This is a genomic window from Ochrobactrum teleogrylli, from assembly GCF_006376685.1.
Lineage (GTDB): Bacteria > Pseudomonadota > Alphaproteobacteria > Rhizobiales > Rhizobiaceae > Brucella > Brucella teleogrylli.
Map to the genome: position 1 here is coordinate 113011 of NZ_VEWL01000010.1, position 53941 is coordinate 166951.

The following is a 53941-nucleotide window of genomic DNA, read 5'->3' on the forward strand; positions in this document are numbered from 1 at the left end:
TCCTTATCGCGCGATATGCGATGTTTTTGGCCTACATTTAAGGCGATTGCCATAATCCGCCCCAAAAGCCCTGTTTCTGCCGCATTTTGCCATCAAGGCCTGAAAGCAGAATTGCAGTCGGAAACGCCGGTTGCATTTGGTCTCAAGACAATATTAACCATACTTCTTGAGCCTGCATTAACCTCGATATGATTATTGGTTGGTTACGCAGGAACATCAAATCTTAAGGAGCCTCGGCCCATGCGCCGCATCCAGTCGATTGCACGTAGCCCGATCGCTATTGCCCTATTCATGTCGCTCGCCGTCGCCGGTTGCGCATCCAAGAAGAATCTCCCGAACAATGCCGGTGATCTCGGCCTCGGCGGTGCAGGCGCGGCAACGCCCGGCTCGGCGCAGGACTTCACGGTCAATGTCGGCGACCGCATCTTCTTCGATCTCGACTCGTCGCTGATCCGCGGAGACGCACAGCAGACGCTTTCGAAGCAGGCCCAGTGGCTGCAGCGTTACCCGCAATATTCGATCACCGTCGAAGGTCATGCTGACGAACGCGGCACGCGCGAATACAACCTCGCTCTCGGCCAGCGTCGCGCTGCCGCCACCCGCGACTTCCTCGCTTCGCGTGGCGTGCCGACCAACCGTATGCGCACCATCTCTTATGGTAACGAACGTCCGGTCGCAGTTTGCGATGCCGACTCGTGCTGGTCGCAGAACCGCCGCGCAGTCACCGTTCTCAACGGTGCCGGCAGCTAAAATTTGCAAACGCACAACAGCGTTGCAGGAAAAGCGGCCTTCGGGCCGCTTTTTTTGTTTTCATGCCAATTGATGAGGCATTTCGACAAACTTTGGCCGAAGTCACGCCTGTCATAGTGAACCGAGATCAGGGAAAGCATCTTTGCTTTTCGCGGATTTGCTCTAAAAGCGGAACTGGCCGTGCGGTATGGCGTGTTCAGCAAGCATTCAGGCGCGGCACTCGATCATCCTGTTCATTGTAAACTCGCAGGGGCAATAGGGAATGAGGACAACAATGAGGAAAGTGACACTGGCAATCGCCATGCTGCCGCTTTTGGCGAGTGCTCCGGTTTTGGCGCAGACTGGCGATCCGGGTGCAAACCAGTATTCGCAGCAGGTGTGCAATCTCGCGCATCAGAACGCGCAATCCTACAGCAAGATCCTGCAGCTCCGCGACAGAATCGTGAAAATCCATCGCGATAACGAAGCCCGTTTTCAGGCGCTCGAAAAGGGCAAGGGCGGCGGACAGAATCGCGTCAGCGTTGGCTCGACCGCTATTCTCGATGACGCCATGCGTGGCGGCGGTGCATCCGCACAGAATGGCGGCTACCAGAGCCCCGGCATGTTGCAGGAACTGGTGCGTAACCTGACCGGCAAGATTGAGGATGTGGACGCGCAGATCGCCTTCACCGACAATCAGCTGCAAAAAACGCAGGAAGACAACGAATTCCGGTTCGAGGAACTCGAAAAGAAGAACGGCATCACCTCACCGGCTTCGAGTGTGGCGGGTCAGTCGGCTGCAGCCGCACCGGCCCCGGGCGCCGATCTTTGTGCGCAGGGCGGAGGCGATGCGGTCAGCATGGCCGATACGCTGGGCATGCGCGCTGAGGCCATGAACTTCCAGATCCTCGAAATGCAGGATCAGATGCAGAAAATGCAGGAAGAATATGAGCAGCGCTTCCAGTTTCTTGAAACGGGCAAGCGCGCCGAAACCGGTGAGCGGTTGGGCAATGGCGGCGGTTCCAGCGATGGTAGCGCTCTCGCCAGCAGCGGTGCCGCCGGAAACCCTGATGCCGGGGTTTCCGCAAGTGCCGGTCAGGATGGTTCGATTTCGGACCGGACACCAGCTCTGGATGCACCGCAGACCGCACAATCGGGCGCAGTCGGCGCCGATTCTCTTGCTACTGGTACAACCGGTTCGGGCGCGATGGCGCAGGGCGGCCCCCAGCGCGGCGAGCCGCCCCAGACATTGGGGTCTATCCGGTTCGATTCCAGTGGCAATGTAATCGGCGATTCGTTGAGTGCTACACCACGCCCCGTCGAACAGGGCGGTCTGCCTGCTGGCCAGAGTTCCGCTGGGAATGGCGGCGCGCAGGACGGCACGGCGGTTGCTTCGCTGCCAATGGGCGATAATCCGAACACGCTCTATCAGGCGTCGTATCAGTATCTGATGTCGGGTGACTACAAAGCTGCCGAATCGGGTTTCCGCCAGCATGTGAAGCGCTATCCGGCTGATCCACAGACGGCGGAAGCGCGCTTCTGGCTGGGAGAATCGCTTTACGGTCAGGGGCGTTATCCGGAAGCCGCGACCGTGTTCATCGACACGCAGCGCGACTATCCCGATTCCCGCCGTGCGCCGGAAAACATGTTCAAGCTCGGCATGACGCTTGAGAAAATGGACAATCACGACGTTGCCTGCGCGACTTTCGAGCAGATTCCGCAACGTTATCCCAAAGCGGCTCCCGCCATTTTGAAGCGCGTTGCCGAAGAACGCACACGCGTAAAGTGCTGATTGCGGAGTTGTTTCGTGGGGCTTTCCCCGACTGATATTTTTAAATCTTTTCATCTGGATCAGGCAAAGACTGTTATTGCGGCCGTTTCCGGTGGCAGCGATTCGCTGGCAATGCTGTTCCTGCTTAAGGATTATTTGGCGACACTGGTTCACTGCCCGGCATTGCTGGCGGTGACTGTTGATCATCGCTTGCGTCCCGAATCAGCCGAAGAGGCTGAAAATGTCGGGGTGCTGTGCCGTGAACACGGTATCGCGCACCGCATTCTGGCATGGGACGATCCCAAGCCGACGCAGGGGCTGGCCGCAGCCGCGCGCAGCGCGCGCTACCGGCTTCTGGTGCAGGCGGCGCATGAAGCGGGCGCGGGTGTGATCGTGACGGGCCATACGCAGGATGACCAGATCGAGACTTTCCTGATGCGCAAGGAGCGCAGCCACCATGCGGAGGCGAGGGGGCTTGCCGCCATGGCCGCTCAATCGTGGCTGGAAGGGTCTGTCGAACTGATCCGACCGTTGCTTTCCGTTTCGCGGCAGGCATTGCGGGACGAACTGACGGCGAAAGGTCTCCGCTGGGTCGATGATCCGAGCAATGCCAATACGGATTACGAGCGCCCGCGTGTTCGCCAGGGCGCTGCCGCTGATGCCGATCCGCAGATCGTTCTGGCGCAAGTGGCTTTGGCCAGCGCGGCGCGCAAGCGCGACAACGCCGCTCTCGTTGCGGCCATGGCTGATCCCGCGAGTTTGCATGTGGATGTTAGCGACCGGATGGAAATCAACCCGGCCATTTATGCCTCCTTGCCCGAAACCGTGCGGCGGCTCTTTTCCGGCCTCGTGGCTTCCCTGGCTGGCGGGCGGCGTTTCCTGCCGGGCGACGCCGAGCGGGTGCGTATTGAACGCATCCTGTTGGGCGAACACGAAAGCCAAAAACACGAAAGATTGACCATTTTTGGCGCGTTGATCGAGCGGGGAGCCAAAGGGCAGCCGCATCGCTTTCGCCGCGAGCGGCGCAATTTGCCGTCCGTGCCGTTGCCCGCCGGGGGTAGTTGCATCTGGGATGGGCGCTTCCGCTTTTTCAATACAGGCGACCGCGATTTTGAAATCGCCGCGCCGGGACGACAGGCGCTGATCGATTTTCTGACCGATTCTCCAGTGTCCCTCCCGGAAAATCCTTCAGAAACAAATACGCGATGGCGCGAAGCGCTTCTGGTGCTGCCCGCGGTCTATGTGGATGGAAAGATTGTCTCTCTGCCGTTCCTTCCGGGGCAGAATCTCCCGGCGGAAGTTCGTATGGAGCGGCATTTCGCTTTGTTCGATCATGTGTTGCCGGGATATGATTTTGCACTTGCCCAGGCGATCGAGAAGCGGATTGGCCGTCAAACTTCGCTAAACTCCTAATTTTTATAAACCAGAGTGGGAAGAATCTCCCATGCGGCGTGATACGCGCCTTGGCAACGCCTTCCTTCGATCCTATGTTAGATCGAAACATCGTTCCGCGGTTGCGGAACGGCCGTGGTATCGATTGGACCCGATATGAATCCGAACTATCGCAACTTCGCCCTCTGGGCGATCATTGCTCTTCTTTTGATCGCGCTGTTCAACCTGTTCCAGAGCCCTGGTCAGCGCACGAATTCCCGTGAAGTTTCCTATTCGCAATTTATTGACGACGTATCCAATGGTCGGGTGAAATCGGTCACGATTACCGGCGAGCGCATTACCGGCACCTTTGCCGACAATGGCTCGACGTTCCAGACCTATTCGCCTGGCGATACGGGCCTCGTCGCGCGGCTTGAAAGCAAGGATGTTGCGATCACTGCCCGTCCCGAAAGCGACGGCTCCAGTTCGCTGATTGGCATTCTCCTGTCGTGGCTGCCGATGATCCTGATCCTTGGCGTGTGGATTTTCTTCATGCGCCAGATGCAGGGTGGCTCGCGCGGTGCGATGGGCTTCGGCAAGTCGAAGGCGAAGCTTTTGACCGAAGCGCATGGCCGCGTCACCTTCCAGGATGTGGCTGGCGTCGACGAAGCCAAGCAGGACCTTGAAGAAATCGTCGAATTCCTGCGCGATCCGCAGAAGTTCCAGCGTCTTGGCGGCAAGATTCCGCGTGGCGTGCTGCTCGTTGGCCCTCCGGGAACCGGTAAGACCCTTCTGGCCCGCTCGGTTGCGGGCGAAGCCAATGTGCCGTTCTTCACCATTTCCGGTTCGGACTTCGTTGAAATGTTCGTCGGTGTTGGCGCAAGCCGCGTCCGCGACATGTTCGAACAGGCCAAGAAGAATGCGCCTTGCATCATCTTCATCGACGAAATCGACGCTGTCGGTCGTCATCGTGGCGCCGGTCTCGGCGGCGGTAATGACGAACGCGAACAGACCCTCAACCAGTTGCTGGTCGAGATGGACGGTTTCGAAGCCAACGAATCGATCATTCTGATTGCCGCGACCAACCGTCCGGACGTTCTTGACCCGGCATTGCTGCGTCCGGGCCGTTTCGACCGTCAGGTCGTGGTGCCGAACCCGGATATCGTCGGCCGCGAACAGATCCTCAAGGTGCACGTGCGCAACGTGCCGCTGGCACCCAATGTCGATCTCAAGGTCGTCGCACGCGGTACGCCGGGCTTCTCCGGCGCGGATCTGATGAACCTCGTCAACGAAGCCGCCCTGATGGCAGCGCGCCGCAACAAGCGTCTCGTCACCATGCAGGAATTCGAAGACGCCAAGGACAAGATCATGATGGGTGCGGAACGCCGCTCCGCCATGACGCCGGAAGAAAAGGCCAACACGGCCTATCACGAGGCAGGTCACGCCATCGTGGCGCTCAACGTGCCTGCCGCTGATCCTGTCCATAAGGCGACCATCATTCCGCGCGGTCGTGCGCTGGGCATGGTCATGCAGCTTCCGGAAGGCGACCGTTATTCGGCCACCTATACCTGGATGGTGTCGCGTCTTGCCATCATGATGGGCGGTCGCGTGGCAGAAGAGCTGAAATTCGGCAAGGAAAATATCACGTCTGGTGCTTCCTCCGATATTCAGCAGGCAACCAAGCTCGCCCGGTCCATGGTCACCCAGTGGGGTTACTCCGACAAGCTCGGTCGTGTGGCTTACGGTGACAATCAGGAAGAAGTCTTCCTCGGTCACTCGGTCTCGCGCACGCAGAATATTTCGGAAGAAACCGCGCAGATCATCGATGCCGAAGTGCGTCGCCTGATCGACGAGGCCTATGCCGAAGCGACCCGCATCCTGACCAAGAAAAAGAAGGACTGGATCGCGCTCGCCGAGGGTCTTCTGGAATATGAAACGCTGTCGGGCGACGAGATCAAGGAACTGATCGCGGGCAACAAGCCGTCGCGCGATCAGGGCAATGATACGCCGTCGCGCGGTTCCGGTGTTCCGAAGGCGGGTAGCCCGCGCAAGCGCAAGAGCAGCGGCGAACCGGGGAATGAACCCGGCATGGAGCCGCAGCCGCAATAAGTTGCTTATGGCAAACAGACAAAGAAAGCCGGGTTTCGCCCGGCTTTCTTTTTGATTATATCTCCAAGACAGCTGCCAAGCCCTGCAAAGGCTCGGTTAACGATTTCGGTGCATCATCTTTTGAGGGATACAACTTTAGCGACCGGCATCGCTTTGGACGCTGCCAAAGACGAAATTGCATAGAACAGGCATTTTAGGATATTAACCCAGAAATTCGCCGTCAGAGTTGCGGGCCTGCGCGACTATTGCGCTCCGGTTGAAAGGAGCGGCATATATCGACGGCGCCGGGATGGCGAAGTGGCTCAACGCAAGGCTAAACATATGACACGGAAATACTTCGGAACTGACGGCATTCGCGGACAGGCGAACAGTTTCCCCATGACGCCTGATGTGGCCATGAAGGTCGGCATGGCGGTGGGCCATATTTTCCGCCGTTCGGGTCAGGTTTCGCGGGTGGTGATTGGCAAGGATACGCGCCGTTCGGGCTATATGCTGGAAAACGCACTGGTTGCCGGTTTCACGGCGGCGGGCATGGATGTGTTCCTGCTGGGGCCGATCCCGACACCGGCTGTCGCCATGCTCTGCCGTTCGCTGCGCGCAGATATCGGCGTGATGATTTCGGCTTCGCACAATCCCTATTACGACAACGGCATCAAGCTGTTCGGTCCCGATGGCTTCAAGCTGTCAGACGAGATCGAGCTTCAGATCGAAAAGTTGATCGAGGGCGATCTGTCGTCGCTGCTGGCAAGCCATGGGGCCATCGGCAAGGCCAAGCGCGTCGACGGCGACATCTATCGCTATATCGAATTTGCCAAGCGCACCATGCCGCGCAACATCGCGCTCAACGGCCTGCGTGTGGTGATCGATTGCGCCAACGGTGCTGGCTATAAGGTGGCTCCGGCAGCGCTCTGGGAGCTTGGCGCGGAAGTCATCACTATCAATGACGAGCCGAACGGCATCAATATTAACGAGGATTGCGGTTCGACCCATCCGATCGGCCTGATGAAGAAGGTGCAGGAACTGCGCGCCGATGTCGGCATTGCGCTGGATGGCGACGCGGATCGCGTGCTGCTCGTCGATGAAACCGGATCGGTAATCGACGGTGACCAGCTGATGGCGGTGATTGCCGAATCATGGGCCAATAGCGACCGGCTGACCGGCGGCGGCATTGTCGCGACCATCATGTCCAATCTCGGACTGGAGCGTTTCCTGACCGATCACAATCTGACGCTCGCCCGCACCAAGGTGGGCGACCGCTATGTGGTCGAGCATATGCGCGAACATGGCTTCAATGTGGGTGGCGAACAGTCCGGCCACATCGTCCTGTCGGATTTCGCGACGACCGGGGACGGACTGATCTCCGCCTTGCAGATATTGGCTGTCATGCAGGAAGCGGAAAAGCCGCTCAGCGACATCTGCCGCAAGTTTGAACCCGTGCCGCAATTGCTCAAGAATGTGCGCACTGCCGGTGGCAAGCCGCTGGAAAATAAGAATGTAAAACACGCCATCGATGAAGCGCGCGAGCGTCTTGGCGTGCAGGGCCGCCTCGTGATCCGCCCATCGGGGACCGAACCACTGATCCGCGTGATGGCCGAAGGCGATGATCGCGTTCTGGTTGAGAAAGTGGTCAACGATATTGTCGATGTCATCTCGTCGGTGGGCAACGCGGCTTAACTTAATAATAAAAATTTGAATGATTGAAACGGCGCGTCTCTACGCGCCGTTTTTATTTTAGCTACGTCTAAGATTTATTAAAAAGGATCGTTAAAAAACAAGGTTAAGTTGTAATTAACCTTTCAAAATTATGTTCCCTACAGAAAGCGAGGATGACGCTCTGGCGTCATGATATTTCAATGGGGCAGATGATGAACGGTCTTGTGAAAACTCTTTTCGGCGGCTTGGCTGCATCTGTCGCCATGATGGCTACGGGCGCTTTGGCGGCCGATATGATCGAACCGCCGGTGGTTCCGGAAGTTGTTGTAGCGCCGCCTGCCGTCGGCGGCTGGTATCTGCGCGGCGATCTCGGCTATTCCAAGCCGAAATTCAAGGATGCGGATTACTCAACGATCGACAATTGCGCGACATGCGGCGTTGATCGGACATTCGGCAGCAACACACTCTACGGCGACCTGAAAGGTTCGTTCCTGATCGGCGGCGGCGTCGGCTACCAGCTGACGGATTACTTCCGCACCGATCTGACGGTCGATTACATGACCCGTGCTAAGTTCGAAGGCAACACATTCGGTGAAGCCTGCAACGGCGATCTGAATTGCGCTTCCGATGAACGCGCCCATTTCTCGGCGCTATCGATCCTGGCTAATGCCTATGTCGATCTCGGCAACTTCAGCGGCTTCACGCCTTATGTCGGCGCCGGTATCGGTGGAACGCGCGTCAGATGGAGCGATCTGGACGATGTGCGCTATGGCGGCACCATGGAAGGCACAGCCAACTGGCGCTTCACCTATGCGCTCATGGCGGGTGCTTCCGTCGATCTGACGCAGAACCTCAAGCTCGATGCCGGTTATCGCTATCGCCATATCAATGGCGGCAAGATGTTTGAAGGCAACCGGTATATTGGCGACGGTTACGACAAGGGCATGGACATTCATGACTTCCGCGTTGGCCTGCGCTACATGTTCGGTGGATCGAATGCGCCTTACGCACCACAGCAGGTTTCGACCATTGTGGACGGCCCCGTCTACAAGTAAGCGAACACAGAGATATCTGATTGTTGAGGGCCCGGGAAACCGGGCCTTTTTCTTTGCGGCTTCGCTTGAATGACCCCCCAATTTTTATCGGGCGTTAACCATAGGTGTTCATAATTGAGATAATTCTTATGAGCGGGGTTCTCATCATGTTTGCGAAGTGGCGTGCTCTCGATCTGTCGGCCATTGTTCTGGCGGGTTTCAGCGTTGTATCCGTTGCCTCGGCGGCCGATCTCGATGCCGTCGGCTATGAGCCAATTGTCGAAGCGCAGCCGGTTGAAGTCGGCTCCGGCTGGTATTTGCGCGGCGATCTCGGTTACAATATCTCTTCCAAAACCGGCCTTTCGGCCCGCGATCAGTTCGGGAACAGCATTTCCGAAAGCTTCGATCTGGATAAGAATTTCGTGCCTTCGGTCGGTATCGGTTATCAGTTCACTGATTATCTGCGCGCCGACGTGACGGGCAGCTATTCCAAGCAGGATATGGAAGATTTTCCCGCCGAAGCCCGTATCTGGGACATGATGGCCAACGCCTATGTGGACCTCGGCAATTTCGCGGGCTTCACGCCTTATCTCGGCGGGGGACTTGGCTTCGCCAATGTGCGCTATACATTCGATACTGGCGTTGGCGATCTGAAGTCCGACGATGACTATCGGTTCGCCTGGGCGCTGATGGCTGGTGTCGGCATCGATGTTGCCTCGAACATCAAGCTCGATCTCGGCTATCGTTACGGCGTCATCAGCAGCGGTGATGTCGTCAGTGGCAATGGCATCACAATCAGCGATCAGGATATCAAGTCGCATCAGTTGCGCGCCGGTATCCGTTTCACGACCTGGTAGTCAGTGCGATTGAAAGCAGACTGGAAACAGGGCCCTTGCGGGCCCTTTTTTGTTGCGACCACACTGTTCTACGAATTTTGATATCGTGCGGCAGTTAAGAGCAAAATATTCCTGAAAAGCCCCGTTGTGGAAAAATGCGCTTTCCGCTATTCCCATCAGTGGGCCACGTCTCCCCACCGAGACGCGTGCTATCTGAGAGGATAGAAACAACATGACGACGATTGCGAAGCCGGTAGTTCGCCCGGCTAACCCTAATTTTTCATCCGGTCCCTGTGCAAAACGTCCCGGCTGGTCGCTCGATGCGCTGGTCGATGCCGCTCTTGGCCGTTCGCATCGCGCGAAAATCGGCAAGACCAAGCTGAAGGACGCCATCGACCTTACCCGCGAAATCCTGCAGGTGCCTGCCGATTACCGCATCGGCATCGTTCCGGCATCCGATACCGGCGCTGTGGAAATGGCGCTGTGGTCCATGCTCGGCGCGCGTGGCGTCGATATGGTCGCGTGGGAAAGCTTCGGCGCGGGCTGGGTTACGGATGTGACCAAGCAGCTCAAGCTCGAAGATGTGCGCACTTTTGTGGCGCCTTACGGCGAGATTGTCGATTTTTCGCAGGTCGATTTCGACCGCGATGTCGTCTTCACCTGGAACGGCACAACGTCGGGCGCGCGCGTACCGAACGCCGATTTCATCCCGGCCGATCGCAAGGGTCTGACCTTCTGTGATGCCACCTCTGCGGCTTTCGCGCAGCGTCTGGATTTCGCGAAGCTCGACGTCGTGACCTTCTCCTGGCAGAAGGTTCTGGGCGGCGAGGGCGCACATGGCATGCTGATCCTCAGCCCCCGCGCCGTGGAACGTCTGGAAAGCTACAAGCCTGCATGGCCGCTGCCCAAGATTTTCCGCATGACTTCCGGCGGCAAGCTGATCGAAGGCATCTTCGTCGGCGAAACCATCAACACGCCGTCCATGCTCTGCGTGGAAGACTATCTCGACGCGCTTAACTGGGCGAAGTCGATTGGCGGCCTTGATGGTCTGGTCGGACGAGCCGACAGCAATTTTGCCGTTCTGGATGCTTTCGTGGCCAAGACGCCATGGATCGCCAATCTGGCCGCGAAGCCGGAAAACCGTTCCAACACCTCCGTTTGCCTGACCATCGTCGATCCGGAAGTGACCGCACTTTCTGCCGAAGCTCAGGCTGCTTTCGCCAAGGGCATGGTTACGGCGCTGGAAAAGGAAGGCGTTGCCTTTGACATCGGCGCTTATCGCGATGCGCCTTCGGGCCTGCGTATCTGGGCCGGTGCGACGGTTGAGACGTCAGATCTGGAAGCGCTGACCCATTGGCTCGACTGGGCTTTTGAAGCGCAGAAAGCTGCACTCAAGGCTGCTGCCTGAGGCGCGTTCCTGTTAAGCCGTGGCCAGTCGTTGGGCCACGGCTCGCATTCCCAAAATATTTGCAGCATTTCGCATGAGCCCAATGCGGTGCCTATCTGCAAGCTCACGGTTTGAAATGCTTGGTCAGGAATTGTTTGAAGGAGGCCCCAATGGCACCTCGCGTTCTCGTATCCGATAAGCTTTCGCCCACTGCCGTCCAGATTTTCAAGGATCGCGGTGTTGAAGTCGATTACTTGCCCGATCTCGGCAAGGATAAGGAAAAGCTCCTCGAAGTTATAGGCCAGTATGACGGTCTGGCAATTCGTTCGGCCACGAAGGTCACGGAAAAGCTGATCGCCGCTGCTAAAAATCTCAAGGTTGTCGGTCGCGCCGGTATCGGCGTGGACAATGTTGATATCCCGGCTGCTTCGCGTCGCGGTATCATCGTGATGAATACGCCTTTCGGCAATTCGATCACCACAGCGGAACATGCCATTGCGCTGATGTTCGCCGTGGCGCGTCAGTTGCCGGAAGCCGACACTTCCACCCGCGCCGGCAAGTGGGAGAAGAACCGCTTCATGGGCGTGGAAATCACCGGCAAGACGCTCGGAGTCGTCGGTTGCGGCAATATCGGTTCGATTGTCGCCACGCGCGGCATTGGCCTCAAGATGCATGTGGTGGCTTTCGATCCGTTTTTGTCGGAAGCCCGTGCGCAGGAACTGGGCGTCGAAAAGGTCGAGCTGGACGAATTGCTCGCCCGCGCCGATTTCATCACGCTGCACACGCCACTCACCGACAAGACCCGCAATCTCATCAATGCGGAAAGCCTTGCCAAAACCAAGCCGGGCGTCCGTATCATCAATTGCGCGCGCGGTGGTCTGATCGTTGAAAAGGACCTCATTGCCGCATTGAAGTCCGGTCACGTGGCCGGTGCCGGTATCGATGTTTACGAAACCGAGCCTGCGACGGAGAATGAGCTTTTCACCCTGCCGAATGTCGTCTGCACGCCGCATCTGGGGGCTTCGACCTCGGAAGCGCAGGAAAATGTCGCGCTTCAGGTGGCCGAACAAATGTCGGACTATCTCACCAAGGGTGCGGTTTCCAACGCCATCAACATGCCGTCGATCACGGCGGAAGAAGCGCCGCGCTTGCGGCCTTTCGTCAAGCTGGCGGAAGTTCTCGGCGCTTTTGTCGGTCAGGTGACCGACGAGCCGATTGAGGAAGTGGAAGTGCTGTTCGACGGTTCCACCTCCGCCATGAACACCCGCGCTTTGCTGAGTGCGGCTCTGGCCGGTCTCATTCGCCCGCAGGTCGCCGATGTCAACATGGTTTCGGCGCCGATCATGGTGAAGGAGCGCGGCATCATCGTTTCGGAAGTGAAGCGCGACAAGTCCGGCATTTTCGACGGCTATATCAAGCTGACCGTCCGCACGACGCTGCGCGAGCGCTCCATCGCCGGAACCTGCTTCTCGGATGGCAAGCCGCGCTTCATCCAGATCAAGGGAATCAACCTCGATGCCGAGGTCGGTCCGCACATGCTCTACGTCACCAACAAGGACGTTCCGGGCATGATCGGCCTGCTCGGCACGATCTGCGGCAAGCACAATATCAATATCGCAAATTTCTCGCTTGGACGCGATCATCCCGGTGGCGACGCCATTGCCATGCTCTATGTGGATGAACAGATTCCGCAGGCAGCACTTGACGAACTGATAGCTCAGGAGGCAATCAGAGCGGCAACACCGCTTGAGTTCAACGTCGGAGAAGTTTGAAAACATGACTGAAGAGATGGCACAGCCGGAATGGCGGCGCATGCACGAGCAGGATATCGAGCGCGTGACTGTGGTAGCCAATGTGGTCCATCTCGACTTTTTCGAGGATGAAGCGGTCTTCCGGGACCGCTTCAAGCTCTATCCGGCGGGTTGCTTCGTCTATGCCCGTGACAATGACATACTGGGTTATGGCATCAGCCATCCATGGAAACTCGATACGGTGCCCGCGCTGAATTCGGTTCTCGGCGAACTGCCGGAAGACACCAGCACCTACTATATCCACGATATTGCGCTTTTGCCCGCCGCCCGCTCCGCCGGTGCCGCCACGCGCGTGCTGGAACTGATGGCCGCCCAGGCCGAAACAGACGGCTTTTTCACCATGTCATTGGTGGCCGTGAATAACTCCGAAGGTTTCTGGGAAAAGAAGGGCTTCGTCTCCCGCGACCTGCCAGCACTGGAAGAAAAGCTGAAAAGCTACTCTGATGATGCCGTCTATATGGTTCGCGCAGGCTAGCTCGCAGATATTCCGCTTCTGACGGTCTGCAAATGGCGTGATTTTTCGCTTCCGGTGCTCATGTACCCAAAAGTACATTCCGCTCCGGTTCTCCAATCCCACCATTTTCGCCTCGTCATAAACGGAATCTCAAGCGACCTAAGCGCCTCTTCTGTCCACCGTGCTCGCAAAAATCGTGATTTTTTTGCACGAAAGAGTCGCGCAAGCGGGATTCAGTCTGTATAGAGACGAGGGATCAGCACCCCGTGAACCTTTCGGGGAAGCTTGCGATCCTTGGGTTGTTAAAGGCCAATAGTTAGTTTTACGCATTTCCGAACGCAAAACCGCTTCACACTTTTGCTGGAAATGCTTCATGCCGACCGAGGAGTTTTCTTAAATGGCAAATGTGGTTGTCGTCGGGTCGCAATGGGGCGACGAGGGCAAGGGTAAGATCGTGGACTGGCTGTCCGAACGCGCCGACGTCATCGTGCGCTATCAGGGCGGTCACAATGCCGGTCATACGCTTGTTATCGATGGCGTCAGCTACAAGCTTTCGCTGCTGCCATCGGGTCTGGTGCGCGGCAAGCTCAGCGTCATCGGCAACGGCGTCGTCGTCGATCCGCACCATTTCGTCTCTGAAGTCGCGAAGCTGCGCGCACAGGGCATCGAGATTTCTCCCGACGTTCTGCGCATTGCCGAAAACGCGCCGCTCATTCTGTCGATCCACCGCGACCTCGACGCCATGCGCGAAGGCTCCAATTCGGGTCTCAAGATCGGCACCACCAAGCGCGGTATCGGCCCTGCCTACGAAGACAAGGTCGGCCGCCGCGCCATCCGTGTCATCGATCTGGCCGAGCCGGAAACGCTGGAGCCCAAGGTCGAGCGCCTGCTGTCGCACCACAATCTGCTGCGTCGCGGCATGGGCCTTGAGGAAATCGCCGTTGAGACGATCCTCAAGGAACTGACCTCGGTTGCCGATGAAATCCTGCCTTATATCGATCAGGTCTGGCGCGTGCTCGACGAGCGCCGCAAGGCAGGTGACCGTATCCTGTTCGAAGGTGCGCAGGGCGCTCTGCTCGACAACGACCACGGCACCTATCCGTTCGTGACCTCGTCGAACACCGTTGCCGGTCAGGCTGCTGCCGGTTCGGGTCTCGGCCCGACGGCTATCGGCTATGTGTTGGGCATCACCAAGGCTTACACGACCCGCGTTGGCGAAGGTCCGTTCCCGACGGAACTCCACGACGAAATCGGCGAATTCCTTGGCACCAAGGGCCATGAATTCGGCGTGGTGACGGGCCGCAAGCGCCGCTGCGGTTGGTTCGATGCCGTGATCGTGCGTCAGACGGTTCGCACTTCCGGCATTACCGGCATCGCGCTGACCAAGCTCGACGTTCTTGATGGTCTGGACGAAATCAAGATCTGCGTTGCCTACGAACTCGACGGCAAGCGCATCGACTATCTGCCGTCCTCCATGGGCGCGCAGGCTCGCGTCAAGCCGATCTATGAAACGCTGCCGGGCTGGTCGGAAACGACCGCAGGCGCCCGTTCGTGGAACGATCTTCCGGCGCAGGCCGTGAAATATGTTCGCCATATCGAAGAACTGATCGGCGCTCCGGTGGCCATGCTGTCCACCAGCCCGGAACGCGAGGACACCATCCTCGTCACCGATCCTTTCCAGGATTGATCATTTCAAGGTGGCGTATTGATCAACCCGAAGCAGTTTTGCATAAACTGCTTCGGGTTTTCAGTTTTTGAGCATTGCAGTGGTGTCCGGTGGTTCAGATTGGCCAGAAAATGCCCGAAGCTTCGTCAAATCTGCCGCTATTTCGCCTCATCGTTTTGAAAAGCTTCGCTTAATTACTGCCAGACACTTTGCTTTCCCTTGATTATTGTGATTATTGGGACATTTAATTGCATCCAGTGCTTGTGGTATCTGAACGGGCGATAAACCGGGTAAGACGGAATGGCGGATTTTGTAGCTGTACTGAAAAAGACGATCGATGCGCAGGCGGACAAATCGCCTGAATTACGCCAGCGCGTTTACGCGAAGGCGCGCGCGACGATCGAGCAGAAGCTTGTGACGGCAAATGCCTCGCAGGCTGTGGCGGTACGCCAGCGCAATATTCTTGAAGATGCGATTGCCGAAGTCGAAGCCTTTTATGCGCCGCCGGCGGCTGCGGCGGCACCCGATCCGGTCAATGATGCGCTCGAAGATTTTCTGCAGGAAGCGAATCAGGGCGTAAGCGCCACACGCGCTCACCATGACGACGATGACGACGCCGCTTTTTCTGCCGCACCAGCTGCGGAGCGTCACGACCATGTGTCGGAACCGGACGAAGATGCGTCGTTCAGCGCGGATCGCAGCGGCGACTGGAAGATCGACCGCGCCAAGGAAAAGGCGCAGGCGCGCCGCAGCGAATATATCGAGCGCAGCGCCGTCAAGGAAAAGCGCTCCTATAAGGGGCTGATTGCCGGTCTCGTCGCTCTGCTCGTTCTGGGCGTCGCGGGTTACGGCGTCTGGACCAACAAAGACAAGATTCAGGAACTCGCATCGAGCCTCGGTCGCAACGATGCGCCGTCCACGCCTGCCAGCGGCGACGCGGGCACGACGACGCCGCCTCCCGCCGAGAACCACACGGCAGATCAACAAACCACGCTACCGCCGGAACATCAGGCTCAGCCACCGGCTGGCGAGCAGAAGCTCACCCAGCGTTTGATGCCGGATGGCAGCGAAACCGATGAAGGTCCCGCTGGCGGCGCGCCGGGTCTCGGCGAAGGCAAATCCACGGCAGCATCAACGCCGTCTGGCTCGCAGGCGACACCGGGCGAGCAGCCACCGGCCTCGCAGCAGGCTGTGGCCGTCGGTCAGCAGGCGCTGCTTTATGAAGAGCGTGGCGGCACCGAATCCGGTTCTGTGGAAAAGGGCAATGTCGTCTGGTCGGTCATTCAGGAAAGTCCCGGTGACGGTCAGCCGGAAGAACCGGCGGTCCGTGGCACGGTGACGATGCCGACGAGCAATCTTCAGCTGAAAATGACGATCCGCAAGAATACGGATCAGTCCATCCCCGCCAGCCATTTGATCGAGATGGTGTTCACCGTTCCCGATGGCTTCACCGGCGGCGTGATCGACAATGTTCAGCGCATCACCTTCAAGGATACAGAGCAGGCAGCGGGTAACCCGCTGATCGCGGTTCCGTCCAAGATTGCGGATAATTTCTTTATCATCTGGCTCAATGATGCCCGCACGGCACAGGATACCAACCTGTCGCTGATGCGCCGTTTGCAATGGATCGATATTCCGGTTTCCTATCGTAACGGTCGCCGTGCGCTGATCAGCCTTGAAAAGGGCGTTCCGGGCGAGAAAGCCTTCACCGACGTTCTGGGCGCTAACTAAAGCACCGTTATTGCAATGAAAAAAGGCCGCGCGAGCGGCCTTTTTGTTTGCAGAAATCTCTGCGTTATTTCTTGTTCTTTTCCGTGAAAGCCTTGATGGCTGCGGCAACTTCATTCTGTGCTGTTTCAGCGGTATCAAAGCCACCCAGTTCCACGACCTTGCGGCCTTCCGGCAGCTGCTTGTAGACGCGGAAGAAAGCTTCCAGACGCTGCTGCTCAATCTTCGGCAGGTCGGCGACTTCCTTGATGTTGTCGTAGGTCGGATCGATATCGGAAGCCGGAACGGCGACGATCTTGTCGTCCTTTTCGCCGCCATCGATCATCTTCAGGACGCCGATCGGGCGAACCTTGATGATGGCACCTGGGACGATCGGCTCGCGCGTGTAGACCAGCGCATCGAGCGGATCGCCGTCGCCGGCCAGCGTGCTGGTGATCGAGCCATAATTGGCCGGATAGATGACCGGCATCGACTGGTAGCGGTCAACGACGATATGACCGGTCTTGTCGTCGATTTCGTATTTGGTGAAGCTGCCCTGTGGAATTTCGATGGCCGTGAAGAATTCCTTCCCATCCTGTTCCTTCTGCGGATAGTCGAGATAGGAAACATAGTCGGAAGCAGATGCGGCAGTAGCAGCGGTCAGCGCAAGAGCTGCGGCGAGCAGGAGCTTTTTCATGGGATGTCCTTTAGGCATCGGTGAAACACACTTTGTGCCTAAAGGGCTACCATTGCAGTTATTTGAAGCTTTTATTGCGGTTGGATGACGGTTCCGCGAGAAAGCGTCTGCGATATTCCGCCGGGCTGATGCCGATCTTCTGTCGGAAATGGTGGCGCAGCGTGTAGGCGCTGCCAAAGCCCACGGAAGCGGCGATATCGTCCACACTGGCCGGGGTCTGGCAGAGCAGTTGCTTGGCGGTCGTCACCCGTTCGGCAACCAGCCATTCGCCGGGCGTGGTCGCGGTCGCTTCCGCAAAACGCCGCAGAAAAGTGCGGGCGCTCATGCGGCTCTCGCTGGCCATTCGTTCGATGGTCCATTCCGAGCCGAGATTGCTTCTGATCCGATCGAGGAGGGGGCTGATTTCGGCGCCTTCGCGTTTGGCGACCGGCCTTTCGAGAAACTGCGCTTGTCCGCCGGTGCGGTGCGCTGGCATGACCAGACGGCGGGCGACGGAATTGGCCGCCACCGGCCCAAAGTCCTGCCGCACGATTTCGATCAGCAGGTCTATTCCCGCGGCACTACCCGCAGAGGTCAAAATACGATCATGCTCGCGATAGAGCGATGCGTCATCGACCGCAATGTCAGGGTGTCTGGCGCGCAGGGCCTCCGCATAGCGCCAATGGGTCGTGGCCTCACCTCCATCAAGCAGACCTGTCGCTGCCAGAACAAATGCGCCGGAACAGATCGAAGCCAGCCGTGCGCCGCGCCGGTGCGCGCGCCGCAGTCTTTGGCAGATCGCTTCGGGCACGGGAATATCGGCGCCTTTCCAGCCCGGAACGATGATGATGTCAGCCTCATCGATCAGTTCCGGCCCATGGTCCGGGGTGATGACGAAACCGCCATGCGCGCGCAATGGGCCATCCTCAATCGGGCAGCTGGCAAAGCGATACCAGTCCGGCCCCATTTCCGGGCGGGGCAGACCGAAGATTTCTGCCACGATGCCGAATTCGAACGTGCAGAGTCCATCGTAAAGAAGGGCGACGACCAGCGGGCCGGCGGTTTGGGGCGTCTGTTTTGTCATGATCTTTACGTATATTGTCAATCGCGCCAATTGCAAGCGCGATGATGTTCAGGCGAAAAGAATGGCGAACATCACAACAGGAGATCGCCATGACCATTGCGTTGAAGACCCCGGCCAAATCCGCCGTGACAGCCATTGAAGCCGCGCCAAGCGCTTTGGCGCGCGACCATTTTGCAGCGCAATTCGCTTTCGAGACGGATTGCTGGGATGTGCATGATGCGCTTTCGAAGGGGGCCGATTTTGTGCTTCTCGATGTGCGCAGCCCAAGCCAGTTTGCAAAAGGGCATGTGCCGGGCGCGATCAATCTGCCGCACGGCAAGATCATCGGCTCGAAAATGGCAAAATGGCCGGAAGAGACAGTGTTTGTCACCTATTGCGCGGGACCGCATTGCAATGGTGCGGCGCGTGGCGCCTTGCGGCTCGCCGATCTCGGCAGGCCGGTCAAGCTCATGGCTGGCGGGATAACCGGCTGGATCGATGAGGGTTTTGAGCTGGAAACCGGGGAGGCGGCAGAATAGCCGTGCCCATAAACAAATCTGCCGCAGGGCGCTTCACGCATCCTGCGGCAGAAAAAAGTGCTTAAGGTTTAAGCCTTTATGCGTGCGCTTCCTCGACGTGGTTCAGCGCCTTTTGCTGCTTGAATGCGGCAGCCTTGACGGCAGCCTGCACCTTTTCAAAGGCGCGCACTTCGATCTGGCGCACGCGCTCGCGGCTGATACCGAACTCGCTGGACAGGTCTTCCAGCGTCATCGGATCGTCGGAAAGACGGCGGGCTTCGAAGATACGACGCTCGCGATCATTCAGCGTGTCCATGGCCTGTTCAAGCATCGAGCGGCGGTTTTCCAGCTCGTCCTGTTCGATCAGAACCTGTTCCTGGCTGTTGCTGTCATCGACCAGCCAGTCCTGCCATTCGCCGGATTCACCTTCGCTTGCACGGAGCGGCGCATTGAGCGAGGCGTCACCCGACAGACGGCGGTTCATGGAAACCACTTCGTCTTCACTGACATTCAGCTTGGTCGCGATTTGCTTGACCTGATCCGGGCGGAGATCGCCATCGTCGAGCGCCTGAATCTTGCTCTTCATCTTGCGCAGATTGAAGAACAGACGCTTCTGGTTGGCGGTCGTGCCCATCTTCACAAGGCTCCACGAACGCAGGATATATTCCTGGATCGAAGCCTTGATCCACCACATGGCATAGGTGGCAAGACGGAACCCGCGTTCCGGCTCGAAACGCTTGACGGCCTGCATCAGGCCGACATTGCCTTCGGAAATGACTTCGCCGATCGGCAGGCCATAACCGCGATAGCCCATGGCAATCTTCGCCACGAGACGCAGATGGCTCGTCACCAGCTTGTGAGCGGCTTTCGGATCCGTATGTTCATGATAACGCTTGGCCAGCATATATTCTTCCTGCGGCTCAAGCATCGGAAAACGGCGGATTTCTTCCAGATAACGGGTAAGGCCGCCGTCACCGGACGTAATGCTCGGGAGATTCATTTGGGCCATAGAGCACCCTCCTTTATAATTTCAGGTTCCCATTTGGCGAACCTGTCGCGGGGGCTGCCTCCTGCACTTCCCTCACGCGAGCCTCCATATATAGGCATGATTTTGGCGAAAACACGATCCTTTAACTCATGAAACAATCTGTCACTGCAATGTGAACGCTGATCTGCGTGAAAAGTTGCAGAAAGCGTTTGTAAAGCACAGCGGATCGGACTGTTCCCGATGATCCAGGCGCAGTTTTCGAAGTAACTGCACCCGGAACGACAATGGTTCGGTCCTACCCATGCTCTTCAGAAGCCATGTTTACATGCGACCCGAGGCAGGGGAGAACCGGAAGATCTGACAGTATTATATGGAGTGCGCGCGGAAATTTTCCAGTAGGTGCTCCATATCTTCGGGCACGGGCGCTTCAAAACGCATCAACTCATCGGTTGCGGGATGCGTGAAGGCCAGAAGCCAGGCGTGGAGCGCCTGTCTGTGAAAGCCGTTTACAGCTTCCTTCAGCGGTTCCGGCAGCTTGTTCGCTTTGGTTTTATAGGCGCTGCCATAATCCATGTCGCCGACCAGCGGATGACCGATATGGGCCATATGCACGCGAATTTGGTGTGTGCGACCGGTTTCAAGACGGCATTCCACCAGAGACGCCAAAGCTGTGGCATCCTCGCGGGGGCCGAATTTTTCCACCGTCGCATAATGGGTGACAGCGTGGCGCGCATCTTCGCGCTCCTCATTCACCACGGCCTGCTTCGTGCGGTCGCGATGCGAGCGCCCGAGATGCGCATCGATGACGCCTTGCGGGCGCTCGGTCATGCCCCAGACGAGGGCGAGATAAGCGCGCTCCAGATCGCCGGTGCGGCCATGGTCGGCAAATTGTTCGCTCAAATGCCGGTGCGAACGGTCGTTCTTGGCCACCACCATGACGCCGCTCGTATCCTTGTCGAGACGATGAACAATGCCCGGACGGCGGATTCCGCCTATGCCGGACAAGCTATCGCCACAATGATATATAAGGGCATTGACAAGCGTTCCCGTCCAGTTGCCGTTGCCAGGGTGAACGACAAGGCCAGCAGGCTTGTTGATCACGATGAGATCATCGTCCTCGTAAAGAATATCGAGGGGAATGTTCTCGCCTTGCGGTTCGGCAGGTTCAGGCTCGGGCAGCACGATGGCAATCTTCATGCCTTCGCGTAGCTTCTGCTTGGTTTCACGAGCAGGTTCGCCGTCGATGGTCACATGACCGTCGGCAATCAGGGACTGAACGCGACTGCGGGAGAGTTCCGGCCCTAATGCTGCGGCCAGCCACTGGTCCAATCTTTTGCCCGCAGCATCAGTGTCGGCAATTAGTTCTTTCAATTGTCTCTTCCCTTCGTTATCACGCGCCACGGGTGCATGAACCGGAGTCATTTAATGCAGGATCCACACTATCCGCGATACCAGAATCAGCAGGATTCAGGATATCAGGACTATCAGCAGGGCTATTATCAGGACGAACAACCGTCCGAGCCTGTGCTTGATCCGGCAATGGAACGTGTGCGCCGCAAGATGATCCGGCTTCTTGCCGTTTCCATCGGCGTTATGCTGATCGGTCTTATGGCCGTGCTCGCCGCTGTTGTCTACAAGATCAATCGCGCGCCCGAAACCCCTGCCACGCAGGAAGCCCGTTCGGATATTCCGGGCCAGACCGCAGCGCAGCCTGTAAAACCGGAACCGCCGAAGCTGATCGAGTCGCAGATCAACCTCGTGCCCGGCACCCGCCTTCTGTCGCAAAGCCTGTCCGGCAATCAGCTTTCTCTCGAAACGCTGCTACCCGATGGCGGTACCGAACTCATCATCTATGATTATCGCGAATCCCGCGTGGTCGGGCGCATCAAACTCGGCAGCGTCGAGTAAGATCGGGCTGTCTATCAATGCAAAAAGGGCGGCTGGAGCCGCCTTTTTATATTCCCGGATTGCGCTTTTCTGTAAGGGCGATTATATCAGCCAGCAATAGACCCTATGCGCCCATCGTCTAGCGGTCAGGACGGCGCCCTCTCACGGCGCAAACAGGGGTTCGATTCCCCTTGGGCGTACCAATAAAATCAATCACTTAGATCAGTCGTCAAGAAAGTCGTCTAATAACCGTCGAATAAGCGGTTTCTGAGGTGGCTATTTTCGATGCGACAACGCTCCATTTAGCTTGTCGTGGTGCGACAATCTGTCAAAGACGGCGCAACGCCGCCTGATACCCGACAGATGCACCCCGATTGATATACTTTGATATTAAGATTGACACCCGCTCAAAATGGACAGCCAACAAATCGCAGTATTTTAGTGGTTAGCAGCAGCGTGACTAATCCGCTTTTAGATTGCATCAGATTGCAGGTTTCAATTTTCCAGCTTATGGACAGAATGCATTTTCAGAATTGAGTAGGTAGATGAAAAAGACATTTATTTTAGGATTGCTTTCCATAGTCGTCACGCACACTGCGGCAGCAGACACCTCGACGTTACCAACTTTTCCTCCGCGCGTTTCCAAACAGGACTTCGTTACCTATATGGCGGGAGCTATGGCAGCCGGGCTCTATTGCGATGGGCTGGATCTCAATAGCGAATACATCAAAGGCTTTCAGGATGCGACTGGTCTTATCTTGCCTTTTGCTGAGCCCGGATACAGGGAGGAGTTTGCGCGACGAGAAAAGGAAGCAAAGGAAGATCCGGAAAACTACTGCAAACTAGCGATAGTCATGTTCCACAAAGATGTAAAACCACGGGCAGGCTTGGCACCACTATTGATGAATAAGACCTCAAAGGAGGAGTCTTCACACAACGATGAGGCCCAATAACCAAGAACTCAGGCGTTCTATCGAAACAAGTTTGTTTTGTCTGGTTTTCATGAAGCTTATTCGGAAACCTTGAACTCAGCAAAATAAACGTCAGGCACGTTCCTGCCTTTCTTTCCTTATGACATATCATCAACAGCTAAGGTCTGTGAGACAGATTTTCTGTCCGGCGCCTTTCCCGTGTAGGCTTTCCGACAATGCTCGTCGCAATAAGGGTGTCCAATTTGGACAGCCGCACCGCAGAACATGTGAAGCTCTCCAAGGTTGGCGTGATTGATGGGCCAGCGACATTGGTTGCGTGAAAGGTCTGCCAGTCGCAAACCTGTCTGCTGATCAGGTTTGCTATCGAGCATGGGGCGCACCTCCGAAAGCTGGCTGCTGCTTTTCCAGTGCACCGAGACGCGCAAGAACAAAAGCAGGGGTGAGCAATCCATTCATCAGCCGCTTGCGGCATCCATCCAGCACACGCTCATGCAGTCGATCCAAATCCGAGCCAAAAACGGTCGCTAGAAATGTATCAGCCTCTTGCTTTGATGCTGGAACCGCAAAAGGCGCGTTTTCATCTTCGCCGCTCGCTGCGAGTGCATACCCGTTTTTTTTTCTTTGCCGGGAAGTCGGGGGAGCTCGCTACAGCGCTTTTTGATTGCGCGCTTCGCTCCCCCTCAACGTCACCCATAACTGGAGAACCGTCGCTCTCTTCATAGCCCTCTTTTACAGGTAATCCTGTAAGGTATTCCTTTAAGGTAATTGGTGGCATTTTCTGCCCACCTTGGTCGGCATTTTCTGCCATCCTTGGTGGGCAATTATTGCCATCCTTACGATTTTCAGGGTGGGCAATTTCTGCCACCCCTGAACGGTCAGGGTGGGCATTATTTGCCATGCTGGATTGCGGCTTATTGCGTACATTTTTTTCGTGTTTTATCTCACGCTGGTACTCTTCCAATTCCTGAATGTGCATCTGAACGCGTTCGTGATGCGGGTTCTCGATTCGATAAACAGTGATGCCATTCCTGCGGCTGACCGGAATGAGATAACCATGCTGTTCAAGAAGTCTGCGCGCCTTGACGGCTGTGTGATGCGACCGAACACCAGCGTGAACGAACACTCGTCCGTTCGATGCATAAGCGGGTGTCGCCTGGAGCGTCTTCTTGTCGATAGTCACGAGGGACGCATAGACAATAATCAGATTGAGACACTGACCCGCGCGCAAAAGCGGATCGGCAGCAACCGTTTCGAACAATGAGAACTTGAACGCGGCCAGTTCCTGTTTTGCCTGCTCGAAAGCATTGACACTATGACGACGGGGGAAGCTGTGAATCTCGGCAGATGAATTGGCTGGCTGGATCATAATCCTTGCCCTCCCATCATCCTTTCCGGGTTCTCGCGCTCGTCTGTGAAATCGTCGTCGCCGTCCTCTAGATCCGGGTCGCCGTCAATCTGGTCGAGGAGCGCAATAGCCTGCTCAATCCATTGCTCAAGCATAAGGCGGCGGCGGCGATATATGGCGGGACTGCTCATTTGAAGCTGCCTTTCGGGGCCGGAAGCACCCAGATAGAAAGCTCAGTCAGGCCGCGAGCGATGCGCAAAAGCAGAAATGCGAGGAAAATGCGGGTGACCTTCATGCGGGAACCCTCCAGAACTTTTCTTCGACCTTGCGGATTAGAACTGCGTCGATAGCGGCTTCATAGCGGTAGACGATTTCATCCCGCGCCGATGGAATTGGCGAAGAAAAACGAAAACAGCGACCGTCGTTTTCATCATCGAAAGGGTTGAAGCGTCCAACACGCTGGAGCCGCACCGTTCCGGCGTCCAGAACTTCGTAATAGCCGTCACCTTGCCACTTTTCGGGCAGTGGGGCAGTTGCGTTGGGTTGAGGTTCTTTGTCAGCAGATATAGCTACGGCAGGAATTGCAACGGCAGCGCTCGCAACTGGCAAGAGCTTGAGGAAGAAACGACGGTTCATGCCTCGCCTCCCATGTCGCTGTATCTGATGAAGACGAAAGCTGGCTCACAACTAACGTGGGCGCGGAATGTCTCTCCGTGCAATTGCCCCATGAGGAAAGCCAAATCGTCTGCGGCTTCCTGAATTGTGCGGGCGATAGCTTGTCCATTCTGGACAGCTTGGCCGAATGTTGCCGAAAGGCGGCTATCGTTTTTCGCGCTCATGCTTCACCTGACTTTTCGAGCACAACCACGACATCGGTCGCTAGTCTCTCGGCATGTTGCAGCACTTTTGCGAGGTCTGCGGGGACGGATTTGACGTAATAGCCGTCATCCTCTTCGAGTAGGTGTGCGGCGGCGCGGCAGACATTGAGCAGCGAACACAAAATCAAGCCCGTCTCAAAAGCCGCTTTCATATAGGCTGGGTCTTTAGGCAAGCCTTCGGCGTTTGCCGGAATGGAATGTTCCGTCATGGGACTGCTCCTGATTTTCAGAATTGGTTAGATCGGCGCGGGTTGCTCGACCGTGATTGTCTCGGCTAAGCCGGTAGAAGGCGATTAATCTGGGCTTCAATACTCCTGCGCTCGCTGGCGATATCAACGCTCCACGGCTTATATGAAAGCATCTCTAGCTGTTCGCGGAGAGCTTCAATCTTCGCCAGAATCGGATTGCTGGCGCGCAGAGCGGCATCCTTTGCACGCTTCCACGAAATCATCAGAAGCCAGTTGAAAGTGCTGCGCTGGAATGTCGGATGCTTGCTATATGAGCGGCGGTACGTGCTCCATGCTTCATTCATTATTGCTGACAGGCTGAACATTTACTTGCTCTCTTTTTTATGTGCTGTTAGCATATAATTAATGCTTTCAGCATATGCTGTCAACATATTAAATATGCCGACAGCATATAAATAGGAGACATGATGACCCCTGAGCAATTTAAAATGGCAAAGGCAGCGTTGGGTTTAAGCAATCCAGAACTTGCCGAGATGACAGGTTTGCATCGAAATACGTTGAACAAGCTCGATCAGGGCGCGGGAAAAGATTCCACTGTGCAGCATGTCAGGCTGGCACTCGAAGCAGCAGGCGTCCAGTTTCTCGAAAATGGACAGGTGGCAAAAGGGCCGGGAGTGGCTTTAAAAATTAAGTACAATCTGAACCAGGGTAGAGATGAAACTTAGTCGCCTTCCAAGCGAATCATTTCGGGGAAATGCCGTCTGGTAAAAGGCTTCAAAGCTCTCGCTCTGGAAGAACCTGCTATGTTCTAAGCTTCTCTAAGGTGGTTCACCGATCCGGAGATCGATCATAGGCCTTTGAAAAACCTACCTATTTCGATATGGGCAACAGCTTATATCCACCGACTATAAATTGTGGCTAGAATGTGACTGGATTTTTTTGGGATTGATGGTTTTCTACTGTGGGTTAATTTTTTACGGGGGCGTTTTCTATCGTGTCGGTCGAAGTCATTATTCGGAATATGAAAGGCAGAATGCCTTGGAGCGTAGCGCAGAAGGTTTTGGCCGAATGTGAAATCCATCGCTCAATGGGGTGGGACCGCACTTTAGATCAAATTACGGACACGAAAATAGACTACAGTCAACAGACGGCAGCTCTCACTGAAGCGCTTCGGGAGCATATTCTATGCGGAGAAAAGGCGAGCACGTTTTTCTCGCTTAGTGAAGATACCGCGGACAGATTGAGAAGCGTCGTCAAAAATCTCACCGTAGAAAAGAATGCCTTCGAAAAAGCCTATCCTTTCGTTTTAGATGACGAAGAACTTTCTAAGCAACGGTTAGGCGCGCAATTAGCCGCCATTGAAGTTTTGGAACACGGCGTTGGCCTGGTTTTCTGCTCACCGCGCGTGCTCACGTCACGAGAAACATTGAATGCGAATGATTTCCCGGACGACGCCCCTCAGCTATTCAGCAAATTTGATGAAATCGTGGGGCTTAAAATAAAACGCTTTCACGCCTTCGATGTCGTGTGGATACCTAATGATAGCAACCTGATCGATATCCGTATCGACTTCCCCAACGGCGCTCAGCTTGATCAAACTCTTGCGGCCCTCAAAAACACGATTGACTGTTTCAATAAGTTAATTGGAGAGGATGTCCTTTCCCAAGAGATAAATCTGTTTCCCCTCATTGAGCGAATGTATTTTGCTCCGAAAGAAGGGCATGTGGTGGAGCTAGGCTTTGGCACGAGCACGGCGTCACTCAAGCACGAAAAAATGCGCCGCAAAGGGCTGTGCCTGCGCCAAGAAACCTATCATAAAGGCGGCAGCGACGCACTTAAGACCAAAATTGAGCCACACAGGATTAGTATCGTGTGGCGACGTGCAATTGATGACAAGACGTTCTCGACGCCAGAGTTAAGTTTAAACAGCAACTCGCGTGCTGCTGGCTCTGAAAACCCTGTTCTCTCTAGTGCAGTAATTACTAAATGCATGGGTTTTGAAGATTATTCATTTGTACGTGATCGAATAGAGCATTATTTACATACGGGACAACATAATAATTAATTCGAATGTGGTCGTAATGACACTGGAACGATTCAAAAAGGAGATTGCAGCGCGCTGGCGAAATTCGCCGGCTGCGCTTCTTTGTGTTAAAATACTCGATAAAGTAGAAGATATACCACTAGAACAGCTTAATTTTGTTACGTTCAAAACCTTTGCAAACATGGCTGAACACCCTTCTATTGATTTAGAAATTTTGGGAGCCGTGAATATTCTAACGAATTCAAGTTTTGCGCTTTTCGACGCTCAAGCTGTGTTTATCGATGAATTCGAGGTTGAGTATCCGATAACATTGAAAGAACTGAATGACGCTAAGCGTACTGGGATTTTCATCCATCCAGATTCGGGAATGGATGTCCCCGATTTCGCTGATCGTATTTTCCCTGTGTTTTCTGCCAGTTCAAAACTGCATGACGAGATTGCGAAGCAATGACACATCGAGATATGTCGGTTGCTGACCTCGAAAAAACTATCTGCGCCACTACGCCTGGTCGGATAATGTTCCAAATGTGCCTTGCCGACACGCATGAAGAAATACAAAACCTTATTGAAGACGGGATTGATTGGGCGGCACTTCAGCTGACGGAGAATGCGCACCTTAACCAAGAATTGGGTGAAGACAAAATTACTATAGACATCGTGAATATGTTGAAATCGCTCAATTTTGATGCAGCACACGATACACAAATCGGTGGTCACTGCGATATTGTTGTTCGGGCAAAGAATGATTTCTTATGGATCGGTGAGGCTAAAGTTCATTCAAACTACAACTGGTTGCATAAGGGTATGGCTCAACTAAGTACCCGATATTCAACTGGGGTGCAGGGGCAAGACTGCGGAGAGATACTGGTATACACTTACGCACCACGGCTGGATAAAATTCTTGCTGAATGGCGGGACCGCGTGGCTGAGTCCGTGGAAGAAATAAGCATTGAGGATCTAGACAGAGATCGGCTCATTTTCCGCACTACTCATCCACACGTTAGAACCGGGCGGCCATTCAGGGTCCGTCACAAGGGAATAAGTCTGCATTTCGATCCGAAGGCTTAGCGCTTTGTTGGGCGTATATTGAGCTTGCTTCCGACTATTTGTCAGCCCACGTCGCACAGCCGGAAGCTCACTCAATGAAAGGTTAACAGCACTTTGCTTTGCGTTTAGCCCGTTCAGAGATGACGAACCAGTCAGGCGCGTAGCCATTTGTCCAGGTCAGATCTGCTTCAGCATCGTGCTGTTCTTCCGGCGGTTCCAGCTCGAGGTCTGGATCGTCGTCTAGCTGGTCAAGCATATCGATAAGGCGTTCAATTTCGGCAGCGATAGAGAGACGGTCGAGTTTCATTCGCCCCTCCAGCACACGGAGATTTCGCCGTCGAGAGCGACGATTGCCTTGCACACGGCCTTGTAATTGATGCCTCCGCTATGCCATCCGCCGTTCTGAAAGTAGCGTTTTGTGTGCGCCAATGCATCCAGATCGACCATTGAGTAATTCAGCTCGGCGCAGCGTTGCCGAATAGCGTCCAATATTGGGTAACCTGTCGCCACCAACGGAGGTTTCGGGCGACTAATTTTGTAATGCTTCCTCAACGCGTGAAGCTGAGCCAATGTTCGTGTAGGAAACTCCTGCAAGAGCTTGTCGGCGGGCGCAGTAGGGCCTAAGCGTCGAAGCTTCGACAGTTCGGCGGCGGTCATCAGTTGTCTCTTTGGGCGCAATCCCAGCTTCTGGCAGCGGCTCCGCAACGCGAGATATGTTCTATGAGGGAGCTTTTCCATCAAAACGGAGTAATTCGTGCCGTACTGTCTGCAAATCTGGTCCTCGTCCGGTGTCCATAGCCGACTGCCGTTTGGCATAACCCCTAGATATCGGATACGGCGCCGGGCCTGCTGCGCTCGGTTTGCGTTCTGTGAATAGTCGCTCAGGTACATAGATTTGCTCCTCAATTGGACAAATCCCCGCCGAGCGATATGCAAACAGTCTCGCGGTTCGCTTTCAACACTGCAAAATCTGGATTACCGATAACCCCGCTCTTCAAAAGAAAACGTGTGAAGCGGTGTTGAAAATGGAAGGCTGTTCTGGAAAGAGCAATCAGCCTATACGGATGGGACTGCGCCCAGAGCTTCCTCTGTATCATGTTGTGATACAAATCCATTGACTTTTCATTGTATCAAGGTATGATACAGATCGAAGGAGTAAGCGATGATCCGTTCTTACAGGGACGACAGAACAGAAGCTGTTGCGGGCGGTATAGCGCCAAAGGGATTTCCGGCAGACTTGTTAAGACCAGCTATTCGCAAACTCACCATGATTGAAAGCGCGGTGGTTCTTGATGACCTTCGGTCGCCTCCCGGTAATCGACTGGAAGCTCTCAAGGGAGACCGCAAAGGGCAGCATTCAATCCGCATCAATGACCAGTGGCGCATTTGTTTCGTTTGGACCGATGCTGGCGCTGAACAGGTCGAAATTGTTGATTATCACTGAAAGGAAGAAGCCATGACCAGTATACTCCCGCCGGTCCATCCCGGCGAAATCCTTCGGGAGGAATATCTCATCCCGCTTGGTATGAGCGCCGGTGCGCTTGCGAAGCATCTGAATGTCCCTCGCACCCGTATCGAACGTCTGGCAACGGAACAGACTGCCGTTACACCTGATACGGCTCTGCGTCTTGCCAAGTTCTTCCGTACCACGCCGGAATTCTGGATGAATATGCAGGCGAGTTATGACCTTAAAACAGAGGCGGTAGCTATTCAGGATCAGCTCTCAGCTATCCATGAATTAGAAGCGGCCTGACCCGCTTCGATTGCGCCACTGTTCATTCACTGTTTTCAGCGAGGCGATCCGGTTTTCGCCGGTTTTAACCGGCCCGTTATCCGCCGTTATAAAACGGCCTGCGTTCTGTTTCTTCCCTGTATTATCAGGAGGCTTTTTCTCCTGTTGGTTTTGCCACAGGTGGAATAGTTTCGAATCCAACAAAGCATCCGGGACTGATGCCGGTGTGCATTTCCAGGATTTCGAGGGCTTTGCAAAGAAGTATCTGCGATTGACCAAGGATGAAACGTTTGTCGCTGTCGTCGCCGTAACAGGGGATGCTCTGTTGAATTAGACCACGACATACCGACAGTGCCGCCAAGGCATCCACCAGTTCAAACCCTTCCGACATGATGAGACGCGCTACTGTTGCGCCTATTTCTTGCGAGTATTGGCCGTTATTGCGGGCAGCCTTCAGCCGATCCGATAGCTCCAAGGCAACATCTGTTAAATTCTCTTGCATCTGGTCCACCTCAATGGTGTTCTGTAACGAGTTGATCAACGGGGCGATGGGCAATGAAGCAGGGCAATCCGATAGAATTTCTTGGCTACTTGATTGCCGCTGCTTTGCTTATTCCTTTGGGCATCTGGCTGAAAGCCAACTACGCAGAGGATGTTGGCTATCAGATATTGTCTCTTGGAGGCCTTCTTTACTGACCCTGCATAATCGCGCCAGATCGAGTGGGGATGGCGAGCGCAGTCGAGAAGCGATCCAGCACATTCATGAAGAATGGCGACTGGCTGGCGTATTTGACCGCCTGTTGGAGAGACTTCGGGTCATTGCTCGTCAGTAGCTTAGCCATGTGTTCAAAGGTCTTATTGTTCGCAGACTTCACGATGGCGGACGCGCCTTGTTTAGCTGCTGCAGCGCCAGCGCCCAGTGCGGCGCCCGACAGCGCCCCTTGATAACCGCCGCTGTAACCACCTATAGCTCCGCCTGCGCCCGCACCGAGTCCTAATTCCACAAGCTGACGGGCAGTTGTCGAGTTTCCAAGTGCACCACGAAGCCGATCAACCAAGTCCTCAACGCGAACATAAGCCTCGATTTCCTTCATTTTTTGCGGACCAAAAACCATCTGCATACCTTCACGCGATGCCTGATTTTTGAATATCTGATTGACGACATTCGCTCGGTCGCTTGTCGATTTGATCCGGTCAACCAATTCGGAAGCGTATCCCCTCGAGAATGCATCCTTTTCCATGGTTGAGAACGATTTGAAGGCCCTCTGAGCTTCCGGCAATGAACGAGGTGTCCGCGCAAAGCTTTTGCCTGCGTCGATAGCATTATCAGCGCCGAAGAATGCTGAAGCGCCCTGTCGCGCGGAGCGGAATGACGGGACGGCAGTATCAAGTTCTCCAACAAGCTTGTTTTTCAAACCCATCAGATCAGACGCGAACGTCTTGTCACCTGACCGCTGTGCGGTGCCAATCTGCCCATCAAGATTGCGCTTAACTGATTGGCGATGCCAACAATGAAATTCGGATCGGATGAACCGAAGGCCTGCTCGGCTCGCTCCTGGTGAACAGTCAGTGTCCCGGTTTTGTCATAATGAAAAATAGCAGTTTTTGAGGGATCGACAGCAGCAGGTTTCGCTACCGCGCCGCCTTCAACAGTCCTTGGAACTTTGCGGCATTTGCCATCCGCTTTTTTTTCTTTCGCCGTATCAGCCATATCTAATTGCCTCATTCTGAGTTTGAAGCTTTGAGGCGTTGATCGCCTCGACTGCTTGCATTGGCGTCAGTCCGAATTGCTTCCGAAGGTGCGGAATGATGGGGTGGGGCTTTTCAGCCTGTGGTGTGATAGCCAGCCACACAGCGGCCCGTTTCACTGGATCGCTCATCAGAAACGACCTTTTTTTGAAATGAGAAAGCTTGAGCTATCGCCCGGTTCGCTCACCTGCCTTTTGATTGGCTGTTCGCGACCGGGCTTACTCCAGCCGTTGCGCTGAAGGTTACGAATGAGGCTCGGAGTGGGGATTAGCTCAAGGCCGCTTTCGCTACCTGTATATGGTATATTAATAGTGCCCGCTCTCGGCGTGCAGGGAATGGCCGAAAATGAGGCTTCACTGTACGCTCTGGGCGTGCTGACAGCCCGCTCTAAGCGTGCGGTGGTGCCGTTTCCTGTACGCTCTAAGCGTGCTGCGTATACGCTCTCGGCGTGCGGCGTTTTTTTCTTCGTGCGCCTGCTGTCGGGTTTCCATGACATGAATTCTTTCGACGGAACCAGCGAGCGTTCAGGTTCATCCTGTGGCAACTCGGTCAAAGTCCACGTGGTTGCGAAGGGAGTGCCTTTGAAGCTTCCCCTGCGTTCCTGCTTGATGAAGCCCTTCTCGAGCAGTTCGCGAAATGCTGCTGGAATGGGTTTGTTGCTGCAACCCACCAATTCCTGCGCCTCTCGATAGCTCATCGAAATTGCCCCGTTATTCTTGCCGTTATAGCGGCGCTTGATTTCGACATAGAGGCAGCGTGCATAGACGTTTAACGAGCGCCAGGCATCGCAATCGAGAAACCAACGGTGAAGCTGAATATAAGGGGAGCCACTTCCACGGCTACGGCTGTCATGTTTCGCCATGAACGCCTCCCCGGAAAGGTAGGGAGGCGCGAGGCCTCCCAGTTGCTTTGAATGTGGCTGTCATGCCGCGGCGCCTTTTTTGTCGAAGGGCGTCACTGCGGAGTGCAGCACATACCGCGCATGAGTACCGCTAAAAGAGCCTTCATGTTTTTCATGAATGGTTTCAATGTCGACGCCGAAGCCGCGAAGCTTGAACACGTAAGCCGACCAGCGCGGACCGGGATGATCGATGGGCGTACATCCAGCCTTTCCGGCATTGATAAGGCTTTCCAGCGCCCAACGGTCTCGGCCTTTAACGGCAATGGTGAATGGGGTCGAGGTTCCGTTCGTGACTGCGAATGCGGCAGATGCCCAACGTTCTTTATCGGTACTCATGCTGCGCCTCCAATTCCGGCGAGTTCGCACACAACGCGGGCCGTCGCTATCGGAAGGCCAAAGCGCTTTGCGATGATCGATGCTGTCAAATTTGTTGCGGGGAGGGGCGGATTGCGGTATTCAGAAGGGGACCAACCGTTTTGAATTGCCGATCCGCCGTTCTTGCTGCTGCCCAGCAAGTGCGGCGTTTCTGTTATGTCGCTCATCTAAGCCGCCTTCACCGAAGGCAGGCTTTCGACGTAGCGTTTCAGGCTTTCTGCGAGAATGAGTGTACGACGACCCTCTTTGCGGGCGTCGATTTTGCCTTTGCCGATCAGTTCGTAAATCTTGGTGGGGCCAAGACCACAAGCTGCGGAAGCATCCTTAATCGTCAGCGCAATTGCTGGCATCTTCTTTGCCTTTCTTCATCAGCGCCCGTGAATGAGCGCGGTTGACGTGATGAAGATTGGCGAAATCGGGGAATTTAATCGATTGAGCAGAACGGAAATTTTTTGAAGGTTAGGTTTGCCCTATTAATAGAGCAAAATTGTTATCGGTAAATTATGCCGTTTGCTCTATCGACGTTTTTTATACGCAGCGCGCACACGTTTGATTTTGGCTTCCATCCCTCCGGCTGTGGAGTAGTTAGTTTCTCTGAATGGTTCAGGCATCACTGAAAGTAATTTAGTCATAAACTTGGAAAAAGGCGCAGGGTCATATCCCTCTCGTGTAGATGCTGATGCAAACGGCAGATCATGTATTTTTGCCCATTGCGTCATAGAAAGGATAAAAGCGTCGATTGGTTCTACAGATGAGCCGTCATCCACTTCTTTTTCGGCTGCTTCTGCAATTCTTTTCTGTGCTACATTTACCGCGACCGAGAGAACCATCGCAATTTCTTGGATTAATTGGTCAGAGAGTTTTATGAAATATGGACGATCTGGTAGCTCATAATCGTTGGCAAGAGGAACAATACCCGCATCAGCATTTTCAGGATCAAAGCTGAAAAGTTCATTCTTTGCATCAAAACGCAGCATCTGCTGGTCTAAGACGGACTCCAAAATGTATTCAAACTCATGAAAAGCATCAGATCTACGGTCCTGCTCGTATGCTACGGTCCATATTGACCGTGCTAAATCTTTATAGGGGTGTATCTGGTCCTCAACATCCCGCCATGTTTGTCGAATCTTCTCAACCCGCTTATGTGAGAGGAACTCATTACAATTCTGCTGTAGGTGCTGGCGCGCCGTTGCATCAATCGGGCGTTCATATGCCGTTTCGAGTGCTTCGAACTGTTCATTGTTCAGTGCTATTTCGGGGTCTGGACCTGAATATGTAACGATACGGAGAGGTTGTTTTCTTACTGCCATCGCTGCACCTTCACGAAGCACCTAAACAGACGCAGGGAAACCGGAGGTGCGTTCCGGCTTGTCGGATGGCCGTCCTATCCCTGCGTGTTCGATTATTCTCCAGCCTTCAACTTCACCACTTTGCCGCGCTCGGAATCGACTAGCGGCACGACGGCGAGCGCAGCCAAGTCATCGAGAGCGTTAACGATTGCGGAGGCGTAATGACGTTCGATCATCTTATCCGACGTGTCGTGAAGCTGGGCGACAAGCCGCACGGGGAGGGCTGCACGCAACCCACGGACAATGGATGAGTGGCGCAGCGCGTAAGGCACCGTGTCAGCGGGTAAACCAGCGCGCTTAATGATGGAAATCCAAGGCCGAGCAAGTTCGGCTGGTGAGTTCCATGTACCGCGTTTATCTCTGACCCAGACGGGTTTTGCACCTTCCGCTGGCCGTTCCTGTTTGTGCTTCCAGCGCTCGAGCAATGGGTCGGCAGGACGACGGCCCGCAACGGCTGGCCTGAGCGCTTCGATAACATCACCGCCGACCTTCACACCGATATGCGTTGCTCGCTTTTGGCCGCGTCCCTTGCGGGAGGTGGGAATCATAAGGCGCGACTGATCCGGCTGCACATCGCCAACCTGAATTCTACGGATCTGGGAAAAACGCATTCCTGTAGCGGCCAGAACGAGCACCAACCGGAACAAATCACCTGACCAATCTTCAATATCATCAACCGCTCGAGCAGCTTCGATGATACGCCGCACATCAGCATCAGGTAGTGCTGCGCCGTCGCGGGCTGCTGCTGGTTCCGCCTCACCAGCCTTCAGACCAAATTTGATCATGGTCAGATAAGAGGCGGGCAGACGCTTGAGAATACGGGGAGGGACTGCATTCAATGCCGCGCGAAGGTCGTTGACGATTCGCTGAACGCTTGAAGTCGCTAAGGTTTCCGGCAGATCGGCTCGCCAATCAGACAAATCTTCATCCGATAGGGCGTCTAGCCGTTTATCGGCCAATGGCTTTTCGAGAACATGCAAGGTCAGTCTGCCGGAAGCATCATGCGGGCGGGCGCCTTCTTGTTTTTCCGCTCTGGCCTTACGCTTGGCTGCATAGGTCTCGACAACTTCGCGCACCGTGGGGATCGGCTCTTTGCCAGCATCCCGCTCACGTTGGCGTGCTTGCTCGACATGCTGGGCAGCTTTGCTCTTAGCTTGCTCGAAATTGAGCGTTTCAACACCATCAGCCGATAGCCCGTCATCAGCTGCGCCGATTCTCTCCTGCTTGTAACGGCCATCGGGCAGGCGCCAACGCACAAACCAGCGCCCGACGCGCTTGCCTTTGCGATACCCAAGATGAACGTCTGCGCTCACGCTGCGCCAGTGATTACCGACCGGCAATCCTTTCCGGGCGTTCGGCGTGGTGAGGGGAGATTCTTGCAGCGTCTTGGACATGGATTTGTAAAAGTCGTCTAATAACCGTCAAATAAGCAGCCACGTAGAGTGGCGAACAGTCATGAAGATAATTTACCAAGTCCGTGAACGCAATGAAAACATGGAGGGAACAAAGGCGGTTAACAGCGGTGAATCATGAAATACTGGAATTCAAAGCGCTCGCCCTCTCACGGCGCAAACAGGGGTTCGATTCCCCTTGGGCGTACCATTGATTTCCAGCACATTTTTTCGATGGCTCATAAACCGTGGTTATCCCTTGCCGCGCAGTTCTTCGACAACCAGCAATAGGACGGCTGGTAACCATCACGAAAAACGCCGTCAGCCCAACATTGAACCAGTCCATGGAAGCCCCCCCCAACACCCATTCGGCCCCCCGAACCGTCCGCCCTATTTAAATTGAACGTCGAGATGTTGATTCAGTTAGTGGTTTTTACAGAGAGAACCAGTGGAGATATTGGCTAAAGCGCTTTTGAATAGACGAAAAACCCCGCCTGTGGCGGGGTAAAAGAGCAGAGGGGAATAGAACAGATGCTTTTAGTTATTCCGGGCACCCCTTGTTGGGTTGAAGCTCAACACCCCTTTCACCAACGACCAAACACATTTTGGTGTGCGATATACAATGTCCTGGTAATGAACTGCCTGGGCAAACGACGCCTAGTTCCTGAGCAGTAGCGTTGGAAATCAAGGTGCCTATAAGCACAGCTACGCTTAATGAGAATTGAAGAGTTGCTTTCATCTTTAAATCAACCTACAAGTTTTTATTTTAATATTATAATTTTGAAATTTTATTCTTAACAATGCAAATTGCAATCGCAATAGGTTTTCCGCCAAAAACCTTTGGCAATAAATATGGCGCTTGAGAGCCTCATTTAAATCGCTGGGGAGATTGCCTCATTCCAGTTGCGAAAATTTGCAACTGGCGGCGGGAGGGTGCATAATCAGCTTATGAGCGAACGTTACAAAAAGCCCGATTACGAACAGGAATTGCGACAGGCCGGGGTGCGCATCACGCGCCCGCGCCGCATCATCCTGAATATTCTGACTGAAACGGAAGATCATCCGGATGCTTTGGAGATTTTTCGCAGGGCGGTCGAGATCGACAGCAGCATTTCGCTTTCGACCGTTTACCGCACCATGAAGCTTCTGGAAGAGCGCGGTGCCATCCATCGTCATGCCTTTGCCGGCGGTCCGTCGCGGTTCGAACAGGCAAGCGGCGCCCATCACGACCATATCATCGATATGAATACCGGCGAGGTCGTTGAATTCCGCTCCGACAAGATCGAAAAATTGCAGGAAGAAATCGCCCGCTCGCTCGGCTATGAGATCGTTCATCACCGTCTCGAACTTTATTGCAAAAAAATAAAATCCTGACGGAACCAAATTCCAGGGCCTGCGTTTTTGGTCCATGAAGCCCGTGACCCCGCCCCCCAACACGGTCTTCACAGTTCGCCCCAACTCCCCCAACAAGGGTGGACGGCGTGAACGCCGCGCAGACGGTTAACCGTTGTGCCAGCAGGCGTTTCGCTCTTTTTTAATAAGCCGTCATGGTTCGTCCATGACGGCTTTTATTTGGGCCGGAGTGTTGTCTGGAAATCAGGAATCGAACTGTTCGTCCGGTATGGTCAGCGAATAGACAGCGCCGGTGCCATCGATGCGGTATTGCGCCTGGCCATTGACCGAGGCGGGGACTATGCGCTGAAGCACAGCGCTGCCGAAACGGGGATCGTGCTGATAGACCTCCGGCATGGCCGGATTGGTTTCTTCCCAGCGGAAGACCAGCTTTTCGCCTTCGTTTTCGGTGCGGACGACTTCTGCCGAAATAGCCACACGGCCATAAGGGATCGAAAGGCCACCGAATGAGGTCGCATTGACCACCAGCTCATGCAGCGCCAAACCGACATGCAAGGCGGCGCCCGGGAATAGATAGGGGTTGTCTCCTTCGAGACTAAGCCGCTCATCGGTGACGTCGATATATTTTTCCACCTGAGAGTGGACAAGGTCACGGAAAAGCGCGCCGCGCCAGTTGGAATCAGTCACCAGATCCTGTGAATAGGACAGCGACTGGATACGCCCGCGGAATTTCAGCAGAAAATCATCAATCGTATCGGTGAAACGCGCTGTCTGGCTGGCGATGCTCTGCACGATGGCCAGCATGTTCTTTGACCGGTGACTAACTTCGCGCAAAAGCGTTTTTAATACCTGCTCGCGGCGTTTCAGCTCGCTGATTTCCAGTGCTGTCGTCACCAGTCCGAGGAGATTGCCGCTGGTATCGCGGTCGCAATCGATATGCAGTTCGACCCAATGGAGCTTGTTGCCGTCCATGATGGAAAGTTCGACATTCTGCGCCGTCATGGTTTGAAGCGCCGTCTCTTTGGCCGATTTCAGCTTGGCGAGCGATGTGGAAACGATGAAATCCTCGTCGGTGCCGCCGGCTTTCCAGTTATTTTGCCAGTAGACGGGTAGATTTTCCCCCCAGGCATAGGTCAGATCGGGACGCTGATAGAGCACGCAGACATTGCTGTTACGGACTGCCCGAAGGAGCGCGCGCAGACGGGCTGCATCCGGTTCGGCTTCGCGTAATGGCAGGTCTGATGCGCTCATTATAGTCTCGATAACGGTCGATTGGGCCGGATGGCGTGCGCTGACTGAAGGTCGGGACGGTGGACCCTATTTTTCTCCAGAAAGCAAACCGCCGCGCAATCTCGCGCGACGGTATGTTGTTGTTCATATCGGTAGGGCCGGTTTACGGCCAAAAACAGACCAGTTCTGAACTGGGTTTTTCTCCGCTCTATCAGGCCTTGCGGATCGCCGAGGCTATCAGCGAAATGACCAGCAAGGCTAGGAACACGAAGAACAGAATTTGGGCGATACCCGCCGATGCTCCGGCAATGCCGCCAAAGCCCAGCGCACCGGCGACAAGAGCCACGACGAGAAATACGAGCGCGTAGTAAAGCATATCCGATCTCCTCTTTTGTATATGAGGAATAAACTACTTTGCTATGCATTCGGTTCCTGCCAGCGCTTAAAAATGAGTTATTCAGGGTTGAGAGCGGGGCTTTCTCAGGTTGCAAAGCGGGAATGCACGCCGCTCCGGGAAGAGGGTTTCCCTTTCCCGGAGGCGATTACAACCGCCAAACTTGGCTGTAGCGGGCCGAACTCAGGCCGCGACTTGAGAAGCCTCTTCGAAAAACAGCGCCTGACTGATCAGGGCTTTCACCATGTCGGGATTGAACGGCTTGGTCACGAGGAAGGTCGGCTCGGGGCGTTCGCCGGTCAGCAGGCGTTCTGGAAAGGCCGTGATGAAGATGACAGGGATTGTGTCGTCTTTCAGGATTTCATTCACGGCGTCGATGCCCGAGCTGCCATCGGCAAGCTGGATATCAGCCAGAACCATCCGCGGCTTCTCTTTTTCATAGAGTGCGAGGGCCTCATCCTTGGTGCGGGCGATGCCGACGACCTCATGTCCGAGGCTTTCGACCATCTGCTCGATATCCATGGCGATCAGCGGTTCGTCTTCAATGATCATCAGGCGGGTTGCGACCTGACGCGAGATTTCCGTCGATGCGGCGGAAAGGAGACGCCCCAGTTCGCCATCGTCGACATTGAGAACCTCGGCGGCTTCCTTGTCGCTGAAGCCTTCGACGGCCACCAGCAAGAAGGCCTGACGGGGCAGCGGCGCAATATGCGCCAGATTGCGGTTTGCCCGCTGTTCCCAGCCGATCTCCGAAGATTGTTCCGGCACCCGGATCGATGCGGTCTTGTAGAGGTCGCAGAACAGGCGATAGACGCCGATGCGGTCCGACGATGTATCCGGGAAAATGCTCAGATCGGCGATCAGAGCTTCTAGCACGGCCGCCACGTAAGCATCGCCGGATGTCTGAGAACCGGTGAGGGCACGCGAAAAACGGCGAAGATAGGGAAGATGCGGCGCGATACGCGTCGATAACGTCATGGTAATGGAACTCCTCATCTGCCGCTTTGTTTTACATTCGCATGAATCCGGTTTGAACAATCGGCTCGAACCAGCTTTTGGCCAAGCGCGATCATCCGCAATCGGGCGCGGCATTACGGATGGAAACGATGCGACTTGAAAAAAGTTCCGAACTGACGGCATAATTTCTGGAACTTTTTTGGGGCTGGTGCATTCCCCGTCCAACAGAAGCTTTGTAACAAACAGGACAGGGCTCATCGCCTAGAACGATACAATATGACAGATAAAGATAACCTTCATACGAATGGCGTCGCGGCGTCGCGGCGCGTCCCGAAGGACATATTAGGACCCAATTGTGAAGTCGGATTGAAACTCAAGGCGTTGTACGCCTCGATTCAAGATGAGACGATCCCGGACCGTTTTCTCGATCTTCTCGAAAAACTCGATCAGGCTGAACAGGAGAGTATGCGTGGACAGAGCACCCGTTCCGTCGGTTGATGGAAATGCCCCTCAGGAGGGCCCGCAAGGCGCGCAGTTCAAGCGAGAGCTGCTGGCGTCGCTGCCAAGCTTACGCGCATTTGCCGTGTCACTTATCGGCCAGCATGACAAGGCAGACGATTTGGTACAGGACACCATCATGAAGGCCTGGGCCAAGCAGGAAACCTTCGAGATGGGCACCAATATGAAGGCCTGGCTTTTCACCATCCTGCGCAATGAATTCTACACTCAGATGCGCAAGCGTGGGCGTGAGGTGCAGGATACGGATGGCCTGTTCAGCGAACAGCTCGCCGTGCATCCTTCGCAATATGGCATGCTGGATCTGCAGGATTTTCGCTCGGCGCTTGAGCAACTGCCTGACGATCAGCGCGAAGCGATCATTTTGATCGGCGCTTCCGGCTTTGCTTATGAAGAAGCGGCGGAGATTTGCGGCTGTGCGGTCGGCACGATCAAAAGCCGTGTCAGCCGTGCGCGGACCCGGCTTCAGGAAATCCTGAAGATCGAAGGCGAGGGCGATTACGGCCCCGATGCCGATTCGTCCCGCGTCACCTTGAGAAGTTTTGCATGAGGCTTCATGCCGCCGGATTCTTTGATCCGGCGGCATTCACCACAAGCTTAAGCAGTTTGTGTGCCATTTTGGCTTAAATGATCCGGTGCCGTCGCCCGGCGGCATTTATTTTCGCTGGTCATGACAGTTTTTTGCCCCAGACACTTGAAGGTTAGCCGCCACTGATATTTGCTATCTGAAGTGGGTGTTCAATTTGTATTGGGGCGCGTTTTGCCATCAGTCTTGTTGCAGAAACTGCTTCAGTCTTCACCGAAACCGATTGCGGTTATCGTCTCGCTCGGACTTGTGCTTCTTTCTGCCGTGATGACGCTGTTTCTGTCCTCGAGCGTTACGCATCAGATTGTCGATATTTCCCGCAATTATGCCTTGCGCCAGCAGGTGGACAAGGTTGCCCGGCTCGCCAACAATATCGAGATGAGCCGTCGCGGCTATCTTCTGACGCTCGACGAGGCGCATCTCGATCTCTATCGCAATTCGATCCTCTCTGTTGAGCAGACATTGACCGATCTGGAGGCCCTGTCGGTCCCCAATCCGTTGCAGGATACGCGGGTAAAGCAGATTCGCGCTCTGATCGAGCGGGAAGAAGCGGATGTGCGCCAAACGGTGGAGCTTGCATCGTCGGGCAATGTCGCAGCAGCGATGCAGCGGGTGCGCAGCGACGAAGGCAAGGCGTTGATGGACCAGCTGTCCACCACCGTGTCGGACTTCATCGATGTGGAAGAAAAGCAGCTTGCCGAACGGAACGAGCGCATCAACCGGATGCGCTACTGGATGACGGCCACCTCCATCGTGGCGCTGGCTTCGGCGGCGATGCTGGGCTTGCTGCTTTTCAGCCGCGTGCAGCGTTATGCGCGCACCATGTTCGAAGGGCAGTCGGCGCTGCGCTCTGAAAACGAGATTCTTGAACAGCGGGTGCGCGAACGCACAGCCGAACTGGAGGAGGAGCGCCGCATTGCGGAGCGTGAGCGTTATCGCGTCGAGCTTCTGCTACAGGACACCAATCACCGTATCGGTAATTCTCTGGCGACCGTCTCCTCCCTGCTGGGTTTGCAGATGCGACAGGCGCGTAGCGAGGATGCACGCGCTGCCCTTTCGGCGGCGCGCGACCGGGTGCAGACGGTTTCGACAGCCCATCGGCGTTTGCGGCTGGGCGAAGACATGGAAACCGCCCGCGTCGACGAGTTTCTGACCACGGTTATCAACGATATCCGCAATGCCATCGGTCAGGACCGCCAGATCGAGATCGTGACGAATTTCGAGCAACTTGACCTGAAAGCCCGGGATGTGACGACCATTGGCATCATTGTCGGCGAACTGGTCACTAACGCCATCAAACATGCTTTCAAGGGGCGACCAGGCGGGCAGATTTCCGTCAGTTTTCAGGCGGATGCCGATGGTGTGCCCGTTCTGGCGGTGGAAGATGATGGCGTCGGTTGGGGCACGGAAGGCGCGAAGCCGGGCGACAAGAACGGACTTGGCACGCTGGTAGTAGAACAGCTTTGCATGCAGTTCGGCGAAAAGCCGGTCTATGGTGAAGCCGTGGATCGCGCTGGCACACGCGTTTCTGTGCGCCTTGCATCGCTGGTCGATAGCACCGACGCGGCTGCGCAGTAAAGCGAAGCGCCTCCCGATGACCCATGAAAAAACACCGGAACAGGTTCCGGTGTTTTTATTTTTATAGGGCTTTTGTCAGGCTTTGGGCGGTCGCTTCTTCTTGTCTGAGAGGAGCGAAACCAGAGCAATGCCTGCAAGCGGCAGGGCGGCTGCCAGTATCGGCCGCTTGAGGATTGATGGGATCGTCGCAAGAGCGGCTGTCGCCATCATTGCCGATTTGTCGGCTGCGATCCGCTCTTTGCGCTTTTTCGCCTCTGCTGCGGCCTGTATCTTCAGCACAGCGAGAACGAGCAGCGCAAGTATCAGCGAAATGGCGGCAAGAATCAGTGCTGCAAGCGGACCGCCATAGGTCTGCGCCAAAGCCAGAAAGGCCGCGACACAGAGAAACGTGACCGTGATGATGCCGAAAATGCCAATCGCCACGCCGTAAATCGCTGCGCGTCGCGTTTGGCTGACGGTGAATCTCACTTCTTCGCCAGCCAGAGCGGACAGGATAGGGACCAGAGCTTTAAGCATGGGACGCCTCAGCGGCGGGAAAGAAGGGCGAGCAGATAGCCGATGCCAAGCGCTGTGGCGAGCGATGTTATCGGACGTTCACGAACGGTTGCCGTCAATTGCGCTTCGAGGTCCTGCGCCTTTCCGCACAATTCATCAACAACATCGCCGCCTTGCAGATAGGCGCTCTGATAGGTTTCCTTCGCGCTGCGCTTGGCGTCGCGGACGGTCTGGTTGCCGAGATTGGCGAGCGTCGCGGCGATGGCTGCGATGTCTTCCTTCAACTGCTCGACCTGCGCCTGCAAGTCTTCCGTTGTCGAATCGGTCAACGCTTCCTCGATCTTTTCTTCGATCTTGTTCGTCTTCGCGGATGCACGCGCCATATCTGGCCTCCTGTCATAACGGATTATCGTTGTAACAACGCTTTTCGTCACCAATGGTTGCACGCATTAGCCAATTGCAGCAACGCTGCGCGTCACTTCTCGTGCGTCATGGTAAACGAGCAGAGCCGTCGCAGGTGCTGGTCAGAACAAGGCGTGGTCAGACCATGTCAGACGAGGAACAGATAGGCTGCGCCTGCAATCATCAGGAAGGCAAGGCCGACATGGGCCGGTTTCAGCGCGCGCTGCGGAGCTGGCAGCGGATCATCATTGCCCGCCATGGCGGTTCTTGCCGCATGTTCGAGTGCCTGAATGTCTTTGTGCATCATGTGCATGCTCCTCCTGCCGGACCGCACGCCCCAATATTGTTGATCAGGGAGACGAACACATCCGACATGGTTATCAGGTCTGATTTGTCCGCATTATGCAACAGCTATTTATAAGGGGTTTGACAGGCCCCACCTCCCACAAAAGCTGGCAGAAAAAGGCAGTTAAAACAAAACATGACTTGCATCATCATATTATTGGGGGTTAAAAAGGGTTCAACAAGCAGCGCTGCGGCGTGCGTGATGGGTCGTCCTTGGCGCCCGAGTTGAACAATCAAAAGGCGATCAAGATGACTGGTTTCTGTCGGAAAGGCTTCATGGCTGCGGCGATGGGCATTGTCTTGCTGGGCGTTGGTCCGGCATTGGCTCAAGAGGCGACACAGCCCAATCCTTCAACTGCCCCCGCAGCCGCTCAACCAGCCACCCCGCCTGCATCGGCAGCGCCTGCCGCACCCGCGCCGTCGGTCCCAGCAGCACAGCCTGCTCCGGCAGCGCCCGCCGCGAATGCGCCTTCGGCCCCGCAAGCCGAGCCACAGCCCGTAATCGCTGGGCAGCCTGCCGCTGAAGAGCGCGATGCCAGCCTCCCGCATGATCTGTCGCCCTGGGGCATGTTCATGGCTGCCGACTGGATCGTGAAGGCGGTGATGATCGGTCTCGGTCTTGCCTCGCTCGCAACATGGACCATCTGGGTCGCCAAGTCGCTCGAATTGGCTGGCGCTCGCCGCCGGGCTAACAAGGCGCTGAAGACCATCGGTCATTCCGCCACGCTTTCCGAAGCTGTCCGCGCGCTTGACGGCGTCAAGGGTCCGGGCGCCATCATGGTGCGCGCCGCGGAAGACGAGGTTCGTCTCTCCAGCCCCGCACTGGCGCGGGCTGGCGGCGAGGGCCTGAAGGAACGCGTTTCGTCGCGCCTGTCCCGCATTGAAGCCAAGGCTGGCCGTCGCCTGTCCAAGGGCACCGGCATTCTCGCCACCATCGGCTCGATTGGACCATTTGTCGGTCTGTTCGGCACCGTCTGGGGCATCATGAATTCCTTCATCAACATCAGCGAAGCGCAGACGACCAATCTGGCCGTGGTAGCTCCGGGTATCGCCGAAGCGCTGCTCGCCACGGCCATCGGGCTTGTCGCCGCTATTCCGGCGGTTGTGATCTATAACGTCTTTGCCCGTGCGATCACCGGCTACCGTTCGCTTCTGGCCGATGCATCGGCAGGCGTTGAACGTCTGGTCAGCCGCGATCTGGATTTCAGGGCAGCTGGCGTGCGTGAAGGCACGCTGCACGCAGCGGAGTAGGCATCATGGCGAGTAAAGTTCGCGAAGGCGGTGGTGACGATCTCGAACTCAATCACGAGATCAACGTAACGCCCTTCATCGACGTGATGCTGGTTCTGCTCATTATCTTCATGGTGGCAGCACCGCTTGCGACCGTGGACGTGAAGGTTGATCTGCCTGCATCGACCGCTGCCGCCGCGCCGCGTCCCGACAAGCCGCTTTATGTGACGCTGAAGGAAGATCTGAGCGTCAGCGTTGGCAATGATGTCGTGGCGCGCGATCGTCTGGGCGCTGCGCTGGATGGTCTTTCGGAGAAAAACAAGGAAACGCGCGTTTTCCTGCGCGCCGACAAAACCGTTCCTTATGAAGAGCTGATGCGCATCATGAATTCGCTGCGTGAAGCGGGCTATCTCAAGATCGCACTGGTCGGCCTCGAAACTGTCGGCGCGGCTGCTCCTGCTGCTCCTGCGTCCCCCGCACCGGCGTCTGCTGCGCCCGGAGCGGCACAATGAACGCACTTCCGCCCGATCATCCTCCCGTGAAGGTGGCTTCTGCCGACGCCCATCACCATTCCTTCTGGCATGATGCGGGACGCTGGATCGGCGCGGGCATTCTTGTGCTGACTGTGCATGCGGCTGGTGCTTATGCAATCCACCAGATGCAGGAAGAAGACCAGCCGGATGGCGGACAGGTCGCGGCCATGGTGGTTGAGCTTGCGCCGGAGCCGATGGCTCCGATGGAAGAGCAGGTTGCTGATGAGGCGCAGCCGGAAACGGCGGAAGCGCCGCAGGATGTTGAGCCTGAGCCGGTCGTTCAGCCGGAACCACAACCTGAAGAGCCAACGCCGCCAGAGCCCGAGCAGGTAACACCACCGGAATCCGAGCCGCAACCTGAGCCGGAAGTTCAGGAGAAGCCGGAAGAGATTATTCCAGATGTGGTCGAGGCTGAAAAGCCGGAAGTGGCCGTACCCATGCCGGTTGAAAAGCCGGAACCAAAGCCCGAGCCGAAGCCAGAACCCAAGAAGGTTGAAAAGCCGAAGCCTGAAAAGCCCAAGCCGCGAAAGGTTGAGAAGCCGAAGCCCAAGAAGGCGGAAAAGGCACCTGAGACCCGTCAGGCCAGTGCGCCGCGCATGGATGCCGATAACGGCCCGAAGGCGGCTGCAAACCGCCGTGGTCAGAATAACGCGTCTGCCGGTGTCAATTCGGACAAATGGAAAGCGAAGCTTTTTTCTCACCTGAATCGCAATACCCGGTACTTGCAGCGCAAAATGCGCAACGCCCGGGGTCTTGTGACGGTGACATTCGTTGTCGATCCTACCGGTACTGTCTTGTCGGCCCGTGTGGCCGGGTCGTCGGGTGACCCTGCGGTTGATCAGCTTGCACTTGAAGCGGTGCGTCGTGCGTCACCCGTACCCGCTCCGCCGCCAGCGCTCGCCGAGCCGCGCAAATCGATCAGCGTGCCGTTGATGTTCAAGTAAGTTCTCGAGCGTGTATTCGAAAAAAAGCCGGTCTGGAGGAACCAGACCGGCTTTTTGCTGTGTCCTATTCGGACGACAGCGCGACGGCTGGAAGTAGGCGCGACGCCTTGCGGGCAGGCAGAAAGCCGAAGACTAGCCCTGTTGCGAAGGCGCAGGCGAAAGCCAGCAGAACCGGTCCGATGCTGTAACCGACCGAAAGCCCGGCCCAACCGGCAATGGCGGCAGACCCAAGGCCAATGAGCACGCCGAAAGCGCCGCCAATAGCCGAGACAGTGAGCGCTTCCGTGATGAATTGCAGGAGGATATCCCGCCGCCTTGCGCCGGTCGCCATGCGCACGCCGATTTCGCGTGTGCGCTCCGTGACGCTGACCAACATGATATTCATGACTCCGATACCGCCGACCAGAAGCGAGATGGCGGCAACTGAACCGAGAAACAGCGTCATGGTGCTGCCCATGGCCGCCGCATCGTCGCGAATCGACGACATATTGGTGATCATCGTGTCGCGCTGCTTGTGGCGCTCGTCGAGCAGGTCCTGAATCTGTTCCTGCGTCGTGTTTATGAGGTCCGCATCCTTCACCTGCACGGTGATGGTGCGCACATATTTCTGGCCGAATAGGCGCAGATTGCCGGTCGAAAGCGGAACGATGACCACATCATCCTGATCCGTACCGCCGAAGCCAGCCCCTTTCGGCGCAAGCGTTCCGATGACCTGAAACGGGATTTTCTGGATCAGAATATATTGGCCGATCGGATTGCTGCCATCCGGAAACAGCGTCTTGACCACGGTGGCTCCGAGCACGGCAACCGGCGCATAGGAGGTTATATCGTTCTGCGTGATGAAATCGCCCGTCGCGAGCTTCCAGGATTTGGCCTCCGAGAAAGCCGGAACCGTTCCGTTGGCCTGTGACTGGTAATCGACATTGCCGCGCCTGAGCGTGACTGTGCCTGTGACTTCCGGCACGGCGGATTTGATGTTCGGCAGTTCGAGGATCGCGTCCGCATCGGCTGGCACAAGCGTTGCGATACTGCCCGAGCCGCGAAAGCCCGCCATGGACGGGCGCACCAGCACCAGGTCGGTGCCCATGGCGTTGATGCGGTCGAGAATCGAATTTTGCGCGCCGGTGCCGATGGCGAGCATCGTCACCACCGAACTGACGCCGATGATGATGCCAAGAAGCGTCAGTACCGTGCGGAAGATATTGGCCCGCAAGGCGCGCATGGCCATTTTCACGGCTTCCGAAATATCGGCGATACGCGCGGCATGCCCGTCGCCCGCCTGCTGCAGTCGCTGCGGCGCCTGCCAGTCTGGAATGCCCCGCTTGGTCGTGTCGGAAAGGATTTCGCCATCCTTGATTTCGATCAGCCGGTCTGCGCGTTCCGCTACTTCGCGGGCGTGGGTGATGACAATGATCGTGTGGCCCTGCTGGTGCATGGAGCGCAGCAGTTCCATCACATCCTCGCCGCTCTGGCTGTCGAGCGCGCCTGTTGGCTCGTCCGCGAGAATGATGCGTCCGCCATTCATCAAAGCGCGCGCGATGGAAACGCGCTGCTGCTGACCGCCCGACAGCTGGTTGGGGCGGTGGTCGGTACGGTCTCCGAGCTTCAGCGAGTTCAACAGTTCGGCTGCCCGCTCGTGACGCTCGGCAGCGGGCATGCCTGCATAGATCGCCGGAACCTCGACATTTTCCTGCGCGGTCGATGTCGAGATCAGATTGTAGTTCTGAAAGACGAAGCCGAATGTGCGGCGGCGCAGGGCGGCCAGCGCATCGGCATCGAGGGTGGAAACATCCTCACCATCGAGCCGATATTGCCCGCCAGTCGGGCTGTCGAGGCAGCCCAGAATATTCATGAGGGTGGATTTGCCTGAACCCGAAGCGCCCATGATGGCGACGAACTCGCCCGCATGGATGTCGAGGCTGATGCCATGCAGAACCTCAACGGCGAGGTCGCCATTGTGATACGTCTTGCTGATCTCTTCAAGCCGGATGAGGGGCGCGTCTTGCATGGGGGACGTCCTCAGAAGAAGGACATGCCGCCGGGGCGACGACCGCCACGTGCATTGGCATTTCCAGCGGACGAAGTTCTCGAAGCGCTGGTGACGACGACCTTGTCGCCTTCCTCCAGTCCGCTTTTGATTTCGGCCTGCACGCGGTTGCGCACGCCGACTTCGACCGTGCGCTCGGCGATAGCGCCATTTGTGTCAACGACCCTGACGATGATCTGCGGTCTTCCGCGATGCTGGCCCTCACGCGGGCTGCCGCCATTGCGGGTGCCGTTGCGCTGCCCTTGCGGGCGTTCGGCTTGCTGACCTCCCGCCTCACCGGAAGGGTCGCGGCGTTTGAAGCTCAGCGCAGAGGTTGGAACGAGCAGCACATCCTTGGCCGAATCGATCACGAAATAGACCTGCGCGCTCATATTGATCATGAGTTCGCCGGTCGGGTTCGGCACATCGAACAGCGCATAATAAAGCACGACGTTATTTTCGGTGGCAGGTGTCGGCTTGATCTGGCGCAGCGTGCCCGTGAAACGTTTTTCCGGTTGGCCGAGCAGGGTGAAATAAACCTCCATGCCGGGCTTTAATTTGGCGATATCCGCTTCGGAAACCTGCGCTTCGACCGTCATGACCTTGAGGTCGGCGACCGTCACGACGGTCGGCGCGGTTTGCGATGCGTTCAGCGTCTCGCCTTCCTTGGCGGATTGATCGACGACGGTGCCAGCCATGGGGCTGTTGATCTTGGTATAGCCGAGATCGACCGTGTCGCTCGCCAATTGCGACTGCTGCTGGCGGATTTGCGCGCCAAGCGCCTTCACATCTGCATCGGCCATGGCGAGATCGGCTTCGGCCTGATCGACCGTCGATTGAGAAACGCCGCGCGTGGCAAGCAGGGACTTCTGCCGCGTTGCGTTGAGCTTCTTGAGCGTCAGTTGCGCTTCCTTGCTGAGAAGCTGGGCTTTCAGATTGTCGAGCTGCGCGCTAGCGATCTCAACCCTCTTCTCGAAGGGAGAGGGATCGATCTCGGCGATAAACTGGCCTTCCGTGACCTGGTCGCCAACTTCCACCTGCACGCTTTTGAGCTGTCCCGAGACCTGCGCACCGACATTGATGCTGCGCAGGGCGCTGAGTGTACCCACCGCGGTGATCGCGTTTTCAATATCGCCACGCACAACCGTTTCAGCGAGATAGCTGCTCTTTTCGTTTCCGGCTGCGCGCGCATCGAAGAAATACCAGCCAGCGCCGACAGCAATGACCGCAGCGGGCAGCCACAGCCACCAGCGACGGCGTTTGCCGAAGGCGCGCTTTTGCGACAATGTCGCCTTCTGGCCCGAACCGGATGAAGCGGAAGATGTGCCCAACGTTAAATCCCCTGAATTCTTGAATCCCCGCTCTCGCGGGAAAACCATGCCTTGTCCGTGAAAAGCACCCGTTCTGGCCGCAAGCCTGCACGCCCGATGATCGGAGCGCGCCCGTGCCCCTCCCAATAAAGTGGTGCTTCAGGTTATCTAAACTTTCGCACTCAAGATTTCATCTTAATTATTTGTCATGCAACCAGCCATTGTCGACGCTTCGGGGACTGGTTGGCGGGGGGTCGCTTTCGCCGTAGACTTGCGCGGGTAAACAAGGGAAGCTGCGTAACTGCCGTTATTTTGTGCAACTTGTAGTTATAATTTACTGCGAGTTGAATAAGGTTTTGCTGTTTCTATCTATTTAGCTTTTATTAAATTATTTTATGTTGATATGGCATCGACGGCGTTAATATGAAAAGTAATAAAAATAAAAATCGAACGCATTTCTTCTGTCAAACAGTTGAATGCGCGTGCATGAAGCATGTTCATTCGTGATGTATATACATAAAAGTTTATCTGCTCTTGGACGGGAGGGCATATGGACTGCGGGAACACAGTTAAAACGATTAATTCCCCATCGTTGAAGAGAAAAGCATGGTTTCAGGAGAGTTTAAAATCTGCTGTTCTTTTTCCACGTAATAAAGTGGGAACTGCGGCAGTAGAGTTTGCGATACTGGCGCCGGTTTTTCTGCTGCTGCTGATGGGCGTGATCGCCTTTGGCATTTATCTTGGGGCGGCCAATGCCGTGCAGCAGCTGGCTGCGGATGCGACGCGCACGGCCCTTGCGGGCATCGATGCGGCGGAGCGGCAGACGCTTGCCACGACCTATATCCAGAAAAACGCGGCCAAATACACGCTGATCAACCCGGCGCAGATCGAGACCGCAATCGACAATGCCGCGTCGGATCCAAGCCAGTTCACAGTCACGATCAGCTATAACGCGGCCAATCTGCCGATCTGGAATCTGTTCACGGGATTGCCTTTGCCGGGCAAGACGATCACGCGCGCTTCGACAATCCGGCTCGGAGGGACATGACATGCGGGCGGGGGGCTTACGGTTTCTCAAGGCGCGCGAAGGCAATCTGGCCACGATGGCGGCCCTTATCGCGCCGCTCTTTCTGGCAATCGCCGCACTCACCATCGATTCAAGCTCGCTCTATCTGGAGCGACGGCAATTGCAGAACATGGCCGATCTGGCGGCTATCAGTGGCGCAAGCGCAATAGGCACTGCCAGCGATGCGGTGAAAAAGCAATTGCAGGCCAACGGGTTTGACCCGGTCATGATGACGGGCGCTTACGATCCGTCCGTTGTAAAAGGCAAAACCGATAATCTCACGCGTGTCTGGGTGGAAACCGGCAAATACACCGCCGATAAATCGGTGCCTGTCGGGTCACGCTTCGTGGCTGGCGGTGCAAGTCCCGATGCCGTTCGGGTGATGCTGGCAAAGCCCGGCAATCTCTATTTCGGTCAGGCGCTGATGGATCGCCCTGCGGTCAGCGCGAGCGGCATGGCCGCCTCCCATGCCGAAGCAGCCTTTTCCATCGGCTCGCGACTGGCCAGTTTGAACACGAGTGAAAGCGCTTTGAACGGACTATTGGGCGGCATGCTCAATACAACGCTCAGTCTCAAGCTGGTGGATTATAACGCCCTTGCCGCTACCGATATCAATCTGCTCGGCTTTCTCGATAAACTTGCACCGCAGGTTGGCCTGACCGCTGGGACCTATGATCAATTATTGAACACCGATGTGTCGGTGGGCGTTCTAGCAAAGGTCATGGCCGATGTCGTGACCAACAACGCAACAGCCAAGGCTGCCCTTAACGTTTTGGGTAAGAATGCTGCCGCGCTTTCAACCAAATTGCCGGTGGGCAAGCTGTTGGGGCTCGGTTCTCTTGCGAACGCCAGCCTTGGTTCAGGTGGCAATTACAACATCACGGCCAATGCATTGCAGACGATTTCCGCAGCAGCGATGCTTGGTGGGAAGCATCAGGTGGAGCTTTCTGCGCCCGTTGATCTGCTTGGACTGGTAAAGGTTTCACTTGAGGTCGCTATTGGAGAACCGGCGAAGCAAACGCCGTTCTTTCGGGTGGGGGCTCTAGGATCGCTTGTGCGTACGGCCCAGATAAGGGTGAAGCTCGTCTTGGCAATTGGCGACAGCGGCATGGGATTGAATACGTTGGCGAACATTAAGCTTCCGCTTTACATTGATATAGCTTCCGCGGAAGGCGAATTGAAAAGCATCAGTTGCCCGGCTGGTCCACAAAATGCAACGGTTGGGGTCGGGGTCAAGACTGGAATAGCGGGAATATATCTTGGTAATCTGGATATTGGTTTCAACGATTTCAGTAAGAAGCCCTTAGTAAGTAAAACGGCGATAGCCGATATTTTAGGTCTTAACTTGTTTGGTTTAAGAGTAAATCTAGCAACAGTTTTTGCGCGGGCTGAAATCCCGCTGGGAGATGACCAGCAGCGGATTGTGACATTCAGCGCCAGTGATATAGCAAGCAAAAAAGTAAAGACGGTCTCTTCATCAAAGCTGCTGTCCTCACTCACAACGGCTCTCATTAAAAATACACATGCAGAACTCAATGTTCTGCTGCTTAATGTCGACGCAACCGCAGTTGTAAGTTTACTTGGTACGTTGCTATCGCCAGTATCGGTACTCCTTGACAATCTCCTCTTTGGTCTTCTCGACCTCCTCGGTGTCAAGCTGGGTGAAGCCGACGTGCAAGTGACCGGCGTGATCTGCCAACAGGCGGCGCTGACACAGTAAAGTCCAAACGAAAAAACCGGGCATTTCGCCCGGTTTCTCATTCGCTCTATTTCGCTTGGTTATGCCGTGCCGGTCGAGCCGAAGCCGCCAGCGCCGCGCGCGGTTTCGGTGACCTCGGCGCGTTCCTCGATCTTCGGCTGCACCACGGGTGCAAAGACTGCCTGTGCGATGCGCATGCCGCGTTCAATGCGGAAATCATCGTCACCCAGATTGACCAGCAGCACCTTCACCTCGCCGCGATAATCGGAATCGATGGTTCCCGGTGTGTTGAGGCAGGTGATGCCGTTTTTGAAGGCGAGGCCGGAGCGCGGACGAATCTGCACTTCAAACCCTTCCGGGATTTCGAAGATCAGACCCGTCGGCACCAGCGTCCGGCGTCCGGGCAACAGCACGATCTGGCGGTCTTCGGCAACGGCTGCGCGCAGGTCCATACCTGCAGAACCGGAGGTCTCATAGGCGGGAAGTTCAAGGCCTTTCGCATGTTCGAGGCGAATGATGCCGAGCGTTGGTGCTTGAGCGGATGCTGCGGTCATGAGGGAGCCTTTCCTGCGGGAATTCAAATTGGCGACGCTCATACGTGAAAACAGATCAAAGGTGTACCGCCTATTTGGCGTTTTGCAATGATAGTACGGCACAGGATCATGCTTTTTTTCGTGTATAGCCGATCTGACGCTGCCGTCAGCGCAGGTCGAGCGGGACGACGGTGGTTTCCTTGATTTCCTCCATCACAAAGGAAGCCGAAACATCCGACAGCGGAACGCTGGCGATCAGCTGCTGATAGAGCCGGTCATACGCCTTCACATCGGTGACCCGCGCTTTCAGCACGTAATCGAGATCGCCGGTCATGCGGTAGACACCGACGATTTCCGGGAAACGCGCCGTGGCGTTGCGGAATTTGGCCAGCCATTCCGGATCATGGCTGGATGTGCGCACCAGAATGAACACGGACAGGCCGCAACCCGCCAGCTCGGCGTCCACCAGCGCGACGCGCGCCTTGATGATGCCTTCCTCTTCCATGCGCTTGACCCGCCGCCAGCACGCATTGCGCGACAGGTTCACGCGCTCCGACAGAGAATCAACGGACAAAGTGCCGTCAATTTGCAGTTCTCCCAATATTTTGCGATCAATTTCGTCCATAGATGCTATCATGGTGGGATGATTGTCCCAATTTTTTACAGATTTCAAGGATATTTTGAGATTTCATCTTCCTCTTTCTTGCTAAAATGATTTTCCAGAAAGGCGCTTCAGCGCAGGGCATTAGAGAATGAATTTCTCAATCAAACGGGAGCATTTGCAATGACGACGCGTATTACCCGCATTTTCACCGAGCATCCCGCATCGGTTGATGAGACCTATTTCGAGCATATGGCATTTGCATCGCGGTTTTCATTCAAACTGTTCGGGGCAGCCTTTGCTGCTTTGATCCATGCATTTTTGCCATTTTTGTTCGAAAAGACTGCAAGCACCATCGTCCGTCAGCTTTATGAGCGGACGCATAACAGAGGTCGCTAAGTTACGCGGTTTCCGCTTTCGGGCGACACGTTTATATCGGATCGCACATGTGCCGTTGGGCCGCCTATCTCGGACCTGAGACCTATCTGGAAGACATTATTTCGTCTCCCTGCCATTCGCTCGTGGCGCAAAGCCACGATGCGCATGAAGCCA

The 53941-nt window shown here is 55.7% G+C and carries 63 protein-coding genes, 1 tRNA gene and 1 pseudogene (1 of these 65 cut by a window edge); 34 read left to right on the forward strand and 31 right to left on the reverse strand.

Annotated elements, in window-relative coordinates; translation table 11 throughout:
* Positions 1-240 precede the first annotated feature (240 nt).
* From pal to FIC94_RS15955, 12 genes are all read left to right on the forward strand, one after another.
* Complete coding sequence (pal, locus tag FIC94_RS15900; RefSeq protein ID WP_078339475.1) at positions 241-750, forward strand: peptidoglycan-associated lipoprotein Pal; 510 nt, start codon at positions 241-243, stop codon at positions 748-750.
* A gap of 262 nt (positions 751-1012) precedes the next feature.
* Complete coding sequence (gene ybgF, locus FIC94_RS15905) at positions 1013-2521, forward strand: tol-pal system protein YbgF (protein ID WP_140025502.1); 1509 nt, start codon at positions 1013-1015, stop codon at positions 2519-2521.
* 15 nt (positions 2522-2536) lie between these two features.
* Positions 2537-3913, forward strand: a complete 1377-nt coding sequence (gene tilS, locus FIC94_RS15910; protein ID WP_140025503.1) for a tRNA lysidine(34) synthetase TilS — start codon at positions 2537-2539, stop codon at positions 3911-3913.
* A gap of 135 nt (positions 3914-4048) precedes the next feature.
* Complete coding sequence (gene ftsH, locus FIC94_RS15915) at positions 4049-5980, forward strand: ATP-dependent zinc metalloprotease FtsH (protein WP_109369742.1); 1932 nt, start codon at positions 4049-4051, stop codon at positions 5978-5980.
* Positions 5981-6301: 321 nt separating this feature from the next.
* Entirely contained in the window at positions 6302-7654 is a 1353-nt protein-coding gene (gene glmM, locus FIC94_RS15920; protein WP_121538558.1) for a phosphoglucosamine mutase, read from the forward strand.
* Between the two features lie 191 nt (positions 7655-7845).
* Positions 7846-8688, forward strand: a complete 843-nt coding sequence (locus FIC94_RS15925) for an outer membrane protein (protein ID WP_140025553.1) — start codon at positions 7846-7848, stop codon at positions 8686-8688.
* A 128-nt stretch (positions 8689-8816) separates the two neighbouring features.
* Entirely contained in the window at positions 8817-9524 is a 708-nt protein-coding gene (locus FIC94_RS15930; protein ID WP_235892027.1) for an outer membrane protein, read from the forward strand.
* A gap of 211 nt (positions 9525-9735) precedes the next feature.
* The gene (locus tag FIC94_RS15935; RefSeq protein ID WP_140025504.1) at positions 9736-10911 is read left to right on the forward strand and encodes a phosphoserine transaminase; all 1176 of its coding nucleotides are present in this window, start codon (positions 9736-9738) and stop codon (positions 10909-10911) included.
* Positions 10912-11060: 149 nt separating this feature from the next.
* Positions 11061-12662, forward strand: coding sequence for a phosphoglycerate dehydrogenase (gene serA / locus FIC94_RS15940; protein WP_121538554.1), 1602 nt, complete (start codon positions 11061-11063; stop codon positions 12660-12662).
* Positions 12663-12666: 4 nt separating this feature from the next.
* Positions 12667-13176, forward strand: coding sequence for a GNAT family N-acetyltransferase (locus tag FIC94_RS15945; RefSeq protein WP_121538552.1), 510 nt, complete (start codon positions 12667-12669; stop codon positions 13174-13176).
* A 376-nt stretch (positions 13177-13552) separates the two neighbouring features.
* Entirely contained in the window at positions 13553-14842 is a 1290-nt protein-coding gene (locus FIC94_RS15950; protein ID WP_109369738.1) for an adenylosuccinate synthase, read from the forward strand.
* A 279-nt stretch (positions 14843-15121) separates the two neighbouring features.
* Complete coding sequence (locus FIC94_RS15955; RefSeq protein ID WP_140025505.1) at positions 15122-16552, forward strand: transcriptional regulator; 1431 nt, start codon at positions 15122-15124, stop codon at positions 16550-16552.
* Between the two features lie 64 nt (positions 16553-16616).
* Here the strand turns inward: FIC94_RS15955 and FIC94_RS15960 are convergent, their stop codons facing one another.
* Complete coding sequence (locus FIC94_RS15960; protein WP_140025506.1) at positions 16617-17225, reverse strand: inorganic diphosphatase; 609 nt, start codon at positions 17223-17225, stop codon at positions 16617-16619.
* Positions 17226-17283: 58 nt separating this feature from the next.
* Positions 17284-18288 (reverse strand): transcriptional regulator FtrA, encoded by a 1005-nt coding sequence (ftrA, locus tag FIC94_RS15965; protein WP_121538546.1) that lies wholly within the window; start codon positions 18286-18288, stop codon positions 17284-17286.
* An 89-nt stretch (positions 18289-18377) separates the two neighbouring features.
* Here ftrA and FIC94_RS15970 point away from each other — a divergent pair, with 89 nt between their 5' ends.
* Positions 18378-18806 (forward strand): rhodanese-like domain-containing protein, encoded by a 429-nt coding sequence (locus tag FIC94_RS15970; protein ID WP_121538544.1) that lies wholly within the window; start codon positions 18378-18380, stop codon positions 18804-18806.
* Positions 18807-18882: 76 nt separating this feature from the next.
* On the opposite strand, the gene rpoH is transcribed toward FIC94_RS15970, so the two are convergent.
* Together rpoH and FIC94_RS15980 are read right to left on the reverse strand one after the other, a co-directional pair.
* Entirely contained in the window at positions 18883-19794 is a 912-nt protein-coding gene (rpoH, locus tag FIC94_RS15975) for an RNA polymerase sigma factor RpoH (protein ID WP_109369733.1), read from the reverse strand.
* A gap of 345 nt (positions 19795-20139) precedes the next feature.
* Positions 20140-21195, reverse strand: a complete 1056-nt coding sequence (locus FIC94_RS15980) for an RluA family pseudouridine synthase (protein ID WP_180917999.1) — start codon at positions 21193-21195, stop codon at positions 20140-20142.
* Between the two features lie 3 nt (positions 21196-21198).
* Between FIC94_RS15980 and FIC94_RS15985 the strand changes: the two genes are divergently transcribed.
* From FIC94_RS15985 to FIC94_RS15995, 3 genes are all read left to right on the forward strand, one after another.
* The gene (locus FIC94_RS15985) at positions 21199-21681 is read left to right on the forward strand and encodes a hypothetical protein (RefSeq protein ID WP_109369731.1); all 483 of its coding nucleotides are present in this window, start codon (positions 21199-21201) and stop codon (positions 21679-21681) included.
* Positions 21682-21788: 107 nt separating this feature from the next.
* Positions 21789-21863: transfer RNA gene (locus FIC94_RS15990), tRNA-Glu, on the forward strand.
* 342 nt (positions 21864-22205) lie between these two features.
* Positions 22206-22613 carry a hypothetical protein gene (locus FIC94_RS15995; RefSeq protein ID WP_140025508.1) on the forward strand — a complete coding sequence of 136 codons (408 nt, stop codon included), beginning with the start codon at positions 22206-22208 and terminating at the stop codon, positions 22611-22613.
* 116 nt (positions 22614-22729) lie between these two features.
* Here FIC94_RS15995 and FIC94_RS16000 read toward each other — a convergent pair whose 3' ends face one another.
* The 6 genes and pseudogenes from FIC94_RS16000 to FIC94_RS16025 form a co-directional block, all read right to left on the reverse strand.
* Complete coding sequence (locus tag FIC94_RS16000; RefSeq protein WP_140025509.1) at positions 22730-22963, reverse strand: GcrA family cell cycle regulator; 234 nt, start codon at positions 22961-22963, stop codon at positions 22730-22732.
* 385 nt (positions 22964-23348) lie between these two features.
* Positions 23349-23958, reverse strand: a pseudogene (locus tag FIC94_RS16010) (hypothetical protein).
* Positions 23955-24128, reverse strand: coding sequence for a hypothetical protein (locus FIC94_RS22470; RefSeq protein WP_180918001.1), 174 nt, complete (start codon positions 24126-24128; stop codon positions 23955-23957). Before FIC94_RS22470 ends, FIC94_RS16010 begins: the two are co-directional and overlap by 4 nt.
* Positions 24129-24228: 100 nt before the next feature.
* The gene (locus FIC94_RS16015) at positions 24229-24573 is read right to left on the reverse strand and encodes a hypothetical protein (RefSeq protein ID WP_140025510.1); all 345 of its coding nucleotides are present in this window, start codon (positions 24571-24573) and stop codon (positions 24229-24231) included.
* A 199-nt stretch (positions 24574-24772) separates the two neighbouring features.
* Complete coding sequence (locus FIC94_RS16020; protein WP_140025511.1) at positions 24773-25024, reverse strand: hypothetical protein; 252 nt, start codon at positions 25022-25024, stop codon at positions 24773-24775.
* 65 nt (positions 25025-25089) lie between these two features.
* Positions 25090-25368, reverse strand: coding sequence for a hypothetical protein (locus FIC94_RS16025; RefSeq protein WP_140025512.1), 279 nt, complete (start codon positions 25366-25368; stop codon positions 25090-25092).
* A 99-nt stretch (positions 25369-25467) separates the two neighbouring features.
* Here FIC94_RS16025 and FIC94_RS16030 point away from each other — a divergent pair, with 99 nt between their 5' ends.
* The 4 genes from FIC94_RS16030 (at position 25468) to FIC94_RS16045 (ending at position 28115) form a co-directional block, all read left to right on the forward strand.
* Entirely contained in the window at positions 25468-25728 is a 261-nt protein-coding gene (locus tag FIC94_RS16030) for a helix-turn-helix domain-containing protein (protein WP_235892028.1), read from the forward strand.
* A 269-nt stretch (positions 25729-25997) separates the two neighbouring features.
* Positions 25998-27068 carry a hypothetical protein gene (locus FIC94_RS16035; protein WP_140025513.1) on the forward strand — a complete coding sequence of 357 codons (1071 nt, stop codon included), beginning with the start codon at positions 25998-26000 and terminating at the stop codon, positions 27066-27068.
* A 16-nt stretch (positions 27069-27084) separates the two neighbouring features.
* Positions 27085-27498 carry a hypothetical protein gene (locus FIC94_RS16040; protein WP_140025514.1) on the forward strand — a complete coding sequence of 138 codons (414 nt, stop codon included), beginning with the start codon at positions 27085-27087 and terminating at the stop codon, positions 27496-27498.
* Positions 27495-28115, forward strand: coding sequence for a hypothetical protein (locus tag FIC94_RS16045; RefSeq protein WP_180918003.1), 621 nt, complete (start codon positions 27495-27497; stop codon positions 28113-28115). The genes FIC94_RS16040 and FIC94_RS16045 overlap by 4 nt, the downstream gene beginning before the upstream one ends.
* 82 nt (positions 28116-28197) lie before the next feature.
* Here the strand turns inward: FIC94_RS16045 and FIC94_RS16050 are convergent, their stop codons facing one another.
* The gene (locus tag FIC94_RS16050) at positions 28198-28401 is read right to left on the reverse strand and encodes a hypothetical protein (protein WP_140025516.1); all 204 of its coding nucleotides are present in this window, start codon (positions 28399-28401) and stop codon (positions 28198-28200) included.
* Entirely contained in the window at positions 28398-28751 is a 354-nt protein-coding gene (locus FIC94_RS22660; protein ID WP_235892029.1) for a hypothetical protein, read from the reverse strand. Before FIC94_RS22660 ends, FIC94_RS16050 begins: the two co-directional genes overlap by 4 nt.
* 505 nt (positions 28752-29256) lie before the next feature.
* On the opposite strand from FIC94_RS22660, the gene FIC94_RS16065 reads away from it, so the two are divergent.
* Positions 29257-29538, forward strand: coding sequence for a type II toxin-antitoxin system RelE/ParE family toxin (locus FIC94_RS16065; RefSeq protein WP_140025519.1), 282 nt, complete (start codon positions 29257-29259; stop codon positions 29536-29538).
* Between the two features lie 12 nt (positions 29539-29550).
* Entirely contained in the window at positions 29551-29847 is a 297-nt protein-coding gene (locus FIC94_RS16070) for a HigA family addiction module antitoxin (protein WP_140025520.1), read from the forward strand.
* Between the two features lie 124 nt (positions 29848-29971).
* Here the strand turns inward: FIC94_RS16070 and FIC94_RS16075 are convergent, their stop codons facing one another.
* Positions 29972-30328, reverse strand: a complete 357-nt coding sequence (locus FIC94_RS16075; RefSeq protein ID WP_140025521.1) for a hypothetical protein — start codon at positions 30326-30328, stop codon at positions 29972-29974.
* Between the two features lie 53 nt (positions 30329-30381).
* Here FIC94_RS16075 and FIC94_RS22475 point away from each other — a divergent pair, with 53 nt between their 5' ends.
* Positions 30382-30522 (forward strand): hypothetical protein, encoded by a 141-nt coding sequence (locus tag FIC94_RS22475; protein ID WP_180918005.1) that lies wholly within the window; start codon positions 30382-30384, stop codon positions 30520-30522.
* Here the strand turns inward: FIC94_RS22475 and FIC94_RS16080 are convergent.
* The 8 genes from FIC94_RS16080 to FIC94_RS16115 all read right to left on the reverse strand — a co-directional run bounded on the left by FIC94_RS16080 (position 30516) and on the right by FIC94_RS16115 (position 35594).
* Positions 30516-31247, reverse strand: coding sequence for a hypothetical protein (locus FIC94_RS16080; RefSeq protein WP_140025522.1), 732 nt, complete (start codon positions 31245-31247; stop codon positions 30516-30518). The two genes, FIC94_RS22475 and FIC94_RS16080, sit on opposite strands and share 7 nt — an antisense overlap.
* A complete protein-coding gene (locus tag FIC94_RS16085; RefSeq protein ID WP_140025523.1) occupies positions 31247-31537 on the reverse strand; it encodes a hypothetical protein in 291 nt (96 codons plus the stop codon). Before FIC94_RS16085 ends, FIC94_RS16080 begins: the two co-directional genes overlap by 1 nt.
* A gap of 168 nt (positions 31538-31705) precedes the next feature.
* Entirely contained in the window at positions 31706-32437 is a 732-nt protein-coding gene (locus tag FIC94_RS16090) for a hypothetical protein (protein ID WP_140025524.1), read from the reverse strand.
* A gap of 60 nt (positions 32438-32497) precedes the next feature.
* Positions 32498-32812, reverse strand: a complete 315-nt coding sequence (locus tag FIC94_RS16095; RefSeq protein WP_140025525.1) for a winged helix domain-containing protein — start codon at positions 32810-32812, stop codon at positions 32498-32500.
* A complete protein-coding gene (locus tag FIC94_RS16100; RefSeq protein WP_140025526.1) occupies positions 32809-33018 on the reverse strand; it encodes a hypothetical protein in 210 nt (69 codons plus the stop codon). The genes FIC94_RS16095 and FIC94_RS16100 overlap by 4 nt, the downstream gene beginning before the upstream one ends.
* On the reverse strand, positions 33019-33201 hold the full coding sequence (locus tag FIC94_RS16105) for a helix-turn-helix domain-containing protein (protein ID WP_122241779.1): 183 nt from the start codon (positions 33199-33201) through the stop codon (positions 33019-33021).
* Between the two features lie 165 nt (positions 33202-33366).
* Positions 33367-34161, reverse strand: coding sequence for a hypothetical protein (locus FIC94_RS16110; protein ID WP_140025527.1), 795 nt, complete (start codon positions 34159-34161; stop codon positions 33367-33369).
* Between the two features lie 92 nt (positions 34162-34253).
* Positions 34254-35594, reverse strand: coding sequence for a tyrosine-type recombinase/integrase (locus FIC94_RS16115; RefSeq protein WP_140025528.1), 1341 nt, complete (start codon positions 35592-35594; stop codon positions 34254-34256).
* 945 nt (positions 35595-36539) lie between these two features.
* Between FIC94_RS16115 and FIC94_RS16120 the strand changes: the two genes are divergently transcribed.
* A complete protein-coding gene (locus FIC94_RS16120; protein ID WP_140025529.1) occupies positions 36540-36965 on the forward strand; it encodes a Fur family transcriptional regulator in 426 nt (141 codons plus the stop codon).
* A 222-nt stretch (positions 36966-37187) separates the two neighbouring features.
* Here the strand turns inward: FIC94_RS16120 and FIC94_RS16125 are convergent, their stop codons facing one another.
* The 3 genes from FIC94_RS16125 to FIC94_RS16135 all read right to left on the reverse strand — a co-directional run bounded on the left by FIC94_RS16125 (position 37188) and on the right by FIC94_RS16135 (position 39546).
* Complete coding sequence (locus tag FIC94_RS16125; protein WP_109369729.1) at positions 37188-38195, reverse strand: sensor histidine kinase; 1008 nt, start codon at positions 38193-38195, stop codon at positions 37188-37190.
* A gap of 190 nt (positions 38196-38385) precedes the next feature.
* Complete coding sequence (locus FIC94_RS16130; protein ID WP_006473348.1) at positions 38386-38550, reverse strand: DUF1328 domain-containing protein; 165 nt, start codon at positions 38548-38550, stop codon at positions 38386-38388.
* Between the two features lie 201 nt (positions 38551-38751).
* The gene (locus FIC94_RS16135; RefSeq protein ID WP_109369728.1) at positions 38752-39546 is read right to left on the reverse strand and encodes a response regulator; all 795 of its coding nucleotides are present in this window, start codon (positions 39544-39546) and stop codon (positions 38752-38754) included.
* A 255-nt stretch (positions 39547-39801) separates the two neighbouring features.
* On the opposite strand from FIC94_RS16135, the gene FIC94_RS16140 reads away from it, so the two are divergent.
* The 3 genes from FIC94_RS16140 to FIC94_RS16150 all read left to right on the forward strand — a co-directional run bounded on the left by FIC94_RS16140 (position 39802) and on the right by FIC94_RS16150 (position 42205).
* The gene (locus tag FIC94_RS16140) at positions 39802-40023 is read left to right on the forward strand and encodes a NepR family anti-sigma factor (RefSeq protein WP_109369727.1); all 222 of its coding nucleotides are present in this window, start codon (positions 39802-39804) and stop codon (positions 40021-40023) included.
* Positions 39995-40591, forward strand: a complete 597-nt coding sequence (locus FIC94_RS16145) for an RNA polymerase sigma factor (RefSeq protein ID WP_109369726.1) — start codon at positions 39995-39997, stop codon at positions 40589-40591. Before FIC94_RS16140 ends, FIC94_RS16145 begins: the two co-directional genes overlap by 29 nt.
* Positions 40592-40801: 210 nt before the next feature.
* A complete protein-coding gene (locus tag FIC94_RS16150; RefSeq protein WP_109370307.1) occupies positions 40802-42205 on the forward strand; it encodes a sensor histidine kinase in 1404 nt (467 codons plus the stop codon).
* Positions 42206-42280: 75 nt separating this feature from the next.
* On the opposite strand, the gene FIC94_RS16155 is transcribed toward FIC94_RS16150, so the two are convergent.
* The 3 genes from FIC94_RS16155 to FIC94_RS22480 form a co-directional block, all read right to left on the reverse strand.
* A complete protein-coding gene (locus FIC94_RS16155) occupies positions 42281-42721 on the reverse strand; it encodes a phage holin family protein (RefSeq protein ID WP_121538540.1) in 441 nt (146 codons plus the stop codon).
* A gap of 8 nt (positions 42722-42729) precedes the next feature.
* Positions 42730-43083, reverse strand: a complete 354-nt coding sequence (locus FIC94_RS16160) for an ElaB/YgaM/YqjD family protein (protein ID WP_140025530.1) — start codon at positions 43081-43083, stop codon at positions 42730-42732.
* Between the two features lie 167 nt (positions 43084-43250).
* On the reverse strand, positions 43251-43409 hold the full coding sequence (locus FIC94_RS22480) for a hypothetical protein (protein WP_167836095.1): 159 nt from the start codon (positions 43407-43409) through the stop codon (positions 43251-43253).
* A gap of 251 nt (positions 43410-43660) precedes the next feature.
* Between FIC94_RS22480 and exbB the strand changes: the two genes are divergently transcribed.
* Genes exbB through FIC94_RS16175 form a run of 3 tightly spaced genes read left to right on the forward strand, consistent with a single transcriptional unit; the run spans position 43661 to position 46154 of the window.
* Positions 43661-44698, forward strand: a complete 1038-nt coding sequence (gene exbB, locus FIC94_RS16165; RefSeq protein WP_140025531.1) for a tonB-system energizer ExbB — start codon at positions 43661-43663, stop codon at positions 44696-44698.
* 5 nt (positions 44699-44703) lie between these two features.
* A complete protein-coding gene (gene exbD, locus FIC94_RS16170; protein ID WP_109369722.1) occupies positions 44704-45189 on the forward strand; it encodes a TonB system transport protein ExbD in 486 nt (161 codons plus the stop codon).
* Positions 45186-46154: an energy transducer TonB family protein gene (locus FIC94_RS16175; protein WP_140025532.1), complete on the forward strand. Its 969-nt coding sequence runs from the start codon at positions 45186-45188 to the stop codon at positions 46152-46154. Before exbD ends, FIC94_RS16175 begins: the two co-directional genes overlap by 4 nt.
* Positions 46155-46218: 64 nt before the next feature.
* Here FIC94_RS16175 and FIC94_RS16180 read toward each other — a convergent pair whose 3' ends face one another.
* Positions 46219-48162, reverse strand: coding sequence for a MacB family efflux pump subunit (locus tag FIC94_RS16180; protein WP_140025533.1), 1944 nt, complete (start codon positions 48160-48162; stop codon positions 46219-46221).
* 11 nt (positions 48163-48173) lie between these two features.
* Entirely contained in the window at positions 48174-49511 is a 1338-nt protein-coding gene (locus FIC94_RS16185; RefSeq protein WP_140025534.1) for an efflux RND transporter periplasmic adaptor subunit, read from the reverse strand.
* 634 nt (positions 49512-50145) lie between these two features.
* Here FIC94_RS16185 and FIC94_RS16190 point away from each other — a divergent pair.
* Together FIC94_RS16190 and FIC94_RS16195 are read left to right on the forward strand one after the other, a co-directional pair.
* Entirely contained in the window at positions 50146-50538 is a 393-nt protein-coding gene (locus FIC94_RS16190; protein WP_235858975.1) for a TadE family protein, read from the forward strand.
* A gap of 1 nt (position 50539) precedes the next feature.
* Positions 50540-52276 (forward strand): pilus assembly protein TadG-related protein, encoded by a 1737-nt coding sequence (locus tag FIC94_RS16195; protein ID WP_140025536.1) that lies wholly within the window; start codon positions 50540-50542, stop codon positions 52274-52276.
* A gap of 59 nt (positions 52277-52335) precedes the next feature.
* On the opposite strand, the gene dut is transcribed toward FIC94_RS16195, so the two are convergent.
* Together dut and FIC94_RS16205 are read right to left on the reverse strand one after the other, a co-directional pair.
* The gene (dut, locus tag FIC94_RS16200; RefSeq protein WP_140025537.1) at positions 52336-52809 is read right to left on the reverse strand and encodes a dUTP diphosphatase; all 474 of its coding nucleotides are present in this window, start codon (positions 52807-52809) and stop codon (positions 52336-52338) included.
* A 145-nt stretch (positions 52810-52954) separates the two neighbouring features.
* Positions 52955-53425 carry an Lrp/AsnC family transcriptional regulator gene (locus FIC94_RS16205; RefSeq protein WP_109369715.1) on the reverse strand — a complete coding sequence of 157 codons (471 nt, stop codon included), beginning with the start codon at positions 53423-53425 and terminating at the stop codon, positions 52955-52957.
* A gap of 147 nt (positions 53426-53572) precedes the next feature.
* Here FIC94_RS16205 and FIC94_RS16210 point away from each other — a divergent pair, with 147 nt between their 5' ends.
* Both FIC94_RS16210 and FIC94_RS16215 read left to right on the forward strand, forming a co-directional pair.
* On the forward strand, positions 53573-53788 hold the full coding sequence (locus FIC94_RS16210) for a DUF6356 family protein (RefSeq protein ID WP_109369714.1): 216 nt from the start codon (positions 53573-53575) through the stop codon (positions 53786-53788).
* A 47-nt stretch (positions 53789-53835) separates the two neighbouring features.
* On the forward strand, positions 53836-53941 hold the 5' portion of the coding sequence (locus FIC94_RS16215) for a class II glutamine amidotransferase (protein ID WP_109369713.1). 704 nt of this gene lie beyond the right edge of the window; 106 of the gene's 810 nt are visible here — the first part of the coding sequence; the start codon lies at positions 53836-53838; its stop codon lies beyond the right edge, outside the window.

Excerpts from the sequence above, each read along its gene's own strand:
- FIC94_RS16040 (WP_140025514.1), top strand. The coding sequence starts at position 27,085 with ATGACACTGGAACGATTCAAAAAGGAGATTGCAGCGCGCTGGCGAAAT.
- FIC94_RS16085 (WP_140025523.1), bottom strand. The coding sequence starts at position 31,537 with ATGGCTGATACGGCGAAAGAAAAAAAAGCGGATGGCAAATGCCGCAAA.
- FIC94_RS16070 (WP_140025520.1), top strand. The coding sequence starts at position 29,551 with ATGACCAGTATACTCCCGCCGGTCCATCCCGGCGAAATCCTTCGGGAG.
- exbD (WP_109369722.1), top strand. The coding sequence starts at position 44,704 with ATGGCGAGTAAAGTTCGCGAAGGCGGTGGTGACGATCTCGAACTCAAT.
- glmM (WP_121538558.1), top strand. The coding sequence starts at position 6,302 with ATGACACGGAAATACTTCGGAACTGACGGCATTCGCGGACAGGCGAAC.
- FIC94_RS15935 (WP_140025504.1), top strand. The coding sequence starts at position 9,736 with ATGACGACGATTGCGAAGCCGGTAGTTCGCCCGGCTAACCCTAATTTT.
- FIC94_RS15980 (WP_180917999.1), bottom strand. The coding sequence starts at position 21,195 with ATGACTCCGGTTCATGCACCCGTGGCGCGTGATAACGAAGGGAAGAGA.
- FIC94_RS16180 (WP_140025533.1), bottom strand. The coding sequence starts at position 48,162 with ATGCAAGACGCGCCCCTCATCCGGCTTGAAGAGATCAGCAAGACGTAT.
- FIC94_RS16105 (WP_122241779.1), bottom strand. The coding sequence starts at position 33,201 with ATGCCAGCAATTGCGCTGACGATTAAGGATGCTTCCGCAGCTTGTGGT.
- FIC94_RS16025 (WP_140025512.1), bottom strand. The coding sequence starts at position 25,368 with ATGTTCAGCCTGTCAGCAATAATGAATGAAGCATGGAGCACGTACCGC.
- FIC94_RS16175 (WP_140025532.1), top strand. The coding sequence starts at position 45,186 with ATGAACGCACTTCCGCCCGATCATCCTCCCGTGAAGGTGGCTTCTGCC.
- dut (WP_140025537.1), bottom strand. The coding sequence starts at position 52,809 with ATGACCGCAGCATCCGCTCAAGCACCAACGCTCGGCATCATTCGCCTC.
- FIC94_RS15950 (WP_109369738.1), top strand. The coding sequence starts at position 13,553 with ATGGCAAATGTGGTTGTCGTCGGGTCGCAATGGGGCGACGAGGGCAAG.
- FIC94_RS16065 (WP_140025519.1), top strand. The coding sequence starts at position 29,257 with ATGATCCGTTCTTACAGGGACGACAGAACAGAAGCTGTTGCGGGCGGT.
- FIC94_RS16050 (WP_140025516.1), bottom strand. The coding sequence starts at position 28,401 with ATGAAACTCGACCGTCTCTCTATCGCTGCCGAAATTGAACGCCTTATC.
- FIC94_RS16095 (WP_140025525.1), bottom strand. The coding sequence starts at position 32,812 with ATGAGTACCGATAAAGAACGTTGGGCATCTGCCGCATTCGCAGTCACG.
- FIC94_RS22470 (WP_180918001.1), bottom strand. The coding sequence starts at position 24,128 with ATGAGCAGTCCCGCCATATATCGCCGCCGCCGCCTTATGCTTGAGCAA.
- FIC94_RS16090 (WP_140025524.1), bottom strand. The coding sequence starts at position 32,437 with ATGGCGAAACATGACAGCCGTAGCCGTGGAAGTGGCTCCCCTTATATT.
- FIC94_RS16045 (WP_180918003.1), top strand. The coding sequence starts at position 27,495 with ATGACACATCGAGATATGTCGGTTGCTGACCTCGAAAAAACTATCTGC.
- FIC94_RS22475 (WP_180918005.1), top strand. The coding sequence starts at position 30,382 with ATGAAGCAGGGCAATCCGATAGAATTTCTTGGCTACTTGATTGCCGCT.
- FIC94_RS16205 (WP_109369715.1), bottom strand. The coding sequence starts at position 53,425 with ATGATAGCATCTATGGACGAAATTGATCGCAAAATATTGGGAGAACTG.
- FIC94_RS15955 (WP_140025505.1), top strand. The coding sequence starts at position 15,122 with ATGGCGGATTTTGTAGCTGTACTGAAAAAGACGATCGATGCGCAGGCG.
- FIC94_RS16130 (WP_006473348.1), bottom strand. The coding sequence starts at position 38,550 with ATGCTTTACTACGCGCTCGTATTTCTCGTCGTGGCTCTTGTCGCCGGT.
- FIC94_RS16115 (WP_140025528.1), bottom strand. The coding sequence starts at position 35,594 with ATGTCCAAGACGCTGCAAGAATCTCCCCTCACCACGCCGAACGCCCGG.
- FIC94_RS15945 (WP_121538552.1), top strand. The coding sequence starts at position 12,667 with ATGACTGAAGAGATGGCACAGCCGGAATGGCGGCGCATGCACGAGCAG.
- ftsH (WP_109369742.1), top strand. The coding sequence starts at position 4,049 with ATGAATCCGAACTATCGCAACTTCGCCCTCTGGGCGATCATTGCTCTT.
- FIC94_RS16100 (WP_140025526.1), bottom strand. The coding sequence starts at position 33,018 with ATGAGCGACATAACAGAAACGCCGCACTTGCTGGGCAGCAGCAAGAAC.
- FIC94_RS15970 (WP_121538544.1), top strand. The coding sequence starts at position 18,378 with ATGACCATTGCGTTGAAGACCCCGGCCAAATCCGCCGTGACAGCCATT.
- FIC94_RS16160 (WP_140025530.1), bottom strand. The coding sequence starts at position 43,083 with ATGGCGCGTGCATCCGCGAAGACGAACAAGATCGAAGAAAAGATCGAG.
- FIC94_RS16020 (WP_140025511.1), bottom strand. The coding sequence starts at position 25,024 with ATGACGGAACATTCCATTCCGGCAAACGCCGAAGGCTTGCCTAAAGAC.
- FIC94_RS15985 (WP_109369731.1), top strand. The coding sequence starts at position 21,199 with ATGCAGGATCCACACTATCCGCGATACCAGAATCAGCAGGATTCAGGA.
- FIC94_RS15995 (WP_140025508.1), top strand. The coding sequence starts at position 22,206 with ATGAAAAAGACATTTATTTTAGGATTGCTTTCCATAGTCGTCACGCAC.
- FIC94_RS15925 (WP_140025553.1), top strand. The coding sequence starts at position 7,846 with ATGAACGGTCTTGTGAAAACTCTTTTCGGCGGCTTGGCTGCATCTGTC.
- FIC94_RS16135 (WP_109369728.1), bottom strand. The coding sequence starts at position 39,546 with ATGACGTTATCGACGCGTATCGCGCCGCATCTTCCCTATCTTCGCCGT.
- pal (WP_078339475.1), top strand. The coding sequence starts at position 241 with ATGCGCCGCATCCAGTCGATTGCACGTAGCCCGATCGCTATTGCCCTA.
- FIC94_RS15960 (WP_140025506.1), bottom strand. The coding sequence starts at position 17,225 with ATGAAAAAGCTCCTGCTCGCCGCAGCTCTTGCGCTGACCGCTGCTACT.
- FIC94_RS16110 (WP_140025527.1), bottom strand. The coding sequence starts at position 34,161 with ATGGCAGTAAGAAAACAACCTCTCCGTATCGTTACATATTCAGGTCCA.
- FIC94_RS16120 (WP_140025529.1), top strand. The coding sequence starts at position 36,540 with ATGAGCGAACGTTACAAAAAGCCCGATTACGAACAGGAATTGCGACAG.
- FIC94_RS16210 (WP_109369714.1), top strand. The coding sequence starts at position 53,573 with ATGACGACGCGTATTACCCGCATTTTCACCGAGCATCCCGCATCGGTT.
- ybgF (WP_140025502.1), top strand. The coding sequence starts at position 1,013 with ATGAGGACAACAATGAGGAAAGTGACACTGGCAATCGCCATGCTGCCG.
- serA (WP_121538554.1), top strand. The coding sequence starts at position 11,061 with ATGGCACCTCGCGTTCTCGTATCCGATAAGCTTTCGCCCACTGCCGTC.
- FIC94_RS16140 (WP_109369727.1), top strand. The coding sequence starts at position 39,802 with ATGACAGATAAAGATAACCTTCATACGAATGGCGTCGCGGCGTCGCGG.
- ftrA (WP_121538546.1), bottom strand. The coding sequence starts at position 18,288 with ATGACAAAACAGACGCCCCAAACCGCCGGCCCGCTGGTCGTCGCCCTT.
- FIC94_RS22480 (WP_167836095.1), bottom strand. The coding sequence starts at position 43,409 with ATGATGCACAAAGACATTCAGGCACTCGAACATGCGGCAAGAACCGCC.
- FIC94_RS16080 (WP_140025522.1), bottom strand. The coding sequence starts at position 31,247 with ATGGGTTTGAAAAACAAGCTTGTTGGAGAACTTGATACTGCCGTCCCG.
- rpoH (WP_109369733.1), bottom strand. The coding sequence starts at position 19,794 with ATGGCCCAAATGAATCTCCCGAGCATTACGTCCGGTGACGGCGGCCTT.
- FIC94_RS16000 (WP_140025509.1), bottom strand. The coding sequence starts at position 22,963 with ATGCTCGATAGCAAACCTGATCAGCAGACAGGTTTGCGACTGGCAGAC.
- FIC94_RS16030 (WP_235892028.1), top strand. The coding sequence starts at position 25,468 with ATGATGACCCCTGAGCAATTTAAAATGGCAAAGGCAGCGTTGGGTTTA.
- FIC94_RS16195 (WP_140025536.1), top strand. The coding sequence starts at position 50,540 with ATGCGGGCGGGGGGCTTACGGTTTCTCAAGGCGCGCGAAGGCAATCTG.
- FIC94_RS16125 (WP_109369729.1), bottom strand. The coding sequence starts at position 38,195 with ATGAGCGCATCAGACCTGCCATTACGCGAAGCCGAACCGGATGCAGCC.
- FIC94_RS16155 (WP_121538540.1), bottom strand. The coding sequence starts at position 42,721 with ATGCTTAAAGCTCTGGTCCCTATCCTGTCCGCTCTGGCTGGCGAAGAA.
- FIC94_RS15930 (WP_235892027.1), top strand. The coding sequence starts at position 8,817 with ATGAGCGGGGTTCTCATCATGTTTGCGAAGTGGCGTGCTCTCGATCTG.
- FIC94_RS16075 (WP_140025521.1), bottom strand. The coding sequence starts at position 30,328 with ATGCAAGAGAATTTAACAGATGTTGCCTTGGAGCTATCGGATCGGCTG.
- FIC94_RS16015 (WP_140025510.1), bottom strand. The coding sequence starts at position 24,573 with ATGAACCGTCGTTTCTTCCTCAAGCTCTTGCCAGTTGCGAGCGCTGCC.
- FIC94_RS22660 (WP_235892029.1), bottom strand. The coding sequence starts at position 28,751 with ATGACCGCCGCCGAACTGTCGAAGCTTCGACGCTTAGGCCCTACTGCG.